Here is a 56174-nt window from a genome sequence, read left to right on the forward strand (position 1 = left end):
GCCCGGCGCACCCGGGGCCGGGCGGGTCCGCAACCGGACCGCCCGGCCCCGGCGTCCTCCTCGGTGCCGGCCGCCGGATGCTGTACACGCCGACGGCGCAGCCCGTACCGTGCCAGGCAGAAACCTCGGACCCGACCGAAGGACCGCGATGCCGCAGTCGCCCAGCATCAACCGCCCGACCGTGCTCGCCGTGGCAGCCCTCGCCCTGATCCTTCCGCTCAGCGCGGTCAGCTGCTCCGCCGCCCAGAAGGCGATCGACTGCGGGAACACCGCGATCACCATCAGCAGTGACGTCTCCAACGCCACCTCCGCGTTCAACAACGCCAACAACGACCCGGCCGCGGCCGGTCAGGCCATGCAGCAGCTGAAGAACGACATCGACAAGCTGAGCCGCAACTCCAGCGACACCGACGTCAGCAAGGCGCTCGGCGACCTGCAGACCCAGGTGCAGAACGTCCAGCAGGCCATCGACAACAAGCAGGCGCCCGACCTGCAGCCGCTCGGCGCCGCCGCCGGCAACCTCAGCAAGGCCTGCACCGGCTGAGCCACCTGACGGGCCGCCGGGCCGGGCGTCCGGAGGACGGCGTTCTGGCTAGGGTGGACGCATGACTACCCGACGCCTCGTCCTCGCCACCCGCAACCAGCACAAGGTCGCGGAGCTGCGCGACATCCTCGGCGCCGCCGGGCTGGACGTCGAACTGGTCGGCGCCGACGCCTACCCCGAGATCCCCGACGTGCCGGAGACCGGGGTGACCTTCGCCGAGAACGCGCTGCTGAAGGCGCACGCCCTGGCCCGGGCGACCGGCCTGCCCGCGGTCGCCGACGACTCCGGCCTGTGCGTGGAGGTGCTCGGCGGGGCACCCGGCATCTTCTCCGCCCGCTGGGCCGGCAAGCACGGCGACGACCGCGCCAACCTCGACCTGCTGCTCGCCCAGCTCGGTGACATCTCCGACCCGCACCGGGGCGCGTACTTCGCCTGCGCGGCGGCGTTCGCCCTGCCGGACGGCACCGAGCGGGTGGTGGAGGGGCAGCTGAGGGGCACCCTGCGGGCCGCCCCGGCGGGCGAGGGCGGCTTCGGCTACGACCCGATCCTCCAGCCGCTCGGCGAGAGCCGCACCTGCGCCGAGCTGACCGCCGCCGAGAAGAACGCCATCAGCCACCGCGGCCAGGCCTTCCGCGCCCTGGCCCCGGTCGTCCGCGACCTGCTGGGATGAGCACGAGGGCCCGCCCGGAGATCAACTCCGGGCGGGCCCTCGGGGCGGTGCGGCCGGAGGGACTCGAACCCTCACGGACTAGGTCCACTAGCTCCTAAGGCTAGCGCGGCTGCCAATTACGCCACGGCCGCATACACCCCAAGTCTAGGGCCTGCGCCCCGCACCGGAACACCGGCTTTCGGTCGCCCTCCGGGCCCTCGTCCGGTCACGATCCGTGGCGCCTCCTGTTCCTGCCGCAGTAGGTCTCCGTGACGGCATGGCAGTTGGGGCAGAGCAGCCGGAGGTTCTCGGCCCGGTTGTCCGACCAGTCGCCGCTGATGTGATCCACCTCCAGGGTGAGCGGTCGCCCGTGCCAGACCGGTCCGGTGCCGCAGCCCTCGCACTGCTCGGGCCGCCCGATCTCGGCCAGCGCGAGCCGGATCCTCGCGCCGGGAAGCCGCTTCGCGTCCGCGGGGCGGCGGACGAGGACCTGTTCCGGTCGCAGCCGGCGGGCCGAGCGCCGTCCCCTGTTGTGGGCCTGGCCGGTGAAGTGGGACGTGTCGATACCGAAGCTCTTGATCCGCCGGGCGACGTGGGCCTGCGTCCCGCCGGCCTGTCGGCGGCCCAGGTAGCGCACGACGCCCGCCACGCTGTGGCTGGCCGCTACGGCCTCTTCCAGCAGGTGCTTGGTGTAGAAGCTGCCGGGGCGCTCGAAGTGCGAGACGTCGGTGCCGTACGCGGCCAACCGGTCCCTGAGGTAACGGCGGTTGTGGGCGTCCGGCTCCTGCCCGAGCGTGCGCAGCACCTCGTCCAGCGAGGATGCCGACGGCGTGAGATCGGCCAGCAGCTCGCGGGTGTACTTGACGGACATGGTGGATCTTCCCCCTCCGGGTTGTCGGTGCGGCCGTCCCCCGTGCAGATACGAACGAGTGTTGGGGCGTCGGGGTGCGGGGTGTACGGAGTCGCTGGGGGTGACGGGGGGCGTGGGGGCGTACGGGGTGTCGGTTCACTACCGATTGGTACAGACCTATTGACCTATGTGGTTCAGACCACATAGCTTCGGCGCACTCCGAGGCGTGGTGGGGCGGGTGGTTGACGGTCCATCGGGCGGCGGGCGAAAACCTCCCCCACAGGCGCGTTCCCACAGCGCGTCCGACACTCTCTCCTGGAGGACCGAGTGTTGATCCGAAACACGACGGCGCAGCGTCCCACCGCTGCCGGCCGTCACCAGCGCTCCGGCGGACGGCTGGCCGCCGCCGCGGCCGCGGCCGGGCTGGCCGGTCTGCTGATGGCGACGCTCGGTGCGGCGCCCTCGCAGGCGGCCGTCGACAACCAGTCCTGTCGCCCCGACGGCATGTACAGCACGCCCGGTGTGGACGTGCCGTACTGCAGCGTCTACGACAGCGCGGGCCGCGAGAAGATGGGCGCGGACCACCAGCGCCGCATCATCGGCTACTTCACGGGCTGGCGCACCGGGCAGGACGGCACCCCCGCCTACCTGGTGAACGACATCCCGTGGGACAAGGTGACCCACCTCAACTACGCCTTCGGCCACGTCGACGGTGCCAACAAGCTGTCGGTCGGCACGGATTCGCCGACCAACGCCGCCACCGGGATGACCTTCCCGGGCGTGCCGGGCGCCGAGATGGACCCGTCGCTGCCGTACAAGGGTCACTTCAACCTGCTGACCAAGTTCAAGAAGCAGTACCCGAACGTGAAGACCCTGATCTCGGTGGGTGGTTGGGCCGAGACCGGCGGCTACTTCGGGGACGACGGCAACCGGGTGAACTCCGGTGGCTTCTACTCGATGACCACCAACGCGGACGGCAGCGTCAACCAGGCCGGGATCAACACCTTCGCCGACTCGGCGGTCGACTTCATCAAGAAGTACGGCTTCAACGGCGTGGACGTCGACTACGAGTACCCGACCTCGATGAAGGACGCGGGCAACCCGCTCGACACCTCGATCTCCAACGCCAAGCGCGGTGCGCTGGTCAAGGGGTACGCGGCGCTGATGAAGACGCTGCGCGAGAAGCTGGACCGGGCCGGCGCCGCGGACGGCAGGCACTACCTGCTGTCGGTGGCCGCGCCGTCCTCCGGCTACCTGCTGCGTGGCATGGAGACCTTCCAGGTCACCCAGTACCTGGACTACGTCAACATCATGTCGTACGACCTGCACGGTGCCTGGAACAAGTACGTCGGCCCGAACGCCTCGCTGTACGACGACGGCAAGGACGCCGAGCTGGCCGCCGCCAACGTGTACGGCACCTCGCAGTACGGCGGGATCGGCTACCTGAACACCGACTGGGCGTACCACTACTTCCGCGGTGCGATGCCGGCCGGCCGGATCAACGTCGGCCTGCCGTACTACACCCGCGGGTTCAAGAACGTCACCGGTGGTACCAACGGCCTCTGGGGCACCTCGTCGACCACCACCTGCCCGGCCGGGGCGGGGCTGACCACCTGTGGTGACGGCGCGGTCGGCATCGACAACCTCTGGCACGACCTGGACACCAACGGCAAGGAGTCCCCGGCGGGCTCCAACCCGATGTGGCACGCGAAGAACCTGGAGAAGGGCGTCGTCCCGGACTACCTGTCGAAGTACGGGCTGACCGACACCGCGCTGCAGGGCACCTACAGTCGCAACTACAGCTCCTCGCTGGTCGCGCCGTGGCTGTGGAACGACACCAAGAAGGTCTTCCTGTCGACGGAGGACGAGCAGTCGGTGGCGGCCAAGGCCGACTACGTCGTCGACCAGGGTGCCGGCGGCACGATGATCTGGGAGCTGGCGGGCGACTACAGGTGGGACGCCACCGCCAACGGTGGCAAGGGCGAGTACGTGCCGGGGTCGACCCTGACCTCGCTGATGTACGACAAGTTCAAGGCGGCCTCGCCGTACGGCGCGGTGCGCTCGACGGTCGCGCTGCCGGCCCAGACCCTGCCGATCGACGTGTCGTTCACCAACTTCGCGCTGGGTGACTCGAACTACCCGATCAACCCGAAGATCCACATCGTCAACAACTCGACCCAGACCCTGCCGGGCGGCACCGAGTTCCAGTTCGACTACGCCAACTCGGCGCCGGGCAACGCCAAGGACCAGTCCGGTTTCGGGCTGACCGTGATCCGGCAGGACCACACCGCGGCGAACAACGTGGGCGGCCTGAAGGGGACGTACAACCGGGTCTCGGTCAAGCTGCCGGGCTGGCAGTCGCTGGCCCCGGGTGCCTCGGTCGACCTGGACTTCGTCTACTACCTGCCGGTCTCGACCCCGGCGAACTGGACGGTCAACGTCGGCGGCACGCTGTACGGCCTGGCGGGCGACCTGACCCGCGGCTCGACCGGGGGCGGCACGGCCTCGCCGAGCCCCTCGCAGTCGAGCAGCCCGAGCGCTTCGGCGAGCCCGTCGCAGTCGGCCAGCCCGAGCGCTTCGGCCAGCCCGTCGCAGTCCGCGAGCCCGTCGGCCTCGGCCAGCCCCTCGCAGTCGGCGAGCCCGACCGGCGGCAGCTGCACCGCGCCCAGCTGGAACGCCGCGACGGTCTACGCCACCACCGGCACCAAGGTGTCGTGGAAGGGCCACCAGTACAGCAACAAGTGGTGGACCACCAATGAGGACCCCTCGACCACCGGTCAGTGGGGCGTGTGGAGCGACCTCGGGGTCTGCTGACCCGAGGTGTGAGACGGCGGTGGCGGTCGACCCGGTCGGGGGGTCGGCCGCCACCGCTCCAACGTGTCCGGGCCGGCCGGCGGCGGGTGGAAATCCGCTCGTCGCCGGCCGGCCGGGCTGGGAGGCTGGGCACCCCCGACCGCACCCTGCGACACCTTGGGAGCCCCGCGATGTCCGAGCCGCCGCTGCGCGAGATCCGCGCCGCGTACGACGACACCACCCTGGTGGTGTACCAGGCGTACCCGGCCGCGATCGCCGAACCGGCCCTGGTCGCCGGGACGTTCGTGGCGCCGTTCAAGCGGGAGCGGATGACCTGGATCAAGCCGTCGTTCCGCTGGATGATGTACCGCTCGGGGTGGGCGGCCAAGGCGGGCCAGGAGCGGGTGCTGGCCGTGCGGATCAGCCGCGAGGGCTTCGAGTGGGCGCTCGCGCACGCGTGCCTGAGCCACCAGGACCGGCATCGGCACGCCTCGGCCGCCGACTGGAAGGCCGAGCTGGCCGCCAGCCCGGTCCGGATCCAGTGGGACCCGGAGCGTTCGGTGCGGCTCGGCCCGCTGGCGCACCGCGCGATCCAGGTCGGGCTGACCGGCGCGGCGGTGCGCCGCTACGCGGACGGGTGGATCACCGGGATCGAGGACGTCACCGGGCTCGCCCACCGGGCGCACGCGCTGGTGCGGGCCGGTGACGTGGCCGGCGCCGGGGCGCTGCTGCCGGTGGAGCGCCCGTACCCGCTGGCGCCGGCCCTCGCCGCCCGGATCGCGGCCACCGGGGCGGCCGGTTGAGCGCCAGGCCGGTTGAGCGCCCGGGCGGCGCCGACCCGACCGGTCAGGCCGCGGCGATCTTGAGGTCGCGGAGCAGCTTGGCGACGTGGCCGGTGGCCTTGACGTTGTAGAGGGCGCGCTCGACCTTGCCCTCCTCGTCGACGACGACGGTGGAGCGGATCACCCCGACGTAGGTGCGGCCGTAGTTCTGCTTCTCCCCGTAGGCGCCGTAGGCCTCCAGGACGGCGTGGTCCGGGTCGGCGAGCAGGGTGACCTTCAGGTTCTCGGTGTCGCGGAACTTGCCGAGCTTCTCGGGCTTGTCCGGGGAGATGCCGAGCACGTCGTAGCCGGCGCCGGCGAAGACCGCCAGGTTGTCGGTGAAGTCGCAGGCCTGGGTGGTGCAGCCGGGGGTGAGGGCGGCCGGGTAGAAGTACACGATCACCTTGCGGCCGAGGTGGTCGGCGAGGGACACCTGGTTGCCGTCGGCGTCGGACAGGGTGAAGGCGGGGGCGGTGTCGCCGGCCTGAAGGCGCTCGCTCACGGTGGATCTCTCCTCGTGCGTGGACTGGGTGGTCGTACCACGGCCAACCTACCTCCGTTGGTGGGTGGCGCTGCGCGGCCGGGGCGGGGAGCTGACAGACTGGTTCTGTCGTACCGGACAACGGCAGGAAGAAGAGGGGTGGCCCGCGTGGGCGAGGCGAGCACGAAGGACAAGGCGGCCCGGTCGACGGCCCAGATCGAGGCGGACATCACCCGGACCCGTGACCGGCTCGCGTCGACCCTGGACGAGCTGGCGATGCGGGTGCACCCGGCGACCGTCGCCGCGCAGACCAAGGCGAAGGTGCTGGCCTCGGTGGAGCAGAAGGCCGGCCGGGCGTACGTGACCGCGAGCGGTGCGGTGGAGCGGGTGAAGGCGCAGTTCACCGACGAGAAGGGCCGGCCGCGCAAGGAGCGGATCATCCCGGTCGCGCTGGTCGGCACGGGCGTGCTGCTGCTGGTGGCCTCGGCCCGCAAGCGCCGCAAGGGCTGAGCCGCGGCCGGGCCGGCGAACGGTCGGGGGAGAGCCGGGCGGGGCCGGGCGGGGGTCGACCCGCCCGGCCCCGTTGTCGTCGCCGTCGCCGTTGCCGGGAGTGACGGCCGGGCGCGACGGCCGGACGCCGGGGTGACGGCGCCGCGCGCGCCCGGGGCGGGTACGGTCGGGACGTGAGCAAGAACGACGACCTGAGCCTGGTGCACGACGAGCCCCGCCACGACCGGCTGGGGGAGAAGCTGCCGATCCGGATGCTGCACGACCGGGTGCTGGTGAGGACCGAGGGCAGCGAGGGCGAGCGCCGCTCGACCGGCGGCATCCTGATCCCCGCGACCGCGGAGCTGAGCAAGCGGTGCGCCTGGGCGGAGGCGGTGGCGGTCGGCCAGAGCGTGCGCTCGGTCGAGCCCGGTGACCGGGTGCTGTACGACCCGGAGGACAAGCTGGAGGTCGAGGTGCGCGGCACCACGTACGTGCTGCTGCGCGAGCGTGACCTGCACGCGGTGGCGGCGGGCCGCTTCGCCGACACGGAGGGCTCGACCGGCCTGTACCTCTAGGCCTGTCCCTCCAGGCCGGTGCTTCAAGGCCGGTGCTTCAAAGCCTGCGCCGACCGTCAGGCGCCGGGCCCGCGCGGCGGGTTGGCGTAATCCGGCTGCGCGTGCGCAGCGGTGACGATACGGTCGTAGTCCACATCTGAACAGCGCCTCGGACCAGCTCCGCACGTCGCCCCGGCACCCCCGGGGGCCCGACGGTCGGGGCCGTTCCGGCTGCCCTGGCGACTTCGCGCATTTCTGCGCGCCCGGTGCTCCGGCGCTGCCGGCGGGTGTGGACCGCTCTGCTGCGATAAGTCGACAAGGAGATATTGTGACGTTAACAGCGCAGCTCAGGCCGGTGCCCGGGGGCACGGCGCAGCTCTACCTCGCGGTCGCCCGCGGCGCCTTCCGCCGCTACTCGACCTACCGCGCCGCGACCCTGGCCGGCGCCTTCACCAACACCGTGTTCGGCTGCATCCTGGCCTACACCTTCCTCGCGCTCTGGCAGGCCAGGCCCGGCCTCGGCGGGTACGACACCCGGCAGGCCGTCAGCTACATCTGGATCAGCCAGGCCCTGCTGGTCACCGTCGCGGTCTGGGGCGGCGGGTTCCAGGACGACGTGCAGGACCGGTTCCGGACCGGCGACATCGCCGTCGACCTCTACCGGCCGGTCGACTTCCAGGGCTGGTGGCTGGCGACCGACCTCGGCCGGGCCGGCTTCCACCTGATCAGCCGGGGCGCGCTGCCCACCGTGGTCGGGCTGCTGGTCTTCGACACCCGGCTGTCCACCCGCCCCGGCGTCTGGGCGGCGTTCCTGCTCTCGGTGCTGCTCGCCGTGGTGGTCAGCTTCGGGCTGCGCTTCCTGGTCTCGCTGACCGGCTTCTGGCTGCACGACTCCGAGGGCGTACGGGCGGTGATGCTGGTGGTCGCGATGTTCTTCTCCGGCATGCTGCTGCCGCTCGCGCTGTTCCCCGGCTGGCTCGGCCGGATCGCGGTGGACCTGCCCTGGGCGGCGCTGATCTCGGTGCCCACCGACATCCTGCTGGAGCGCCGCACCGGGCCGGCGCTGTTCACCGGGCTCGGCTTCCAGGCGCTCTGGGCGGTGCTGCTGCTCGCGGCCGGCCGCGGTGTCCAACTGCTCGCCACCCGCAAGGTGGTGGTCCAGGGTGGCTGACACGCTGCTGGACCGGGCCGGCTGGTCGGTGCGCTCGTGGTGGCTGGTGGCGGGGATGTGGACCCGCTCGGTGATGGCGTACCGGGCCTCGTTCGTCCTGATGCTGTGCGCCAACACCGCCACCAACTCGCTGGACTTCGTGGTGCTGGTGCTGATGTTCCGGCACACCGACACCCTCGGCGGCTGGACGCTGCCCGAACTCGCCTTCCTGTACGGCACCTCCGGCATCGCGCTGGGGATGGCCAACCTGATGGTCGGCAGCATCGACGCGCTCGGGCAGCGGATCCGCGCCGGCACGCTGGACATCGTGCTGATCCGGCCGGCGCCCGCGCTCGCCCAGCTGTGCGCCGAACGGTTCTCGCTGCGCCGGCTCGGCCGGCCGCTCCAGGCGGGCGCGCTGCTGCTCTGGTCGCTGAGCGAGCTGTCCGTGCACTGGACCCTGGACCGGGTGCTGCTGATGCCGATGATGCTGGTGAGCGGCACGGTCATCTTCGCCTGCGTCTTCATCGGCGGCGCCAGCATCCAGTTCTGGTGGGACGAGGCCAAGGAGCTGCAGAACTCCTTCACCTACGGCGGCGCCACCATGCTCCAGTACCCGCCCACCATCTTCGCCAAGGAGCTGGTCGCCGGCACCGTCTTCGGCGTGCCGCTGGCCTTCGTCAACTGGCTGCCCGCGCTGCGGATCCTCGACCGGCCGGACCCGCTCGGCCTGCCCGGGGCCTTCCGCTTCGCCTCCCCGCTGGCTGCGGCGCTCTGCGTGCTGGCCGCCGCCGCGGCCTGGCGCGCGGGCCTGCGCGCCTACCGCGGCACCGGCAACTGACCGCGACCGACGGACCACCACCAACTGACCATCTGGACACAGGAGTCGGACATGGCACTGATCGAACTCGAGGACGTCGGGCGCAGCTTCACGGTACGCGCCCGGGCCGGCCGGCTGCGCCGGGAGAAGCGCGAGGTCCGCGCGGTGGACGGGCTGAGCTTCACGGTCGGCGCGGGCGAGTGCGTCGGCTACATCGGCCCGAACGGGGCGGGCAAGTCCACCACCATCAAGATGCTCACCGGCATCCTGGTGCCCAGCTCGGGACGGCTGCGGGTGGCGGGCGTGGACCCGGCCCGCGAGCGGACCCGGCTGGCCCAGCGGATCGGCGTGGTCTTCGGCCAGCGCACCACGCTCTGGTGGGACCTGCCGCTGCGCGACTCCTACGAACTGGCCCGCCGGATCTACCGCATCCCGGAGGCCCGGTACCGGGCCAACCTCGCCCGCTGCGTCGACCTGCTCGACCTCGGCCCGCTGCTGGACACCCCCGTCCGGCAGCTCTCGCTCGGCCAGCGGATGCGCGGCGACCTGGCGGCGGCGCTGCTGCACGACCCGCAGGTGCTCTACCTGGACGAGCCGACCATCGGCCTGGACGTGATCAGCAAGGCCAAGGTCCGGGAGTTCCTGCGCGAGGTCAACACCGACCGGGGCACCACCGTGCTGCTCACCACCCACGACCTCACCGACATCGAGCAGCTCTGCGGCCGGGTGATGGTGATCGACCACGGTCGGCTGGTCTACGACGGCGGCCTGGACGGGCTGCACGCGGCCGGGGAGAGCGAGCGCACCCTGGTGGTCGACCTGGCCGAGCCGCGGCCGGCGATCGAGGTGGCCGGGGCCCGGGTGGTGCGGGTCGAGGGACCGCGGCAGTGGCTGGCCTTCCCCGCCCAGGAGAGTGCGGCCCCGCTGCTGGCGGCGGTGGCGGCCCGCTACCCGCTGGTCGACCTGTCCGTGCGCGAACCGGCGATCGAGGACGTGATCGCCCGGATGTACGCGGAGGTGGCGATCGGCTGACCGCAGGGCGTCCGGGGCGCGGTGGCCCTGGCCCGTTGGAGTGATCGTGGTGACCGGGACCGGGCCGGGCCCGTTGTCACCTGGTGACTGCGCCGCCGCGTGAGGATTCGATGACCGTAGCCGATGTCAGCGTCGTGATCGCCGTCCACGACGCCGCCCCGCACCTGGCGGACTGCCTGGCCTCGCTGGCCGGGCAGTCCATCGGCGCCGGACGGGCCGAGGTGGTGGCGGTCGACCTGCGCCCGAGCGGCGGCGAGCAGCTGCGGCGGTTCGCCGCGCGCTACCCCGGCCGGTGCGTGCTCCTCGGGCCGGCCGACGCGGCGGGCGGCCCCGGGCACCCGCTCGACCTGGCCACCGCGCACGCCCGCGGCCGGTACCTGCTGCGCCTCGGCGCGGACCAGCGGCTCGACACCGAGGCACTGGAGCGGCTGGTGGACGCCGCCGACCGGTGGTCCTCCGATGTGCTGCTGGCCCGTACGGCCGGCGAGCCGGCGAGGGGCCTGCGGGCCGCGACCGCCGCGCGGGTGGCCTTCGCCGACCCGGCGCCGGCCGGGGGGAGCGGCGGCGCGCTGCTGCTGCGCCGCGAGCTGGTCGTCCGGCACGGCCTGCGCCGGCGACCGGACCTGCCGGCCCTGGCGGAGCAGCCGTTCGCGGTGGCGGCGCTGCTGCTCGCCCGGCGGATCTCGGTGCTGGCCGACCACGAGCACGTCCATCCGGTGCCCGGCCCGGCGGGCCCCCCGGACCTGCGGGAGGAGCTGCGCGCGGTCCGGGCCGTCCAGGAGCTGGTCGAGCGGGCCGGCCCGGGGCCGGCGCGCGAGGCGATCCGCCGCCGGCACTTCGGCCGGGACCTGCCGCGCCTGCTGCGGCCGCCGTTCCTCGCGCTGACCGCGCCGGACCAGGAGGACCTGCTGCGGGAGGTCGGCCGCCTGGTCGACCGGCACTGCTCGCCGGGCCTGTTCGTCCGGTTGCCGGTCGCCGCCCGGCTGCGCCTGGCCCTCGCCCGGCGCGGCGAGCGGGCCGCGCTGTGCGGCCTGATCGCGTACGAGGCGGTGCACGGGACGCCGCCGGCGGTCCGGCGCGCCGGGCGCAGCTACGCCGGGTACCCGGTCTTCCGGGACGCCCGGCTCGGCCTGCCCGACGCGCTCTTCGAACTTCCCGGGGGCCCCGCCGTGCGGCCGCCGGGGTGGCGCCGACTGGTGCCGCGCCGGGTCCGGCGCAGCGCACGCGGGTGGCGCCGGGCCTGGCGGGACGCCCGGCCGGTGAAGGCGGCAGGGAGCTGAACATGATGGACATCTGCGTGGTGGGCCTGGGCAGGGCCGGGCTGCCGCTGGCGGTGCGGTGCGCGTCGAAGGGCCATCTGGTCACCGGGGCGGACACCGCGCCCGAGGTGGTGGCCGCGGTGGCGGCGGGCCGGCCGCCGTTCGCGGGTGAGGCGGACCTGGCCGAGCTGCTCGCCGAGGTGGTCGCGGACGGCCGGCTGCGGGCCACCACCGACACCGCGGCGGCGGCGGCCGGCGCGGCGGCGATCGTGATCACGGCGCCGCTGCCCACCGACGAGGACGGCGAGCCCGACTTCTCGGTGCTGGACGCGGTCACCGACGCGGTGGCGGGCGGCCTGCGGCGGGCGGCCCTGGTGAGTTACGAGACCGCGCTGCCGGTCGGCACCGTCCGGGGCCGCTTCGCGCGCCGGCTGGAGGCCGGCTCCGGGCTGGTGGCCGGCCGGGACTTCGCCCTGGTGTTCAGCCCGGAGCGGGTCCGCGCCGGGCGGGTGCTGGCCGACCTGCGGTGCAACCCCAAGCTGGTGGGCGGGATCGACGAGGGCTCCACCGAGCAGGGCGCGGAGTTCTACCGGGCGGTGCTGGACTTCGACCCGCGCCCCGACCTGGAGCGGCCGAACGGTGTGTGGCCGCTGGACTCGGCGGAGGCCGCCGAGTTCGCCAGGCTCGCCGGGAGCACCTACCGGGACGTCAACATCGCCCTGGCCAACCAGTTCGCCCGGTACGCGGACCGGGTCGGGGTCGACCTGGCCCGGGTGATCGAGGCCTGCAACTCGCAGCCGTCCAGCCATCTGCACCGGCCCGGCATCGCGGTCGGCGGCCACCGGGTGCCGGTCCACCCGCGGCTCTACCTGTGGAACGACCCGCACGCCACCGTGGTCCGGGCCGCCCGGGAGGCCAACGAGGCGGTGCCGGCGTACGCGGTCGGCCTGCTGGAGGGGGCGCTCGGCCCGCTGGCCGGGGTCGGGGTGGGGGTGCTCGGGGCCGCGTACCGGGGCGGGGTGCGGCGCACCGCCCGCTCCGGGGTCTTCCCGCTGGTCGAGGCGCTCCGGGCGGCCGGCGCCCGGCCGTACGTCAGCGATCCGCTGTACGGGCCGGAGGAGCTGGCGGCGCTCGGGCTGCCCGCGGACGAGGGGAAGCCGGTGAGCGCGCTGGTGGTGCAGGCGGACCACCCCGAGTACCGGGAGCTCGGCTCGGTCGACCACCCGGCGGTGCGGGTGCTGCTGGACGGCCGGGGCGTCACCGATCCGGCCCGCTGGGAGGGCGTGCGGCGGATCGTGCTGGGCGGTGGCGGGGTCTGAGGCCCGTCGCGGCGGCCGGCGGGGCAGACTGTCGGGGTGACCCTTGATCAGAGTGCGGGCCAGGCCGAGCCGCCCCGGCGCGCCCCCGGAGTGAGCTTCACGGCCGCGGACGAGGAGAAGCGCCGGGGCGTGCGGCGGATGAAGACCATCGCGACCGGCCTGCTGGCCCTCGCCACCCTGGTGTTCGCGCTGGCCACCTGGGCGGACGCGGCCGGCGCCGGTGCCTGGGCGGGCTACCTGGCGGCCGCCGCCGAGGCGGGCATGGTCGGTGCGCTGGCGGACTGGTTCGCGGTGACCGCGCTGTTCCGCCGCCCGTTCGGGCTGCCCATCCCGCACACCGCGATCATCCCCACCAAGAAGGACGCCTTCGGCCGTTCGCTGGGCGACTTCGTCGGGGACAACTTCCTCTCCGCGCCGGTGGTCCGGGCCCGGTTGGGTTCGATCGGGATCGCCCGCCGGCTCGGCGAGTGGCTGGCCGCGCCCGGCAGCGCCGAGCGGGTCACCCGGGAGGCGGCGGCAGCGCTGCGCGGCGTGCTGGCGGTGCTGCGCGACGAGGACGTGCAGGCGGTGGTCGCCGAGGCGGTCACCCGCCGGGCCGCCGCCACCTCGGTCGCCGAGCCCGCCGGCCGGCTGCTGGCCAAGGTGGTCGGCGACGGCGGGCACCACGGGGTGGTGGACCTGATCACCGTCCGGGCGCACGACTGGCTGACCGAGCACCACGAGGACGTGGTGCGGCGGGTCACCGCGAAGACCCCGGGGTGGACGCCGAAGTTCGTCGACCACCAGGTCGGCGAGCGGGTCTACAAGGAGCTGCTGCGCTTCGTCACCGACATCCGCGACGACCCGCAGCACGCCGCCCGGGGCGCCGTCGACAACTTCCTGGCGGACTTCGCGGTCGAGCTCCAGCACGACCCGGACACCATCGCCCGGGTCGAGCGGGCCAAGACCGAACTGCTCGCCCGGGACGAGGTGCAGGACCTGATCGCCTCCACCTGGACGGCCGTGCGGACGCTGGTGCTCACCGCCGCCGAGGACGAGGACAGCGAGCTGCGGCAGCGGATCCGGGACGGGCTGCGCCGCCTCGGCCGGCGGCTGGCCACCGACACCCGGCTCCAGGAGAAGGCCGACGGCTGGCTGCAGGACGCCGCGCAGTACGTGGTGGAGACCTACCGCGAGGAGATCACCTCGCTGATCTCGGACACGGTGGCCGGCTGGGACGCGGCCGACGCCTCCCGCAAGATCGAGGCCAATGTCGGGCGTGACCTGCAGTTCATCCGGATCAACGGCACGGTGGTGGGCGCGTTGGCCGGCCTGCTGATCCACACGGTGGCGGTGGCGGCGGGCGGCTGACCGGCCGGGGCGGCCGCGGTGCGGGGCGGGGCGGAGCGGGGCGGAGCGGTGCGGGGCGGAGCGGGGCCCGAAGATCCGTACGATGAACCGGACAGGTTCGGCAGAGCGATGAAGGAGCGTCCGGTGGCTGAGGAGAAGAGCGGGATCGAGGCGTTCATCGCCGGGATGCCCAAGGCCGAGCTGCACGTCCACCACGTCGGTTCCGCCTCGCCGCGGGTGGTGGCCGAGCTCGCCGCCCGGCACGAGGGCCGGACCAAGGTGCCGCTGGACCCGGCCGCGCTGGCCGACTACTTCACCTTCACCGACTTCGCGCACTTCATCGAGGTGTACCTGAGCGTGGTCGACCTGATCCGGGACGCCGAGGACGTCCGGGCGCTGACCTACGGCGTGGCCGAGGACATGGCCCGCCAGCAGATCCGGTACGCCGAGCTCACCGTCACGCCGTACTCCTCGGTCAGCCGCGGCATCCCGGACGTGGCCTTCATGGAGGCCATCGAGGACGCCCGCAAGGCCGCCGAGAAGGAGCTCGGGGTGGTGCTGCGGTGGTGCTTCGACATCCCCGGCGAGGCCGGTCTGGCCGCCGCCGAGGAGACCGCCCGGCTGGCCGTCGACCTGGCCCCGGAGGGCCTGGTCAGCTTCGGCCTCGGCGGTCCGGAGATCGGGGTGCCGCGCCCGCAGTTCAAGCCGTACTTCGACCGGGCCCGCGCGGCGGGCCTGCGCAGCGTCCCGCACGCCGGTGAGACCACCGGCCCCGAGACGGTCTGGGACGCCCTGCGGGTGCTGGGCGCCGAGCGGATCGGCCACGGCACCCAGGCGGTCCAGGACCGGGCCCTGCTCGACCACCTCGGCGAGCACCGGATCGCGCTGGAGGTCTGCCCGACCTCCAACATCGCCACCCGGGCGGTGGAGCGGATCGAGGAGCACCCGATCCGGCAGATGGTCGACGCCGGGCTGCTGGTCACCGTCAACAGCGACGACCCGCCGATGTTCGGCACCGACCTCAACACCGAGTACGCGGTCGCGGCCCGGCTGCTCGACCTGGACGAGTCCGGGGTCGCCGCGCTGGCCAGGAACGCCGTCGAGGCGTCCTTCCTGGACCAGGCCGGCAAGGCACGGCTGACCGCCGAGATCGACGCGCACCTGGCCGCCTGGCGCTGAGCCGGCGGCGCTCCCCGGCCGGCACCCAAGGGCTGCCGGCCGGGACAACAACCTAGGCCGCCTTGGCGAGCACCGCCGGGACCGGCGCCGGGGCGTCGCGGTGCAGCCAGGCGCGCTCGGCCACCGTCCAGGCGGTGGTGGTGAGCAGGTAGAGCCCGGCCGCCAGCGGCACGACGGCCGCGAACAGCACGGTCAGGAAGGACAGGTACGGCGCGAACGCCGTACCGGGCGCCGTGGAGCCCGCGGAGAGCCGGCGTGCGCGCCGGAAGGAGGCGTAGCCGACCGCGCCGAGCGCCGCGTACAGCGCTCCGAAGACCAGGAACTGCCCCGGGCCGTGCGCCGCGTTCAGGTGCAGGCCGAGCGGGGTGCCGAACAGGGTGTGCTCCAGCAGGTCGTTGTGGCCGGTGAACAGCCGGTACATCACCGAGAAGAACGGGACCTGCACCAGCATCGGCAGGCAGCCCGCCAGCGGTGAGGCCTTCTCGGTCCGGTAGAGCTCGGCCATCGCGGCCTGGAGCTTCTCCGGCTTGCCCTTGTGCTTGCGGTTGAGTTCGGCGACCTGCGGCGCCAGCCGCATCCGGCTCTTCTCGCCGCGGGCCGCGGCCCGCGCGAGCGGGTGCAGCGCCAGCCGGACGGCGACGGTGAACAGCACGATGGCGAGCGCGGTCGGCATCACCTGGGCGAGCGTGGAGACGAGGTCGTGGGCCAGCCGGACGGCCGGGTCGAGCACGGCGAAAAGGGACATGGGGAGCGAGCCCTCCGAGGGTCTCTGGGATCATCGATGACGGCGGAGGGCGGCCGCGCGGGGCCGGGGCGCACGGTGGGCACCGGGGTGGTGAGGGGTTACGCGGCCGCCGGGGCCGCGCCGGGCGCCCTGGGGCGGCGACGGCCGCGGGCGTCCGGATCACGCTGGGGGAGGAAGGCCGTCCGGTACGCGCGGCGGCGCAGCACCCCGCTGCGGACGGCGGCCGGGGCCCGGGCCCCGAGCAGCCGGGCGGCGGCCAGGGTGCCGGCGACGGCACCCGAGACCAACACCACGGCGGCGGCCGCGGCGGCGACCGTCAGCCCGGGGGAGCCGGTGAGCAGGTCACCGGTCAGCAGCCGGACCAGCCCGAGCAGCACGGTGAGCAAGGACATCGCCGTACCTCCTTCTCGGGTCGGGGCGCGGACGGCGCCCGGCGAGGTGTGCCGGGGCCGGTGCGCTGCGGATCGTCCTCTTCGAATGTGCGGTACCCGGGTGGCCGGACGCCACCTTCCGGCGTGTGACGCGGGTCACCCGGGCCGTGGGGGCCTCGCGGTGGGGCTCAGCCGAGCGGGACCACCGAGCGGGTGGTGTCGGAGGTGCGGGCGGCCTCCAGGACGGTGAGGGCGGCGACGGCGTCGCGCGGGTCGACCGGCGGCGGGGCGCCGGTGGCGAGCGAGGCGGCGATGCCCGCGTAGTAGGCGGGGTAGTCGCCGGGGTCGGTGGCGAGCGGCGAGGACTCCTCGTCGGTGCCCAGGCTGCCGTACCCGGCCGGGACGTCGGCGCCCCACGGGGTGCCGTCGCCGGGGCGGCGGCCGGCCCGCAGGTCGGCCTCCTGCGGGTCCATGCCGGACTTCACGTAGCCGGCCGCGTCGCCGAGCACCCGCAGCCGGGGGCCGCCGAGCGGGGCGATCGCGCTGGTCCACAGGTGGGAGCGGACGCCGCCGGCGTGGGTGAGCGCGAGGAAGGCGTCGTCGTCGACGACCGCGCCGTCCCGGCGGGTGTCGATCTCCGCGTAGACCGACTCGACCGGGCCGAACAGGGTGATCGCCTGGTCGACCAGGTGGCTGCCCAGGTCGTAGAGGGTGCCGCCGACCTCGGCCGGGTCGGCCAGCTCGCGCCAGCCCGCCTTGGGCTTCGGGCGGTAGCGCTCGAACCGGGACTCGAAGCGGTGCACCCGGCCGAGCGCGCCCTCCTCGACCAGCCGGCGGACGGTGAGGAAGTCACCGTCCCAGCGGCGGTTCTGGAACACCGAGAGCAGGGTGCCGGCCTGCTCGGCCTGCTCGCACAGCGCGCGGGCCTCGGCGGCGGTGGCGGCGAGCGGCTTGTCGACCACGGTCGCCAGGCCGGCGGCGAGGGCCGCGCGGGCGAGCGGCACGTGGGTGCGGTTGGGGGAGGCGATCACCACCAGGTCGAGGCTGTCGGCCTCGGCGAACAGCTGCTCGGGGGTGTCCAGGGCGCGGGCGCCGGGGTGCTCGCGGTGCAGCTGGGCGCGGCGGTCGGGGTTGGCGGTGACCACCGCGTCCAGCCGCAGTCCGGGGGTGGTGGCGATCAGCGGCGCGTGGAAAGCGGAGCCGGCCAGGCCGTAGCCGATCAGGCCGACGCGGAACGGGGGGCGGGGCGTGCTGGTCATGGCCCTACTCAATCACGCCCCGCCGCTGACCCCCGGTCAGCGGGCGTGCGAGCCCGGGCGGCGCCGGCGGCGGTTGAGCACCACCACGGCGGCGCCGGCCAGCAGGAACGCGCCGCCGATCGAGCCGAGCAGGCCGGTGGCGCGGCTGCTGCCGGTCTGGGCGAGTTCGGTGCCGCCCGCCGCCGAGCCGCCCGCCCCCGTGGAGGCGCCCGCCGGTGCGGCGGCGCCCTGGGTGGTGGCGGCCGGCAGCGGCGCGGGGGCGTCGGTCGCCACCACGGGGGCGGCCGGGGCGGGTGCCCCGCCGCCCGTGCCCGGGGTGCCGGGCGCGGGGGAGGTCGGGGCCGGCTCGTGGGAGTGGGTGGCGCCGCTGCCGGGGCTCGGGGTGGGGGCGGAGCCGGCGGGGGAGCCGGAGCCGTCGAAGACCACGTCCGAGCAGGAGTAGAACGCCTCCGGGCTGTCCGAGCGCTGCCAGATCGCGTAGACCAGCTGGCGGCCCGTGCGGCCGGCCGGGATCCGGCCGGGCAGCACGTACTGGCCGTCCGACACGGTGGGGTCGGTGACGGTCAGGAACGGCGTGCTCTCCAGGTCGGACCAGCGCAGCGGCCGGGCCGGGTCGTACTGCGCGTTGGTCAGGAAGAGCTGGAAGGTGCCGCGGTGCTGCGCCGTCACGTGGTAGCGGAAGGTGAAGTCGGCGCCGGAGGTGAGGTTGGTGGCCGGCCAGTCGGCGCGGGGCAGGTCCAGGCCGGCGAACTCGGCGCCGCCCGCGCTGCACAGCTTGCCGTCCGGGATGAGCTGGCGGTGCCGGCCGCCGGCGTCGCCGATCCGGACGGCGTTCCAGTCGTACATCGCCTGCGGGCCGCCGAGGGCGACGGCGGCCGCGCAGGCGGCGGACTTCGGGTGCTCGGGGCCTTCCAGGTAGCAGCCCTCGACCCGGCTGAGCGGGTTCTGCATCGAGCCGTGCGCCGAGGCGGTGCCCGCCCCCAGCGTGCCGGCGAGGGCGCAGCCGGCGAGGGCTGCGGCGGTGGCGGTGAGACGGCGGACGGGCATGGCGGAGCTCCTTCGGATGGCCCGTCCCGGGGAGGTGCGGGGAGCGGCCCGGGGGACGGTCGGGGTGGGGGCGGGAACCGGCGCGGTGCGCGGCCCCCAGACGAAGCTAGCCGGGCAGGACAGGGGGAATGACGCCTGCTCAGCGCTGTTAGGGACGCCTTAAGACACCCTTGAGGACCGGCTCGCGGGAGCGGTGGCGGGGCGCCGCGCGAGCGCCGGTACCGGTGCCGGGCCGAGGGGCCTCCCGCGGGCCCGCCCCGGGCGACTAGGCTGGTCCGCGTTGGGGCAGCCAGTGGCGCCCGGCCGGCCGACGGTGTCCGGTCCGGAGCGATGTGCAAGATCGTTCAGAGCCTTTGCAAGACCGAGGAGACACCGACGTGGCAGACCGCAAGCCCATCGAGTCGTGGCTGACCGACATGGACGGGGTGCTCATCCATGAGGGCACCCCGATCCCCGGCGCCCAGGAGTTCCTCCGCCGGCTGCGGGAGTCCGGCAAGCCGTTCCTGGTGCTGACCAACAACTCCATCTACACGCCCCGCGACCTCAGCGCCCGGCTGGCCGGGATGGGCCTGGAGGTGCCGGAGGAGTGCATCTGGACCTCCGCGCTGGCCACCGCCAAGTTCCTCAAGGGCCAGCGCCCGGGCGGCACCGCGTACGTGATCGGCGAGGCCGGTCTGACCACCGCGCTCTACCAGGCCGGGTACGTGCTGACCGACAACAACCCGGACTACGTGGTGCTGGGCGAGACCCGCACCTACAGCTTCGAGGCGCTGACCAAGGCGATCCGCCTGATCAACGGCGGGGCCAGGTTCATCTGCACCAACCCGGACGAGACCGGCCCCTCCACCGAGGGCGTGCTGCCGGCCACCGGCTCGGTCGCCGCGCTGATCACCAAGGCGACCGGGGTGGACCCGTACTTCGTCGGCAAGCCCAACCCGCTGATGATGCGTGAGGCGCTGAACACCGCGGGCGCGCACTCGGAGAGCGCCGTGATGATCGGCGACCGGATGGACACCGACATCGTGGCAGGCATGGAGGCCGGCATGGAGACGATCCTGGTGCTCACCGGCCTGACCGCGGAGACCGACGTGGAGCGCTTCCCGTACCGCCCCACCCGGGTGGTCAAGTCGATCGCGGATCTGATCGACCAGATCTGAGGCCACGCCGCCGAGGCCCCGCCACCCCGCCCCGGGGCGGTGGGGCCTCGGCCGTCCCGCCGTGCGGTGGCCGTCCGGGTGCTCGGCGCCGCGTAGTGTCGGTGCCGCTGTGTAGCGTTCGGTGTGTCGAGGAAGTCGTGCGTCGGGGCGGGCCGGTGGGCCGCCCGGCGGTGGGAGGTTGATGTCGTGACGGATGTTGCCGAGGTGGCCGTGGGTGCGGGTCTCGAGGTCCCGGAGTCCTGGCGCGAGGTGCTGGCGGAGGAGCTGGAGAAGCCCTACTTCGCCGAGCTGGCGGCCTTCGTCGCCGCGCAGCGCGCCGAGCACGAGGTCTTCCCGCCGAGCGGCCAGGAGTTCTCCGCCCTGGAGGCCACCCCGTACGACCAGGTCCGGGTGCTGGTCCTCGGGCAGGACCCGTACCACGACAACGGCCAGGCGCACGGGATGAGCTTCTCGGTGCTGCCCGGGGTGAGGACCCCGCCGTCGCTGCGCAACATGTTCAAGGAGCTGGACGCCGACCTGGGCGTCCCGGCCCCCGACAACGGCTACCTGATGCCCTGGGCCGAGCAGGGCGTGCTGCTGCTCAACGCGGTGCTCACGGTGCGCGCGCACGAGGCCAACTCGCACAAGGCCAAGGGCTGGGAGAAGTTCACCGACGCGGTGATCAAGGCGGTCAGTGCGCGGCAGGAGCCGGTGGTCTTCGTGCTCTGGGGCAACTACGCGAAGAAGAAGCTGCCGCTGATCGACACCGAGCGGCACGTGGTGGTGCAGGGGGCGCACCCGTCCCCGCTGTCGGCCAAGCTGTTCTTCGGCAGCCGGCCGTTCTCGCAGATCAACGCGGCGCTGGAGCAGTTCGGCACCGAGCCGATCGACTGGCGGGTGCCGGACCTGAACGCGAAGTAGCGCACCGGGGCCGCCCGCCGGGAGACCGGCGGGCGGCGCGGCCCGGTCAGCCCGCGGCGCCGAGGAAGCCGGCCCAGCCGCCGGCCGGCGCCTGTCCGACGCCCAGCGTGCGGAGCTTGCGCAGGGTGGACTGGTCCTGCACCTCGAGCCACTCCACCAGCTGCCGGAAGGAGACCAGCCGGACGTCCGGCTTGCCGGCGATGGTCTTGATGGTCTCCTCGACGGCGTCCATGTAGATGCCGCCGTTCCACTGCTCGAAGTGGTTGCCGATGAACAGCGGGGCGCGGTTGGTGGTGTAGGCGCGCTCGAAGCCGGCCAGGTAGCTGTCGCGCGCCTGGGTGCGCCAGTCGTTGTACTTGGCCGGGTCGCCCTTGGTGGAGCCGCCCGACTGGTTGGCGAGGATGTTGTAGTCCATCGAGAGCACCTGGAAGTTGTGCCCGGGGAACGGCATGCCCTGCAGCGGGAAGTCCCAGATCTTCCCGTCCTGGACCTTCTGCGGCCAGATCTGCAGGCCGCCCGGCGAGCTGGCGTCGTACTTCCAGCCGAGCTTGGCGGCGGTCGGCAGCAGGGCCTTCTGGCCCTCCAGGCACGGCGTGCGGCCGCCGATGAGCTCCTTGCGGTAGTCGAAGGGCAGCGGCTCGACGTCGGTGAAGCCGGTGTTGGTCCGCCACTGGGTGACGAACGAGACGGCCTGCGCGATCTCGCTCTCCCAGTCCTCCGGGGTCCACTTGTTGACGCCGTTGCCGTCCTGGCGGGTCGAGCAGAAGTGGCCGTTGAAGTGGGTGCCGATCTCGTGCCCCGCCCGCCAGGCCTCGCTGATCAGCTTGACGGTGTTCTTGACGGCGCCGGCCGACAGGTAGGGGATGTCGGAGGCGCCGGCCGGGTGCTTGGGCGGCTGGTAGAGCCCGGACTTCTCCTTGGGCAGGGTGTAGATGCCGGACAGGAAGAAGGTCATCGCGGCCTTGTTGTCCGCCGCCACCTTGAGGAAGCGGGCGAACTGGCCGTCGTCGGTGGCCCCGGCGCCGTCCCAGGAGAACACCACGAACTGCGGGGGCTGCTCGCCCGGCTTGAGCTTCTCCGGCTTGGGCTGGTTCGGCTGCGGGCCGGTGTCCGAGGTGGAGCCGTCGCCGATCGCGGTGCCCTTCGGGGACTCCTTGGCGGTGGCCGTGCCGGGGGCGGCGGAACCCTGGCTGTCCGACCCGGGCCCGGTCTTGCCGCCGGATCCGCCGCTGCTGGAACACGCGGCGACCGCTCCGAGTGCCGCGGTCGCCGCCGTGGCGCTCAGCACTGCCCTGCGCGAGATGGTGCTCATGTGGTCTCCCCTGCCGCGATGAGTCCGGCTGCCCAGCGAACCTCCGGAGAACCCACAGCCTCTCCGGAGGTCAAGTGCTAGCAAAATTGGACATTTGATCTGTATTTCAGCCCACAGGATGTCACGAGCGCCTGGGAGCGGTCAGCCTCGGGGCGCTCGCCACCAGCACACACGCCGTCCGTTCGGGCAGGGGTTCGGGTACGGCCGGCTCTGTTGCGATTCCGGGACAAAGCCCCGCAGGTAGCGGCTCCGGGACGGGACTCAGACCGCGACGGCGTGCCGCCGGCGGCGGGCCCAGCGGGCCACCGCGGTGCTGATCGCGGTCGCCGCCGCGCAGGAGACGGCCAGGCTCAGCCAGGCGGTGTCGAACCAGTGGCTGTTCAGCCAGCCGAGACTCACGATGTACGCCGCCCACAGCAGCGCCGCCAGCGCCGACCAGCGCAGGAAGCCGCCGCGCTCGGGCGAGTGCCCGACTGCGAGGTCCAGCACCGTCCGGCCGGCCGGCACGAACCTGGCGACGATCACTATCGCCGCCGCGGTCCGGCTGGAGCGCCCGGCGAAGCTCTGCTGCATCCGCTCCACGCTCGCCGCCAGCTTCGGACGGTGCGCCAGCCGGCGCTGGACCGCGGGCGCGCCGCGCCGGGCCAGATTGAGCAGCAGCAGGTCGCCGAGGAAGGACGCGATCGCCACCCCGAGCCCGAGCAGCAGCGGGGCGCCGTCCACCTGCGAGGTCCTGAGCACGGCCAGGATCACCAGGCTGCCGCTCGGCAGGAACGGCAGGAACGCGTCGCCCAGCACCGCACACAGCGCCAAGGCGCAGATCCACGACGTACCGATGAAGGTGGCGGCGTCCACGGTCGTACTCCCTCCAGACCGCCCGGGGGAGAGCAGCTAAGGGTGGTAACGCTATCGGGTCGACATTTCATGCCATGAAGCACCCCCGGTGTCGGACGTCACACCCCTCCGCGGGAACCGCGCCGGCCGGCCGGCGCGCCACCCGGCCCCGGACATGGCACGGCCCCCTGGGCCGGGGTGCCGTACCAGGGGGCCGCTGGGATCGAAGGCGCTGGTCCAGCCCATCGATCTTGCACATGGGCGCGGCACCGGTGAGTGGTCCGCGCTGATCCACAAGCCTGCCGGACGATCGGGCCGCCCGCGACCCCCGGAGGTTGGCGACTTCCCGCGCTGGCGTGAAGTCGCCAAGCGTGCCCGCCCGCTGTCGGAGGGTCAGCACCCGCCACGCCGCGCCGTCCCGCACCCGGGAACACCCGGCCGCCACCGCCGGTTGTCCCCCACCGCAAGCAGAACGGCTCCACGGTGACCAGGAGGACGCACGGCATGACCACAGCGGAAGGCGACCCGATCCGGGGCCGCACCCGGGGCACGGCCCCCGCCCCCCTGTCGATCCTCGACCTGGCCACCGTCGGCGTCGGCTCGACCCCCGGCGAGGCCCTGGCGGCCACCACCGAGCTGGCCCGCAGCGCCGAGACCTGGGGCTACCACCGGTTCTGGGTGGCCGAGCACCACGGCATGCCGGGCGTGGCCTCCTCCACCCCCGCCGTGCTGCTCGCCCACCTCGGCGCGCACACCCGCACCCTGCGCCTGGGCTCCGGCGGCGTGATGCTGCCCAACCACGCCCCGCTGGCGATCGCCGAGCAGTTCGGGCTGCTGGAGGCGCTCCACCCCGGCCGGGTCGACCTCGGGCTCGGCCGCGCCCCCGGCACCGACCCGGCGACCGCCCGGGCGCTGCGCCGCGGCGACGACGAGGGCGCCGAGGACTTCCCGCAGCGACTGGCCGAGCTGACCCACTTCCTGGACGGCGACTTCCCGGCCGGGCACCCGTACGCCGGGCTGGCCGCCGTGCCCCGCAACGCCGGGCGCCCGCCGGTCTGGCTGCTCGGCTCCTCCGGCTTCAGCGCGCAGCTGGCCGGCCGGCTCGGCCTCCCGTTCGCCTTCGCGCACCACTTCAGCGCGGCCAACACGGTGCCCGCCCTCGACCTGTACCGCTCCAGCTTCCGGCCGTCCGCGGTGCTGGCCGAGCCGTACGCGCTGATCGGCGTGAGCGCGGTGGCGGCCGAGGACGAGCAGCAGGCCCGCTTCCTGGCCCGCTCGGCCGGACTCGCCATGCTGCGCCTGCGGCAGGGCAGGCCCGGCCTGATCCCCACCCCGCAGGAGGCCGCCGACCACCCGTACAGCCCGGCCGAGGAGGACTTCCTGGACAGCTGGCTGGCCAACGTGGTGCTCGGCGCCCCCGGCCAGGTGGCGGACGGCCTGGAGGCGCTGCGCAAGCGCACCGGGGCCGACGAGCTGATGGTCACCTCGCACATCCACGGCCAGGACAACCGGCTGCGCTCCTACGGGCTGATCGCCGAGGCGTACGGCCTGACCGGCTGATCGGCTGCGTGCGCGTCCCGGGCGTCAGGCCGAGCGGTCCCGGCGCAGTATCGCCGCGACCAGCTCGGCCTCCCCGGGGCGGGCGAAGTACCAGCCCTGCGCCGTGTCGCACCCGGTCAGCCGCAGCCGTTCGGCCTGCGCCGCGCTCTCGATCCCCTCGGCGGTGACGGTCAGGCCGAGCGCGTGGGCGAGCTGCACCATGGCGCCGACGATCTGCTCGTCCGCCGCGTCCCGCCGGGCCCGCCGCTCCGGGTCGTCGTCCGTCCGGGCGCCCCCCGCGGAGCCGGGCGCCGGCGGGGCCGCGTCCCGGAAGCCCTCGATGAAGGTGCCGTCGAGCTTCAGCACGTGCACCGGCAGCCGGGACAGGTACGCCAGGTTCGAGTAGCCGGTGCCGAAGTCGTCGATGGCGATCCGCACGCCCATGTCCGCCAGCGCCTGCAGGGCCTGCAGCGGGCGCCCGCCCGGGCCGAGCACCGCGCTCTCGGTGATCTCCAGCTGGAGCAGCCGGGCCGGCAGCCCGGTGGACTCCAGCACCTCGGCCACGTCCGCCACCACGTCCGAGTCCCAGATCTGCCGGGCGGCCAGGTTGACGCTGACGAAGGTCTCGGTGTCGGGGAACTCGGCCAGCCAGCGCCGGGCCTGCCGGCAGGACTCCTCCAGCACCCACTTGCCGAGCGGCACGATCGCCCCGGACTCCTCGGCGAGCGGGATGAAACGGTCCGGGGAGAGGGTGCCGTACCGGGGGTGGCGCCAGCGCACCAGGGCCTCGGCGCCGCGCACCACCCCGTCCGACAGCCCGACCAGCGGCTGGTACTCCACGGTGAACTCGCCGCGCTCCAGGGCCGGCCGCAGCGCGGTGGCCAGCCGCTGCCGGGTGAGCTGGTGGGCGCCGCGGTCCGGGTCGTAGAGGGTCCAGCGGGCCCGGCCGTCCGCCTTGGACCAGTACAGCGTGGAGTCCGCGTCCCGCAGCAGGTCGATCGGGGTGGTGCCGTCCACCGGCCGCTCCACCACGCCGACCGAGGCGGTCACCGTCAGCTGGTGGCCGGCCACCTCGAACGGCTGCTCCAGCGCCTCGACCAGGCCGGCCGCCAGCTTGGTCAGCTGCCCGCTGCCGCTGCTGCCGGTGATCAGCAGCGCGAACTCGTCGCCCCCGAGCCGGGCCAGCAGCCGGCCCTCCTCCTGGGCGAACCCGCTCTCCAGCCGGTCGGCGACCGCCACCAGCAGCTGGTCGCCGATGTGGTGGCCGAGCATCTCGTTGATCGCCGCGAAGCCGTCCAGGTCGACGTAGCACAGGCCCATCCGGGGCTCCCGGGGGCCGGCCGCGGCCGGGTGGGCGACGGCCGTCTCGAAGGCCTCCTCCAGCCGCTCGAAGAACAGCGCCCGGTTCGGCAGCCTGGTCAGCGGGTCGTGCAGGCTCTGGTACGCCAGCCGGTCGCCCAGCAGCCGCTGCTCGGTGACGTCCTCCACCATGGCCAGGGTGTACAGCGGGCGTCCGGCGCCGTCCCTGATCAGCGAGATGGTGACCTTGCCCAGCACGGTGCGCCCGTCGCGGTGCTTGAGCTGCTTCTCCACCCGGAGCCGGTCGCGCTCGCCGCGCAGCAGCTCCAGGTAGAGCCGGCGGGGGGCGTCCTCGGGGTCGATGATCTGGTGGATGTGCAGCCGGACCAGCTCGTTCGGCTCGCGGCCGACCATCGCGGCGAAGGCCGGATTGGCCTCGATGATGTGGTCGTCGGCGTCGATCAGCGCCATCCCGATGCCGGCGTCGGCGAAGGCGGCCCGGAACCGGGACTCGCTCGCCCGCAGCGCGGACAGCAGCCGCCGGGTGCCGCCGCCGGCCGGGCCGCCGCAGCCGGGGCAGCTGGCGGTGGGATCCGCAACCGGGGCGTCGCCACCCGGCAGGGGGGACGGGGGGTGGTCCGGGGCCGGCCGTGGCTCGCGGGCCCGGCGGCTCTCCTGCTGCCGGACGCCCAGGCTCTGTGCGTCGGCCCCTTCGTTCCGGCCCGGCACGGCACGCTCCCGTCCGCTGCTCGCACTGATCCGGTCGGCCGCCCGTACCGGGGTGGCCGGCTGCCGGGCCCGGATGGGACGCCCGGCCCGGCCCGACGGGGATCGGGGGACCACTGGACGGAGCACACCCGCGGCGAACAGGCCACTGCGGCTGATCATAGGTGGCCGCGAGAACCGGGGGCGACCGCCGCCAGGGTGATTCGCGGGAGTGCGCCGGCGGGTACGCCCCCGCCCCCGGCGCGCGCCGTCAGGCGCACCCCGGGGGCGGGGGCGGGAAGCCGACGGGACGTCAGCCGAGCTTCGCCGTCAGGGTGATGGTGGTGCCGGTCAGCGCCTGGCTCACCGGGCAGTTCTTCTTGGCGTCCTGCGCGGCCGCCTCGAAGCCGGCCTGGTCGAGGCCGGGCACCTCGCCGGTGACGGTCAGGTGGATGCCGGTGATGCCCTCGCCGGGCTGGAAGGTCACGTCGGCCTTGGTGTTCAGCCGGGTGGGCGGGGTGCCGGCGCCGGCCAGGCCGTGCGAGAGGGCCATCGAGAAGCAGGCCGAGTGCGCGCCGGCGATGAGCTCCTCGGGGCTGGTCTTCCCGTTCGCGCTCTCGGCGCGGGAGGGCCAGGACACGGCGTACTCGCCGATGCCGGAGGAGTCGAAGGTCACCAGGCCGCTGCCCTTGAGCAGGTCGCCTTCCCAGTCGGTGTGCGCGGTGCGGGTGGTTGCCACGGTCGGATGCCTCCTGTGCGGGGGGAACTGTCGGGTCGTCACTTCCGGTGCTGCGGTGCCCAGCCTACGGCCCGGGCGCACCGGTCGAGGGGTGTGCGCGGCCGAACCGCCCCGCCGGGCAGGGCCGGTGCCCGGCCGTACCCGTGCCCGGCGTTCCGGATGGCGGGACGGCGGTCGAAATTCGCAGGTCCGCCGGGCCGCCCCTGTTAGATTGGCCGCGGCCCGAGCCCGGCCGCCCGTCCGGACCACGGACGGTCGCCGACCGGCCACCCAGCCCGCCAGCACCGCCGCCAGCCCCGGAGCCACTCGATGACGGACCAGCCCACGAACCCCTCCACCGCTTCCTCGGAGGGGGTCGACGCGGCTGTCTGGGCCGAGCTGACCAGCCTGCGGCAGAGCATCGACAACGTGGACGCCGCCGTGGTGCACATGCTCGCCGAGCGGTTCAAGGCGACCCAGCGGGTCGGACGGCTGAAGGCCGAGCACCGGCTGCCCGCGGCGGACCCGGCCCGGGAGCGGGAGCAGATCACCCGGCTGCGGGAGCTCGCGGCCGGCGCCCACCTCGACCCGGTGTTCGCCGAGAAATTCCTCAATTTCATCATCGCCGAGGTGATCCGCCACCACGAGGCGATCGCCAGCGAGCCGCTCGCCGACTGAGGCCGCGGGCCCCGGAGTTCGCGCGCCAGCGGGGGTTCGCGTCGGTTCCGGATAAGGGTGGGATTTCGCGGTCGGTCCCGATCGGAGTTAGCGTGCGGTGTTCCCACCTTCTCTCCGCAGGCGGCCTGATCAGTGACCCAGCCCCCTCCCACAGTCGAGACCCAGCCCTCGCCGACCGGCCGTCGCCGTTGGCCGTGGTGGGTGGAGATCCCCGTCATGATCACGGTGGGCCTGGTGGTGGCGCTGGTGATCAAGACCTGCCTGTTCCAGGTGTTCTCGATCCCCTCGGGGTCGATGGAGAACACCCTCCAGGTCGGCGACCGGGTCGCGGTGAACAAGCTGGCGCCGATCTTCGGCTGGGAGCCCAAGGAGGGCGAGCCGGTGGTGTTCCGCGATCCCGGCGGCTGGCTGCCGCCGTCGCCGCCCGCCGCCAACCCGGTCTCCGGCGCGGTCGGCAGCACCCTGAGCTTCCTCGGCCTGCTGCCGCCCAAGGACGACAACTACCTGGTCAAGCGGGTGATCGCGACCGCGGGTGAGACCGTGCGGTGCAGCGGCAGCACGCTGACCGTGGACGGCCGCACGGTCGACGAGCCCTATCTGCACGCCGGCGACGACTCCTGCTCGGGCCTGGACTTCGGCCCGGTCACCGTGCCGGCGGGGCACGTCTGGGTCGAGGGCGACCACCGCAGCGACTCGGCCGACTCGCGCTACCACCGGGACGGACCGGGCGGCGGCGCGGTGCCGGTGTCGGACGTGGTCGGACCGGCGACGGCCGTGGTGTGGCCGCTCGGTCACCTCGACTGGTTCGGCTGGACCGGCCGCTGAGCCACCCGGTCCACGGGGGCCACGGACTCGGTCGGGACCACGGAGTTCACCGGGACCACGGGGCCTGCGGCCACCGGGTCCGGCCCGGCCGTGGCGGCCGGCTTGCTGGTCTGCGCCGCGAAGGCGCCCGCCAGGACCAGCGCACCGCCCACCAGCTGCGGCACCCCGAGGTGCTCGCCCAGCAGGACCCAGGCCAGCACGGTGGCCACCACGGCCTCCAGGTTCGCGATCACCCCGGCCACCGGCGGTGACAGGTGCTGCACCGAGACCACGCCGGTCAGGTACGCCAGCACGGTAGCCACCAGCACCATCCAGGCGGCCGGCAGCAGCGCGGGCAGCTGGTGGCCGTTCATGCTCACCTGTCCGGCCAGCAGGCCCCAGTCGGCCTCCCAGGGCCGGGTGAACGCGGTCAGCACCACGGCGCCGATCAGCAGGCCGAAGGCGCTGACGGCGATCGGGTCGATCGGCCGCTCGCCCTGGCGGCCGGCGTCGGCCAGCACGAAGTACCCCACCTGGCAGGCGGCGGCGCCGAGCGCGAAGAGGACGCCGATCGCGTCGAAGCCCAGCCCGTTCCAGACCTCGACCACGCAGGCCAGACCGGCGACCGCCACCGAGGCCCCGACCATCGCGCCCCGGGAGATCGGCTTGCGCTGGACGAACCGGACGTACCCGAGCAGCAGCGGCGGGCCGAGGTACTCGATCAGCAGCGCCACCCCGACCGGGATCCGGGCGATCGCCGCGAAGTAGCAGGCCTGCACGCCGGCGACGGCGAGCAGCCCGAAGCCGATCAGCACCCCCGGCCGCTGCAGCACGGCGCCGCGGTGTCGCCAGGCCAGCGGGAGCAGCACCAGCGCGGCGCCGGCCACCCGGAGCCAGACCACGTGCTGGGAGGACAGACCCGCTTCGATCAGCGGTTTCGCGGCCGTCCCCGAGCCGCCGAAGGCGAAGGCGGAGACGAGCGCGAGGGGCAGGCCGAGCGAGCGGGCGGAGCGGCGGGGCGAGGGCGTGGAGCTGTGCACCCGGGCATTGTGCCAGTCGGCATACGGTCTACGTAAGGTGCAATCTCGCGTATTGGTCCTGCTCCTGCGGTGGTCCGCCCGGGCCGCGGTGGCCGGCCCGGGCGGACGGGGCGAGAAGGCTGCAGGCCTTCTCTTTCGGATCTTGCCGGGCGCGCGACGCTCCCCCAGCCTCCGGCCGGGAGGTACCCCCAGGCATCCAGCCTCGCCTGGACGCACCGGCGAAACGCCCAAGTGCACCCAGCACGAGGACGTTCCGCCGGCACGCCCAGCCGGGCGCCCAACGCCGCGCGCTGATCCGACAAGATCCGAAAGAGAAGGCCTAGCCGGCCGGGACGGGACGGCCGGGGCGGCTGGTGGCGGCCGGGGTGGACCCGCCCGTACCCGGGTCCGGGGCGGTCGAGCCGCCGGGGTCCGCCGAGGCGCCCGGGGTGGCCGGCGTGCGGGACGGGTTGCGGCCCTGCCCGGCACCGGACCGGCCGCGGTCACCGCCCCAGGCCTGGCTCTGCGACGGGCTCGGGCTCGCGGACGGCGTGGCGGACGGCGAGGCCGGTGCCGTGCTCGGGGTCGGCGCCGGGGTGCTCGCCGGGGGACGCCGCTCGGCCACCGGCTCCGGGAACGAGGCGACGGGTCGGCCGGACAGCGCCGCCCGCATGTAATCGGTCCAGATCTGCGCCGGGAACCGCCCGCCCGCCGCGCTGCCGGCGCCGCCGACCCCGTTCAGCGAGACCTGCGAACCGTCCGTCGGGTCCTGGCCGAACAGGCCGACCGCCGTGACCAGCTCCGGGGTGTAGCCGACGAAGTACACCGACCTGGCGTCGTCCGTGGTGCCGGTCTTGCCCGCGGCCGGGCGGCCCAGCTCCTGCGCCCGGTAGCCGGTGCCGCCCGCGTCGGAGACCACGCCCTGGAGGATCGAGGTGACCGACCGGGCAGTCTGCTTGCCGACCGCCTGGGTGACCTTGTGCTCGGGCAGCGCCATCTGCTCGCCGCCGTGCTCCAGCGAGGCCACCAGCCACGGGGTGATCTGCTGGCCGTCGTTGTCGAGGGTGGCGTACACCCCGGCCATCTCCAGCGGGCTGGGCGAGGCGACGCCGAGCGGGATCGCGCCCTGGGCCTTCAGCCCGGGGGTGTCGGCGGGCAGCCCGAGCGCGACCGCGGTGTCTCGGACGGTCTCCAGGCCGGCGTCCTGGGCCAGCTGGGCGTAGACCGAGTTCACCGACCAGTCGGTGGCCTGCTGGAGGGTGATCGGGCCGTAGCTGCGCTCACCCTCGTTCTTCGGGGCGAACGGGACGCCCTGGCCGCCCTGGACCGGGCGGCGGTTGGTCCCGTCGTAGACCGTGTCCGCGGTGATCCGCTGGCCGGAGCGGGTGCGGGCGCCGCTGTCCAGCGCGGCCGCCAGCGCGATCGGCTTGAAGGTCGAGCCGACCTGGTAGTCCTGCCGGGTGGCGTTGTTGATCCAGTGCTTGGTGGCGTCGCTGCCGCCGTAGAGCGCCACCACGGCGCCGGTCTTCGGGTCCACCGAGACCGCGCCGGCCTGGGCGGCGGCGTCCGGCTTGCGGCTGTCCGGCTTGAGGTTGTCGGTGAGCTGGTGGGTCACCGCGTCCTGCAGCTGCTGCTGGCGCTTGGCGTCGACGCTGAGCTTGACCGTGTAGCCGCCCTGGGCGAGCTGGGCGTCGGTCAGGATGCCGTGCGAGGTCAGGTAGTCGGTGGCGGCGTTCACCAGGTAGCCGGCCTGGCCGGAGAGGCCGGGCGCGCTGCGCGGCCGCAGCACGTCGGGGAAGGTGGTCGCGGCCCGCTCCTCGGCGGACAGCCACTTCTCCTGCACCATGCCGTCCAGCACCCAGTTCCAGCGGTTCACCGCGTTCTGCTTGCCCTGCGGGGTCGCGGTCGAGACGTCGTAGGCGCTCGGCGCGTTGAGCAGGGCCGCCAGGTAGGCGCCCTGGCCGGGGGTGAGCCGGGCGGCGTCGACGCCGAAGTACGCCTGGGCGGCGGCCTGGATGCCGTAGGCGCCGCGCCCGTAGTACGAGGTGTTGAGGTAGCCCGCCAGCACCTCGTCCTTGCTCTGCGTCGCGTCGACCTTGATCGCGATGAAGATCTCCTTCACCTTGCGGCTGACGGTCTGCTTCTGGTTGAGGTAGGTGTTCTTGACGTACTGCTGGGTGATGGTCGACCCGCCCTGGGTGCCGCCGCCGGAGACGGTGGCCAGCGCGGCCCTGGTCATGCCCTTGAGGTTGACCGCGCCCTCGTCGTAGAAGTTCCGGTCCTCGGCGGCCAGCGCGGCGTGCTGGGCGGCGGGGGAGATCCGGTCCAGGCCCACGTTCTGCCGGTTGGTCTGGCCGGTGCGGGTGATCAGCGAGCCGTCCTGGTAGAGCCAGGTGTTGCTCTGCGCGGTGGCGGCGGCGTGCGCGTCCGGCACCTTGACCAGGGTGATGCCCAGCACGAAGAGCCCGACGCCGAGCAGGGCCGAGGCGATCAGGCCGGCCAGCGTCATGCGCCAGGTCGGTATCAGCCGGCGCCAGCCGGTACGGCGGGGGCGGCGCTTGGTGCGCGGCTGACTGGGGTCGGCCTGCTGGGTCGTGCGGGGCACCGGAGGACCTCCCTGCGAGCCCCGTGACGGTCGCTCACCCGGTTGACGATATGGACCGATCCATCCTGCCTGATCAACTTCGCAGACGTTAGTGACCTATGTCCCATATATCCCCGGTTGGCGGAAGAATCCCTGGTGGCGGCCGTCCCCGGCGCGGGTAAGGTGCCGGAACTCACCCGTACCAGTGCATCGGGAGCACCACCCATGACCAGGCGACCGCGCGTCCTGTACGTCACCGACCTCGGCTACCCGGCGAACGGCCGCCGCTACGGCGACGAGGACGTGTACCTGTCGGGCCGGCTGCGCGAGCGGTTCACCGTCGCGCTGTGCCACCCGCGGGACGCGGTCGCCCTGATGGACGGCTACGACGTGGTGCTGGTCCGCAACAGCGGCCCGGTGATCCACTACCAGGACGACCACCGGGCCTTCGGCGTCGCCGCCCGCGAGCGCGGCACGCGCGTCCACAACCCGCTCACCGGGCGCGGCGACATGGCCGGCAAGCAGTACCTGCTCGACCTGACCGCCGCCGGACACCCGGTGATACCGACGGTCGACCGGCACGAGCACCTGGACCGGCTGCCGGCCGCCGCCGAGTACGCGGTCAAGCCGGTGCTGGGCGCGGACTCGGTGGGGCTGCGGTTCCTGCGGCCCGAGCAGCTGGCGGGAGCCGACCTCACGGGCGCGCTGGTGCAGCCGCGGATCCCGTTCCGGTACGAGGTCTCGTTCTACTTCGTCGACCGGGTCTTCCAGTACGCGCTGCACGCCCCGGACCCGGCGCGCCGCTGGGAGCTCGCGGTGTACCCGGCGAGCGAGGAGGACCTGGCCTTCGCGCAGCACTTCGCCGACTGGAACACGCTGGCCTACGGGATCCAGCGGGTGGACGCCTGCCGGACCCCGGAGGGCGGCCTGCTGCTGGTGGAGCTGGAGGACCTCAACCCGTACCTCTCGCTCGACCTGGTCGAGCCGGCGGTGCGGGAGCGCTTCGTCGCCGCGCTGACCGCCTCGATCGCCGCGACCTGCTGAAACGCCGAAGGCCCCCTCGCTCTCACGAGGGGGCCTTCGACCGTCTGTGCGCCGCCAGGGACTCGAACCCCGGACCCGCTGATTAAGAGTCAGCTGCTCTAACCAACTGAGCTAGCGGCGCCTGTCTGACCCGGAGAACAATACACGGTCCGCGGGGGTGGTCGGCGCGGGGTGCCGGGGGTGCTGGAAAAGGTTCAGGCCCCTCCACCGTGGTGAAGGGGCCTGAACCCTGTCTGTGCGCCGCCAGGGACTCGAACCCCGGACCCGCTGATTAAGAGTCAGCTGCTCTAACCAACTGAGCTAGCGGCGCCTGTCTGACCCGGAGAACACTACAGGTCACCCGGGGTCGCGCTCAAATCGACCCCCTGTCCGCCGGGCCACCGCGCTGGTACGGTGCGGCCGGGCAAGGGGAGGACGGATGGCGGGCGGACGGCTGGTCCTGGGCGTGCTGGTCGGGCCGGTGGTGATGGTGGTGGGCCTGGTCGGCGGGACGGGCTACGTCGAACGCCGGGCCGACTTCGGGCACGGGAACCGGGTCGAGGCCGTGGTGACCGAGATCGAGTACGCACGACCCGGCCCGCGGCAGGGGGTGCACCGGATGACCGTCGCACTGCCCGGCACCACGTCGGACGACTGGCTGGAGATCGAGGACCCGGGCAGCGCCTCGGACCGGCTGGTGCCCGGTGACCGGGCCGTCGTCCTGGTCTCCGACGCCCGGCCGGGGCGCGCGCTGTTCCCGCAGCAGCTGGGCCTCGGCGCACTCGCGCTGCCGGCGGTCCTGCTGCTGTCCGGCGTGCTCCTCACGGTGGCCGGCGTCCACGCGTGGCGCCGGGGCGACCCCGGCTGGCGGCCGCCGTCCGCCGAGCGCTGGGACCCGTGACCCGTCAGGCGCCCTCGGGGTAGTGGCAGGCCGCGGTGTGATCCAGCCCGGGGGCGGCCTCGGTGGGCTGCGGTTCCTCCTGTTCGCAGCGGGTCCGCCGGTCGGCGTCGAGCGCGGCGTGGACCGGGCAGCGGGCCCGGAAGCGGCAGCCCTCGCGGCGGACGGTCGGGGACGGCGGGTCGCCCGCCAGCAGGACCTTGGTGCGGGCCCGCTCGGCGGCCGGGTCGGGCAGCGGGACGGCCGACAGCAGCGCCCGGGTGTACGGGTGCCGGGGCCGGTCGAAGACCTCGGCGACCGCGCCGGTCTCCACCGTGCGGCCCAGGTACATCACGCTGACCCGGTCGGCCAGGTGCCGGATCACCGACAGGTCGTGCGAGACGAACAGGTAGGCGAGGCCCAGCTCGGCCTTGAGGCGCTGCAGCAGGTTGAGCACGCCGGCCTGGATGGAGACGTCCAGCGCGGACACCGGTTCGTCCAGCACCAGCAGCTCGGGCCGGACGGCCAGCGCCCGGGCGATCGAGATCCGCTGCCGCTGGCCGCCGGAGAACTGGTGCGGGTAGCGGTTGGCGTGCGCCGGGTCCAGGCCGACCTGGCGCAGCAGCTCGGGGATCCGGCGCACCGCCGCCTCCCGGGGGACGGACTGCGCGTACAGCGGCTCGGCGATGATGTCGCCGACCGGCATCCGGGGGTCGAGGCTGGCCATCGGGTCCTGGAAGACGATCTGCAGCCGGGCCCGGAGCCGGTGGGCGGCGGCCCGGTCGAGCGCGGCGGTGTCCTGGCCGAGCAGCTCGATCCGGCCGGACTGCGGCCGGGCCAGCCGGAGCAGCTCGTACAGGGTGGTGGACTTGCCGGAGCCGGACTCGCCGACCAGGCCGAGGGTCTCGCCGCGCCGGATGTCCAGGTCGACCCCGTCGACCGCGTACACCTCGCCCACCTTGCGCTTGAAGACGGCGCCCTTGAGCTGCGGGAACGTCTTGGTGAGGGCGGTGACGGCGAGCACCGGGGGCCGCTCGGCGCGCGGGACGGCCGGGCCGGGCGCGGGCAGCTCGGGCACCGGGTAGACCTCGCTCGGGGCCGGGCCGCGTTCGGCCAGCTCCTCGGCCCGGACGCAGGCGGCCAGGTGCCCGTCGGCACCGGCGAGCGGGGGCTCGGCGGCCCGGCAGCGGTCCTCCACCAGCGGGCAGCGGGCGGCGAACGGGCAGCCGGGACCGCCCTCGCCGGGCGCCGGCGGGCTGCCGGGGATCGGCACCAGCGGCCCGCCGCGCCCGTCCAGCCGGGGGACGGCGCCGATCAGGCCGAGGGTGTACGGGTGCCGGGGCCGGGCGAACAGCTCGTCCACCGGTGCGCTCTCCACCACCCGCCCGGCGTACATCACCGCGACCCGGTCGGCCATCCCGGCGATCACCCCGAGGTCGTGGCTGACCAGGACGAGCGCGGCGCCGGTCTCCCGCTGTGCGGTGCGCAGCACCTCCAGCACCTGGGCCTGGATGGTGACGTCCAGCGCGGTGGTGGGCTCGTCGGCGAGCAGGATGTCGGGGTCGTTGGCGATCGCCATCGCGATCATGGCGCGCTGGCGCATGCCGCCGGAGAACTCGTGCGGGAAGCTGTCCAGGGCCCGTTCGGGGGCCGGGATGCCGACCAGGTCGAGGAGTTCGGCGGCCCGGCGGCGGGCGGCGGCGCGGTCCAGCGGCTGGTGGATCCGGACCGCCTCGGCGATCTGCTCGCCGATCCGGTAGACCGGGGTGAAGGCGGACAGCGGGTCCTGGAAGACCATGGCGACCTTGCGCCCGCGGATCCGGGCCAGTTCGCGGCCGGGCAGTCCGACCAGCTCGCGGCCCTCCAGCCGGACGGACCCGCCGACCCGGGCGGTGCCGGGCAGCAGGCCGAGCACCGCGAGCGCGGTGACCGACTTCCCGGAGCCGGACTCGCCGACGATGCCGAGGGTCTCGCCGCGGCGCAGCTCCAGGTCGACGCCGCGGACGGCGGGGGAGGGGCCGAAGTCGACCGTCAGGTCCTGGACGGTGAGCAGGGCGGGGGTCACGGGTTTCTCCGGCGCAGGCGGCGGGTGGCGGTGCGGGCCGGGCGGCCCGCCTCGGCGGTGGGGTCGAGCGCGTCGCGCAGCCCGTCGCCGACCAGGTTGACGGCGAGCACGAAGAGCACCAGGAGCGCGGCGGCGAAGTAGAACAGCCAGGGGAAGACCGGCGCGTCGCCGGTGCCGGCGGCCAGCAGGGTGCCCAGCGAGACGTCCGGGGCACGGACGCCGAAGCCGAAGTAGGAGAGCGCGGCCTCGCTCATCACCGCGCCGCCGACCGTGATGGTGGCGTCGATGATCAGGAAGGAGGAGACGTTCGGCAGGATGTGCCGCAGGATGATCCGGAACGGTCTGACGCCCATGAACTCGGCGGCCCGGACGAACTCGCGCTCCTTGAGCGAGAGCGTCATCGAGCGGATCACCCGGGCGGTGATCATCCAGTTGAACAGGCCCAGCAGCAGGACGAAGGCCAGCCAGCCGGTGCCGCGCAGCTTCGGCGACACGATCGCGATGATCAGGAAGCTGGGGAAGATCAGCATCAGGTCGACCAGGAACATCAGCACCCGGTCCGCCCAGCCGCCGAAGTACCCGGCGCAGGCCCCCACCAATGAGGCCAGCACGGTCGAGAACAGCGCCACCAGCAGGCCGATGACCAGTGACTTCTGCAGCCCGCGGACGGTCTGCGCGAACACGTCCTGGCCGATCCCGTTGGTGCCGAACCAGTGCTCGGCGGAGGGTGCCTGACGGATCGCCGTGTAGTTCGGCGTGGCGTAGTCCCAGGGCGTCAGGTACGGGCCGACGAAGGCGAGCAGGAAGAGCAGCAGCACGATCACGGCGCCGATCACCACCCCGCGGGCGGCGGCCAGCCTGGTCAGCACCAGCCGCAGCCGCCCGGCGGGGGCGGCCTCCGCGGCCGGGGCGGGCAGGGTGTCGGGGAGCGCGGTGGTGGTCATCAGTACCTGACCCGGGGGTCGAGCGCGGCGTGCAGGGCGTCGGCGAGGAAGCCGGCGGCCAGGATCACCACGGCGGCGAACAGGTTGACGGCGACCACGGCGTTGACGTCCTGCTCGTTGATGGCCTGGATGAACCACTCGCCCATGCCGTGCCAGCCGAAGATGGTCTCGGTGAACGCGGCGCCGGTGAAGATGCCCAGGAAGCTGTACGCGAACATGGTCGACATCGGGATCACGGCGGTGCGCAGGCCGTGCTTGAGCAGCGCCCGGGTGCGGGTCAGGCCCTTGGCCTCGGCGGTGCGCAGGTAGTCGGAGCCGAGCACGTCGAGCATGGTGGAGCGCTGGTAGCGGCTGTAGGTGGCGAGGCCGCCGAGCGCCAGCGACAGGGTGGGCAGCAGCAGGTGCAGGGCCCAGTCGCCGAGGTGGGCGCCGAGGCCGCCGGCCAGGTTGGGCGTCTCGTAGCCGGTGAACGGGATCACCTCGTGGCCGGCCGCGTCCTTGGCCGCGATGGCGCCGTTCTTCAGGAACAGCGCGACCAGGAAGACCGGCGTGGACAGCAGCACGAAGGAGAAGACGGTCAGCGTCCGGTCGGAGATCCGGTACTGCTTGACCGCGCTCCACGCCCCGCCGGCCACCCCGAGCACCATGCCGAGCAGGCTGCCGATCAGCAGCAGCCGCAGCGACACCCAGATCCGGCGTCCGAACTCCTCGTTGACCGAGGTGTTGTGGATGGTCCGGCCGAGGTCGCCGTGGAGCACCAGGCCGTCCGCCCAGGTGGCGAACCGCTCCACCACCGGGGTGCGGTCGTTGATGTTGAGCGCGGTGAGCTGGCGGTCGACCGCCGCGGCCGAGGGGCGGGGCTGCTTGGCCTCGAAGTAGGCGCGCGGGCCGAGCGCGGTGCAGGACAGGGCGTAGGCGAGGAAGACCGCGACGACCAGCAGGACGGCGTAGTAGCTCAACCGTTTCGCCAGATAGCGGATCACGGCATGCCGCCGAGGAAGTTCGCACACCTGGTGAACATGATCGTTGGCCTTCGCTCAAGGGGTGGATTCAGCAGCTTCGCGCAGCAGTTGTACGGCACGGTGGGTCGGCCGTCCAGGGGTCGCGCTGCGAGGCGGTTCGACCGGTTCGGAGAACGCGCAGGTCACAGTGGATCAGACGGGTGCTGACGGGATGTTGCGGCGGTGTTGCGGCCCGTTTCGTTCTGATCAGATCTGAACACCGCCCCCTGGTAGTCGACTTGATCCGCTGTTACGTTCTGCCTGTCGGCACCGACTTGGCTGCCCACGTTCAAGTGTCGCCACACCTGGCGGCCGTCGACTCTTCGAGACCCCGGGGAACTCCTGATGGACGCATCGCTCGCCACCCGCAGATTCGGCCGCGCCGCGGCCACCGCCGTCGCCGTGGTGCTGGCCGCCACCGCCTGCAGCAGCTCGGCCGGCGGTTCGGCGAACGACGTGGCCAAGACGGTGGCGCCGACCCAGGACGCGGAGGACAACAACCCGCAGCCGCTGGACCGGATCAAGGACGGCGGCGAGCTGCGCGAGCCGCTCCAGCAGTGGATCACCCAGTGGAACCCGTACCAGGTCGACGGCACCTACGGCGACGCCGTCGAGATCATGGGCTACGTCGAGGCCAAGCTCTTCCGCTCCGACGCCAAGGGCGTCTACCAGGCCGTCCCGGAGTACCTGCAGTCGGCCGAGGTCACCTCCACCTCGCCGCAGGTGATCACCTACAAGCTCAACCCCAAGGCCAAGTGGTCGGACGGCAAGCCGCTGGGCTACCAGGACTTCAAGGCGGTCTGGCAGGCCTCCAACGGCAAGGACCCGGCTTACAACCTCTCCGACTCCTCGGGCTACGAGCAGATCTCCGCGGTCGAGCAGGGCGCCGACCCGAGCGAGGTCAAGGTCACCTTCACCGAGCCGTACGCGGACTGGCAGAGCCTGTTCAGCCCGCTGCTCCCGGCGGCCGGCATCGCCACCCCGCAGGCCTTCAACGAGGGCTGGATCGAGCAGGTGCCGATCTACGGCGGCCCGTTCAAGATCGGCAACGCGGACAAGACCGCGCAGACCATCACCCTCGTCCCCAACCCCGACTGGTGGGGCCCCAAGCCCAAGCTCGACAAGATCACCTACCGGGTGCTGGACTCCGCCGCCATCACCCAGGCCTTCCTCAACAACGAGGTGGACTTCGCCTCCGCCGGCACCGCGACCGCGTACGGCCAGCTCAAGGACTCCAAGGACGCCGCGATCCGCACCGGCACCCCCTGGGACGAGGTGCACATCTCCTTCGGCGGCAACGGCGCGCTGGCCGACCAGCACGTGCGCCAGGCGCTCGGCAAGGCGCTGGACCGGGCCTCGCTGATCAAGATCGTCAACCAGGGCGTCCCGGTGGAGTTCAAGCCGCTGGACAACCACCTCTTCATGACCAACCAGAAGGGCTACCAGGCCAACGCCGGCGACTGGGTGAAGTACGACCCGGCCGCCGCGAAGCAGTTGCTGGACGCGGCCGGCTGGAAGGACTCCGGCGGGGTGCGCAGCAAGGACGGCCAGCCGCTGGAGCTGCACTACGTGATGAGCGACGGCTCCACGCAGGCGCAGTCCGACCTGGCCGCGGCCGCGCAGAGCATGCTCCAGCAGGTCGGCGTGAAGCTCGTCGTCGACAAGGTGCCCAGCAAGGAGTACTTCTCGAAGTACATCAACGAGGGCAAGTTCGACCTGGCGAGCTGGCGCAACACCGGCTCCTTCCCGCTCTCCAAGACCGTGCCGATCTACCGCGCCCCGCAGGGCGACAACGTGTTCGGCAACTACTCGAAGCTGAGCACCCCGGAGATCGACTCGCTGCTGCGCAAGGCGGCCGGCACCCTGGACCCGGCCGAGGCCGCCAAGCTCTACAACCAGGCGGACGTCAAGATCTGGGAACTCGCCCACACCGTCGAGCTGTACCAGCGGCCCAGCATCGTCGCGGTCCGCAAGGGCCTGGCCAACTTCGGGGCCGGCAGCCTCGCCGACACGGTCATCACCTCGGTCGGCTGGGAGAAGTAGGGCGGGCTCGGGGGCGAGCGACCGGCGGCGCTGGCGAGCAGCGCGGTGATCACGAGGTGTTCAGGCGTGGGCGCGGGGGCCGGCGGTGCCGCCCCCGTGTCCATGCCGTCCGCCTTGACCTTCCGCGTTGCCCGCAGACCGCCCGTGTCGTCGTTCCACTTGGCGTGGAATCTATCGGCCCGTCCGGGGTGGACGGGACACCGCGCGCAGGGCGCGCCCGACAGCCGTCGAGCTGTCACCCGGATCGCGCACTGCACCGTCAACTCTGCCTGACGACCGGGCTCAACGGGTGCAAGGTGCCGTCCGGCGTGCCGCGCGGACGGGTGCCCGGATGCGTGCGCACCGGCGGTGCGGCTGCCAGGATCGCGAGGTCAGTGCCCCTCTGCGAAGGCGATCCGATGACCAGCGAAGCCGCCCTGCCCGACCCGGACCGCGGCGCCCCCGACCGCGGCGCGGCGCACCGCGCCGACCAGGACCGCGCGCACCCGGGCGCCCCGGACGACGCCCGGCCGGTGCGGCGGATGGTCCCCCGGCGCCGGGACGAACCGCACCGCGCCGCCACCCCGTTGGAACTCTTCTTCGACCTCTGCTTCGTGGTCGCGGTGGCCCAGGCCGGCGGCCAGCTCGCCCACTCCGTCACCGAGGACCACCTCGCCAACGGCCTGGTCGGCTTCGCGTTCGCGTTCTTCGCGATCTGGTGGGCCTGGATGAACTTCACCTGGTTCGCCTCCGCCTACGACGTGGACGACGTGCCCTACCGGATCACCACCCTGGTGCAGATCACCGGTGTGCTCATCCTCGCGGCGGGCGTGCCACGGATGTTCGGCGACCAGGACCTGACGCTCTCGGTGGTCGGCTACGTGGTGATGCGCCTCGCCATGGTCACCCAGTGGCTGCGCGCGGCCCGCAGCGAGCACGGCGGCGCCCGCGTGATGGCGCTGCGGTACGCCGCCGGGATCACCGTCTGCCAGGTGGGCTGGGCGCTGGTGCTGCTGGTGCCCGAGGACGCCCGCCCGTACGTCATCCCGGTCGGCATCCTGCTGGAGCTGTCCGTCCCGGTGTTCGCGGAGTGGCACACCCAGAGCACCTGGCACCCGCACCACATCGCCGAGCGCTACGGGCTGTTCACCCTGATCGTGCTCGGCGAGACGGTCTCCGCCGCCACCGTCGCCATCCAGTCCGCACTGGACGAGCACGAGGCGCTCGGCGAGCTGCTGCCGATCGCCGGCGGCGGCATCCTGCTCTGCTTCGCCGCCTGGTGGATCTACTTCGCCCGGCCGATCCACGACCACCTGCGCACCAACCGGCAGGCCTTCCTGTGGGGCTACGGCCACTACCTGGTGCTCGGCTCGGCCGCCGCGATCGGCGCCGGCCTGGAGGTGGCGGTCGAGTACGCCGTCGGCCAGGCCCACATCTCGGCCGACGCCGCGACCGCCGCGGTCACCGTGCCCGCCGCGGTGTACCTGCTGACCGTCTGGCTGCTGCACGCCCGGCACACCAAGCAGGGCGCCGCCCAGGCGGTGCTGCCGGTCGCCGCAGCGGCGGTGCTCGCCTGCACCTTCGCCGGGGAGGCCGGGGTGCTGCTGGCGGGGCTGGTGGCGGCCGCGACGGTGGCCGTCGGGCTGGTGCTGCACGCCCGGGAGGGCCGGGTGCCCGCTCGGGGGTGAGGCGCGGCCGAAGCTCGTGCGGCGGGCCGCGAGGGGGCGCGTGACGGGCCGGGTGCGACGATGGCCGGGCCCCGTCACCGACCCGGAACGAGCCTCCATGCCCGGCGTCCCCGCCGCCCCCGACGAGCTGGACCAGCTGCCGTACGCCCACCTGCTGGAGCCGCACACCGGCCCGCTGCGGCCCGACCAGCGCTACGACACCGTGCTGTTCGACGGCCTGGCCCTGACCGGCCCGGCCGCCGGCGCGAACTTCCTGGAGTGCGCCTTCACCGGCGTGGAGTGCGACGGCGCCAAGCTCCGCCGCACCTCCTTCAACGAGGCCTGGGTGCACAGCAGCCGGCTGGTCGCCACCGACCTCGCCGACAGCGACTGGCAGGACAGCGCCCTGCTCGGCACCGTGCTCGCCGGTGTCGCCTGGTACGGGGCCGCGCTGCGCCGGGTGGTGTTCCGCCAGTGCAAGCTGGAGGCCGTCAACCTGCGCTCGGCCGTGCTGCGGGACGTGGTGTTCGAGGACTGCCTGCTGCGCGACGTCGACTTCGGCGAGGCCCGGCTGACCGATGTGGCCTTCCCCGGCTCCACCCTGGAGGAGGTCCGGCTCGGCGGCGCCGCACTGACCCGGGCCGATCTGCGCGGGGCCGTCCGGCTCGGCCTGGCCGACGTTCACCTGGGGTTGCGCGGGGCGCTCATCTCCACGCACCAACTGTTCGACCTGGCGCCGCAGTTCGCGCAGGCGCTCGGCGTCGTTGTGAAGGACGGCTGACCCGTCCGTTCACCCGCGGGTCGCCCGACGACGGGCGGGCGAACAGTCCAACAAGCCTTCATGGAAAAGCATGGCCTTCCGCGCCGGGCTGGGCCAGGATGCACCGCGTTCGGTGAGTGCAAACCTGTGTGCACAACTCCTGAGAGGGCGGCGGTTCGGATGGCTGAGCTGAGTCGTAGGAAGTTCATGGCGCTGTCGGCGAGCGCGGCGGCGGGCGCGGCGGTCGCGGGCGGTGCCGTGACCGGCGCCACCGCCACGGCCGAGGCCGCCGGACTGAGCACCACCGGCACCCTCGCGGACGCCAAGCACATCGTGATCCTCATGCAGGAGAACCGCAGCTTCGACCACTACTTCGGCATGCTCAAGGGCGTCCGGGGCTTCGCCGACCGCAGCGCCGTCCAGATCGCCGGCGGCTACAGCGTCTTCAACCAGCCGAACGGGCTCGGCCGCCAGTACCCGTGGCAGTTCAGTGCCACCAAGCCGGCCGGCGGCGCCGACCCCGAGCGCCTGGCCCAGTGCAACGGCGACCTCGCGCACGGCTGGTCCGACCAGCACAAGGCCTGGAACGGCGGCAAGCTGGACTCCTGGGTGGCCGCCAAGGGCAACGTCCGCACCCTCGGCCACCTGACCCGCGCCGACATCCCGTTCCACTACGCGCTGGCCGACAACTGGACCATCTGCGACGCCTACTTCTGCTCGGTGCTCAGCGCCACCGGCCCCAACCGCACCTACCACTGGAGCGGCCAGATCGACCCGGCCGGCGCCGCCGGCGGCCCCGCCTACGACGGCGGCGACGAGTCCAACCTGCGCTGGGAGACCTACGCCGAGGCTCTGGAGCGGGCCGGCGTCAGCTGGAAGGTCTACCAGAACGCCGCCGACAACTACGGCGACAACGCGCTGGCCTACTTCAACACCTTCTCCGGCGCTCCGGCCGGCAGCCCGCTGGCGGTCAAGGGCATGGGGTCGGTGCCCAAGGTCACCGGCAAGACCCCCAACGACATCGCCGCCGCGATCCGCGCCGACGTGCTCAACGGCACCCTCCCGCAGGTCTCCTGGGTGGTCGCCGACGAGGCCTCCTCCGAGCACCCGTACGCCACCCCGACCGACGGCGCGCACTTCGTGCACATGGTGATCGACGCGCTCAACGCCGACCCGAACGTCTTCAACTCCTCCGTCATGTTCCTCAACTACGACGAGAACGACGGCTTCTTCGACCACGTCCCGCCGCCGGTCGCCCCCGCCGGCACGGCCGGCGAGTTCTACAAGGACACCAACATCGGCCTCGGCTTCCGGGTCCCGCTGATCGCCATCTCGCCGTGGACCCGCGGCGGCTGGGTCAGCTCCGAGGTCTTCGACCACACCTCGGTGCTGCGCTTCCTGGAGAAGTGGACCGCCGCCATCGGCAAGCCCGCCACCACCCCCAACATCAGCGCCTGGCGCCGCAAGGTCTGCGGCGACCTGACCAGCGTCTTCGACTTCGCCAACCCGGTGTACGGGCTGCCCGCCCTGCCCAACACCGACGCCACCATCGGCCTGTCCGCGTGCGGCCCGCTGCCCAACCCGGCGCCGGTCACCAACGCGCTCCCGCTCCAGGAGGCCGGCACCCGTCCGGCCCGCGCGGTGCCGTACCAGCCGAACGCCAACCTGGACCACCTGGAGTTCGCCTCCGGCAACGTCATGAAGGTCTGGCTGAAGATGGAGAACCGCGGCGCGGCGGCCACCAACGCGGCGCACTTCGCCGCCTACGCCAACGCCTACCGCAGCGGCGGCCCCTGGCAGTACACGGTGGACCCGGGCACCGACCAGAGCGACTTCTTCAACTGCGGCTCCGGCTTCGGCAACGGCCCCTACGACCTGAGCGTGGTCGGCCCCAACCGCTTCCTGCGGCGCTTCAAGGGCGACGCCACCAAGGCCGGCAAGACGGTCTCCGTCACGGCCTCCTACGCGGACTCCGCGAGCACCGGCAAGCTCGCCCTCTGGTTCAAGCTCGCCAACGCCGGCACCACCCCGGTGACCTTCACGATCACCTCGAACTTCTACCGCACCGACGGCCCGTGGACCTACACGGTGCCGGCCGGCGGCAACGTGAGCGACTACTTCAACGCGGTCGCGTACAACAACGGCTGGTACGACTTCACGATCACCGTCAGCTCCGACACCACCTGGTCGCAGCGGTTCTCCGGCCACCTGGAGACCGGCGCCGCCAGCATCAGCGGCTGATCCCCGCACCGACCGGGCCCCGCGGCGCGCTCCGCGGGGCCCGGTCCGTGGGTCAGACCTGGCCGAACGCGCCGCTCGCGGCGGCGGCGGTGAAGGCGGCCCACGCCCCGGGGGAGAGCAGCAGGGCGGGCCCCTGCGGGTCCTTGCTGTCGCGGACGGGGACGACATCCGCGGCGGCGGCGACGTCGGGGGCCCACTCGACACAGGCCCCGCCGTTGTCGCCCGAGTACGTCGATTTCCGCCACGCTACGTTCGTCGGATCAACGTCGGGAAGCATGTTGACCAGTCCTTCCATGACGGAACGGATCATCCGTGCCGAATCGCGCACGGGGAGGGCGTGGGCCCTGACCTGATCATAGCGATCGAGTACCGTCCGCAACTCGGCCGGATCACTGATGAGATGACCTCGCGTAGAACTTTCGGAATAGGCCAGTCGGTGACCGTTGGGCAGTTCGACAATGAGCGTGGTGACGGCACTTCCTGACAATTCCCCCAGCGAGAACGGTAGGACCTGAACCGTCACGTTGGGCCTGCGGGCCATTCCCAGGACGTGCCCGAGCTGGCGGTGGAGCACCTGCGGACCACCGACCTGGCGGTACAGGGTGTCCTTGTCCAGCAGCACGACAAGCCGCGCCGGATCGGGCCCGAAGAACTTCGCCTGCCGCCCCAGCCGGGCAGCCACCCATTCGTTGATCTTTTCCGGCGTCGCCGCGGGATCGTAGTGGCGGAACTGGGCCCGCATGTACTCCTCGGTCTGCAGGAGGCCGGAGATCCGGCCCGAAGCCCGCTCGTGCACCACCTTGGCATGGGCCTCCTCGCGGGCGAATTCCCGGAACCAGTCCGGAACGGTGCTGCCCTCCAGGAACGGTGCGACCAGCTCGTACGCGGCCACCAGGCTGCCCTGTGCCTGCAGTGCGTGGTCGAGTTGTTCGGCCCACCACTGGGTGGGGGCCGCCTTGCCCGTCTCCAGTTGGCTGATGGTGGTCTGGTGGCTGTTCACCAGCCTGGCCACCTGGGTCTGGCTCAGACCCGCGCCCTTGCGGTGCGACTCCAGGACGCCGCCCCAGGTCCGAGGCCTCCGCTGCGCCATCGTCGACTCCCTCCGGCTCAAGACCGTTGACTCTGTCTTACCCGAACGCTTGGTGACGGAGCTGTCGCCGTCCGACACTTAGTGTGCAGGCGGAACCGCAGGATTTCCGCTGTTTCTATGACAAAGCGCTCGGAGGGACGGTAGCGATGGCACCGATCATCGAACAGCAGGCGGCGGAGCCGACCGGGGCGGCCTGGCTGCCCGCGCTCGGCGAACCGGTGGTGGACCTGGCCTCCGGACGGACGGGGGAGTTCCGCGGGGAGGCGGGTGGCCGGTGGTGGCTGCGGCCGCGCGGGGGCGGGGTGGAGTGGGACGCGGATCCGCGGCTGGTGCGCTCGGCCGTGGCCCCGTACGGCGAGCCGCTGCACGGGTTCCGCTGCCTGGAGCCCGGCCCGGACGGCGTCCCGTGCGGCGCCGAGTCGGGCCTCGCGGAGGGCGAGGAGCGGGCCGGCCGGTGGTTGCGGACGCACCAGGCCGCGTACCCCGGCCACCAGGCCTTCGTGCACATCTGCCACCGCTCCGGGGCGCCGCGGGCCGAGGGGCTCGGCGCGCTCACCGGATCCCCGGCCGCGGGCTGAGGGCGGGCGGATGAGTTCCCTGCGCGCGACCCTGCAGGCGCACGTCGACCGCGGGGCGGTGGCCGGCGCCGTGGCGTTGGTGGCCCGGGGCGGCCGGGTCGAGGAGGCGGTCGTCGGCTCGGCGGACCTGGCGAGCGGGCGGCCGATGGCCCGGGACTCGATCTTCCGGCTCGCCTCGGTCACCAAACCGGTGGTGGCGGCGGCCGTGCTGATGCTGGTGGAGGACGGGCGGATCGCTCTGGACGACCCGGTCGGGCGGTGGCTGCCCGAACTGGCGGCGCCGCGGGTGGTCCGCACGCCGCGGAGCCCGGTGACGGACACCGTCCCGGCCGCCCGGCCGATCACCGTGGCGGACCTGCTCGCCTCCTGCGCCGGGTACGGGTTCCCGTCGGACCCCTCGCTGCCGGCCGCCGAGCTGCTGCTCGGGACGGTGCAGAAGTACGGCCGCGATCCGCAGCTGGTGCTCGCGCCGGACGCGTGGACGGCGGCGCTGGCCGAGGTCCCGCTGCTGTACCAGCCGGGTGAGGCGTGGCTCTACAACACCTGCTCGGACCTCCAGGGCGTGCTGATCGCCCGGGTCACCGGCGGCGGGTTGCCGGAGTTCCTGGCGGAGCGGGTGTTCGAGCCGCTCGGGATGGTCGACACCGGGTTCGCGGTGCCGCCCGGCGACCTGGACCGCTTCACCTCCTACTACCGGTCCGGCTCGGCGGGCGTCCTGGAGCTGGTCGACGCCCCCGACGGCCGGTGGAGCAGCCGGCCCGCCTTCCCGTCCGGCGCCGGCGGCCTGGTGTCGACCGCCGACGACTGGCACGCCTTCGCCCGGATGCTGCTCGCCGAGGGCGCCGCGCCCGGTGGCCGTCGGCTGCTGGCGCCGCGGACCGTGCGGCTGATGACCGGCGACCGGCTGACCGCGCCGCAGCGCTCGGCCGGCGGGCTGTTCCTGGACGGCCAGAGCTGGGGCTACGGCGGTTCGGTCGACATCCGGCGGGCCGACCCGTGGAACGTCCCCGGCCGCTACGGCTGGGTCGGCGGTACCGGCACGTCCGCCCACCTGGTCCCGTCCACCGGCGCCGTCACGATCCTGCTCACCCAGCTCGCCGCGGAGAGCCCGACCGCCGGCGCCGTGTTCGAGGACTTCTGGCGGTACGCGGCGGGCGCCTGAGCCGGCCCCGGTGGCATGGGGGGCGGGGCGGTGTGAGAGTGAAGGGGATCCGCCGTCCCGACTAGCCCGAGGAGCAGGGAGCGATGGGCATCTTCGACAGGTTCCGGTCCAAGGCGCACGAGATGGTCGGCCCGGGCGAGCGCGGGGCGCTCGCGCACGACGAGGCCGCGGACGCCTTCGGGGACCGCGCCGAGCGCGCGCGGCAGCAGGCGCAGCAGGCCGAGGAGGACCGCCGGGCCGCCGCCGACATGACCGCGGAGGGCGACCCGCTCGGCTGACCGGCCCCCGCCGACGCCCACCACCCCCGGGACCACCCCGGGGGTGGTCTCAGCGCGGTGGCAGCGGCGGGCGCCGCAGGTCGGGGCGGGGGGTGTCGGAGGGCGGCGGCTCGGCGGCCGGGTGGTCGGCGAGCAGGCTCAGCGCGAGGTCGACGGCGCGGGTCAGGTCCGGGTACGCGCGGCGGGCCCAGTCCTGCGGGCCGCGGACCACCTCGACGTCCGGCTCCACGCCGTGGTTCTCCACCGAGAAGCCGACCCCGCCGGTGAACCAGGACGCGTTCTTGGGCACCGAGATCTGGGTGCCGTCGCCCAGCGTGTGCCGGCCGGTCATGCCGACCACCCCGCCCCAGGTACGGGTGCCCACCACCGGGCCGAGGCCGAGCAGCCGGATCGCGGTGATGATGACGTCGCCGTCGGAGCTGGTGGCGTGGTCGGCGAGCGCCACCACCGGGCCGCGCACCGCGTCCCTGGGCCAGCGCACCGGGTGCCTGCCGCGGGTGAAGTCCCAGGCCAGCACCCGGCGGTTGAGCTTCTCCAGGACCAGTTCGGAGACGTTCCCGCCGGCGTTGCCGCGCACGTCCAGCACCACGGCGGGCTTGGCGAGTTCGCTGCGCAGGTCCCGGTTGAACTGGGCCCAGCCCGAGCCGCCGAGGTCGGGGATGTGCAGGTAGCCGCACCGCCCGTCGCTGAACTCCCGTACCAGCCTGCGGCGTTTGGTGACCCAGTCCTGGTAGCGGATCGGCCGCTCGTCGGTCAGCGGGGTGACCGCGATCCGGCGGATCCGCTCGCCCCGGCGGAAGGTGAGCTCGACCGTGGTGCCGCCGCTGGCCGCCAGCAGCGGGGCCGGGCCGCGCACCGGATCCGGCGGGCGGCCGTCCACCGCGAGCAGTTCGTCGCCGTCCTCGACGCCGTGGCCGGCCAGCGGTGCGCGGGCCCGCGGGTCGGAGGACTCGCCGAGCAGGATCCGGTCGACCAGCCAGCGGCCGTCCGGGGCGCGGTGCACGTTGGCGGCGAGCAGGCCCAGCAGGTGCAGGACCGGGGAGGGGCCCTCGCCGCGCCGGGCCGGGGTGACGTAGGCGTGCGAGGTGCCGAGCTCCCCGAGCAGTTCGCGCAGCAGGTCGGCGAAGTCGTCGGGGGAGGCGATCCGCTCCAGCAACGGCTCGTACTGGGCGGTGAGTTCGTCCCAGTCCAGGCCGCACATGCCCGGGTCCCAGAACTGGTCCCGGGCGATCCGGGCCGCCTCGTGGTAGGACTGCCGCCACTCGGCGGCCGGGTGCACGGTGTGCGTGATCCGCCGCAGGTCGACGGTGAGCGGTGAGCCCGGGGAGGACACCTGGTGCAGCTTGAGACCGCCGGAGGAGAACACCGAGACGGCGCTGCCGTCGCCGGAGACCGCGAAGCCGTCCAGCTGGTCGACCACCGTGCTGCGGGTGCCGCGGGCCAGGTCGAAGTACTCCAGCGCGGGCCGCCCGGAGGTGTCCGCCGGGTTGGCGAAGGTCTGGCCGAGGGCGCCGGAGATCGGCCAGCGCAGCCAGAGGACCCCGCCGCGGACCGCGGCCGTCGCCGAGTACTTGGAGGCGATCACCGGGAACGGCACCAGCCGCTTGGACAGCCCCTGCTCGTCCACCCGGACGGTGCCGTCGCCGCCCGCCTCCTGCGGGTCCAGCCCGACCGGTGGCCGGCCCTGGGCGGGGGCGGCGAACGGCGACGGGGTGTCGGCGGCCAGCGGCACCAGGTACGGGCGGCAGCCGAGCGGGAAGGAGAGGTCGCCGGTGTGCACGTCGTGCACCGGGTCGAAGCCGCGCCAGGACAGGAAGACCAGGTAGCGGCCGTCCCGGGTGAACACCGGGTGCTCGTCCTCGAACCGGCCGCCGGTCACGTCGACGGTCCGCTCCGGCGCGTCCACCCGGGCCAGCTGGATCGAGCGCAGCGAGCGGCCGGCCACCGGCTGCGACCAGGTCAGCCACTGCGAGTCGGGCGAGAAGCTCGGGCTGCTGACCGGGCCGTAGGCGCAGGCGACCACTTCGCGCACGGCGCCGTCCCCGGCGTCGACCAGCAGCAGCCGCCCGTCGGAGGCGGCCACCGCCAGGGTCCGCCCGTCCGGGCTGGCCACCAGCTCCAGCACCCGGCCCACCCGGCCGGCGGCGATCCGGCGCGGCGCGGTCTGCTCGGCGCCGTCCGGGGCGGGCAGCGGGGCGAGTTCGAGCGCGTCCGCGCCCTCGGCGTCGCCGACCCAGGCGACCTGCCCTGAGTGGCCGAGCAGGACCGGCAGCCGGGCCCGCACCCCGGGGGTGTCGGCCAGCACCCGGGCCGGCCCGTCCCGGTGCGTCAGCCAGTACAGGCTGCCGCGCACGTTGATCACCCCGGCCCGGCCGGTGGCGTCGCAGGCGAGGTCCTTGACGTGCGAGGAGGCCACCACGTGGTACGGCCGGCGCCCGGCCCTGGCCCCGCCGAGCGGCACCTCGAGGCGGCGCGGGGCGGGCGCGTCCAGGTCCTCCAGCAGCCAGAGGTCGCCCGCGTGCTGGTAGACGATCCGGGTGCCGTCGCCGGCGGCCTCCCGGGCGTAGTAGGTGGCGTGGTCGGTGTGCCGGCGCAGGTCGGTGCCGTCGGGCCGGCAGGAGTAGAGGTTGCCGACGCCCTCGTGGTCGGAGAGGAAGGCGATCCGCCCGCCCACCGGCATCGGCGAGGCCAGGTGGCCGCGGTGGCCGGGCAGCAGGGGCGCGCCGTCCAGCCAGAGCCGGCCGGTGGCGCCGCCCCGGTAGCGCTTCCAGGCGGCGGGTTCGTGCGGCGCCGAGGCGGTCAGCAGCACGGCGTGCTCGTCGTCCTGCTGCGCGTCGGCGACCGGCCCCCACGGCAGCCGGCGGCCGGGCGAGCCGTCCGGCGGCAGCGCGTACGCCCAGGTGTAGTGGGCGAACGGCTCGCCGTAGGAGGTGACGGCCAGCACCTCGCCGTCCGGCAGCCAGCCGCGCACCCGGGTGTCGCTGCTGCCCCAGTAGGTCAGCCGGACCGAGCCGCCGCCGGCCGCGGGGGCGGTCCACACCTCCGGGGCGATGGTCTGCCAGCTGGTCCAGGCGATGGTGGCGCCGTCGGGGGACAGCCGCGGATGGCTGACCCTGGTCCGGTCGCAGCTGATCCGCCAGGCCCGGCCGACCGTGCCGTCCGCCGCCAGCGGGGCCGCCCACACGTCGTCCTCGGCGGTGAAGGTCAGCAGGGTGCCGCGCAGGTGGGGGTGGCGCAGGTATCCGGGCACCCCTCCATGGTTCGGCCGGGGTGGATCACCCGCAACCGGGCCGCCGCTCATGCACCGTCAGCACGCCGTCCCCGGGCGCCACCGCCCGTCCACCCGGGCCCGCCCCGCAGTCGAGAGGGAGTCGAGCACCTGCGCTGATCCTGACCCCCGACGGGGCGGGCTGCCGGTGCGCAGCGCAGGCCTGAGGAGCCGCGCCGGACACCACGGCCAGGGAGGGAAGCGATGTCGGAGAACGAGACCTTCACCGACGTACTGCTGAGGCACGCCGCGCAGCAGCCGGGGAAGGACGCCTTGGTGTTCCTGCGGGAGGAGCCGGTCGGGGCGGCGGCGGTCGGCCGGGTGCGGCTCCCGGCGCTGGCCGTGCCGGCCGGGATCGAGCATCCGGCCCCCGCCCGGCGCGAGTACCGGCTGACCGACCGGCGGATGGACTACGCGGAGCTGGACACCGCCGCCCGCCGGCTGGCCGCCTGGCTGCAGGACAGACGGCTCGAGGGCGAGCGGGTGCTGATCCTCCAGGGGGACGCCGAGCGGTTCGCGGTGTCCTACCTGGCCTGCCTGTACGCCGGTGTGGTCGCGGTGCCGGGCCCCGCGCCCAACGGCCGCCGCGGCAACGACGAGCGCACCCTGGGAATGATCAAGGATGCGGCTCCGCAGCTGATCCTGACGGACCGTCGCTCGGCCCCCGACATCTCGCTGATGGCAGCCGTCGCCGGGCACGGCGAGGTGTCCTGCCTGGCCCTGGACGGCGCCGATCTGCCGGATGCCGCGGACTGGCGACGGCCCGCCCGGACGGCCGACAGCCTGGCCATGCTGCAGTACACCTCCGGCTCCACCCGGGACCCGCGCGGCGTGATGGTCACCCACCGCAACCTGCTCGCCAACCAGCGGGCGATCTCCGCCGTGCTGCGCACCGGCCGCGACGCCACGGTCGGCGGCTGGCTGCCGTACCACCACGACATGGGGCTGGTCGGCCAGCTGCTGCACCCGCTCTGGCTGGGCGGCACCGGCGTGCTGCTGCCGACCGACCTGCTGATCCGTCGCCCGGCACGCTGGCTGGAGGCCATCACCCGGTACGGGATCACCGTCAGCGGCGGCCCGGACCTCGGCTACGAGCTGTGCGTGCGCCGGATCGCCGACCGCCACCTGGCCGGGCTCGACCTGTCCGGCTGGACGACCGCGGTGAGCGGCGCCGAGCAGGTCAGGGCGGACACCCTGCGGGCCTTCGCCAAGCGGTTCGCCGAGGTCGGCTTCCGCGCCTCCGCCTTCGTCCCGGCGTACGGGCTGGCCGAGGCCACCCTGCTGGCCACCGCCCGGCCCAGCGGCCACGCCACCGCGCCCACCCAGCGGGTGGTGGACGCGGCCTCGCTGGAGAAGCACCAGTTCGTCCACCCGGTCCAGGGCCGTCCGGCGCGGACCCTGGTGAGCTGCGGGCGGCCCGCACCGGACGCGCTCACCCTGCGGATCGTCGAGCCGGCCACCCGGCGGGTGCTGCCGGAGGGCAAGGTCGGCGAGATCTGGCTGCGCGGCGAGGGCATCGCGCAGGGCTACTGGAAGCGCCCGTTGGAGACCGCGGAGACCTTCCACGCGGTGACCGCCGAGGGCGACGAGGGCTACCTGCGCACCGGCGACCTCGGGGTGCTGCGGGACGGCGAGCTGTTCGTCACCGGACGCATCAAGGAGCTGCTGGTGGTGGCCGGGCGCAACCTGTACCCGCAGGACATCGAGCGCGCGGTCCAGCAGCTCAGCAGCTCCTTCGGGCCCGGGGTGGTGTTCGAGGTGGAGCCCGGCCGCCCGCACGTGGTGGTGGTGCAGGAGGTCAGGACCGCGGGCCGGTTCGACGTCGACCTGGCCCGGCTGAACATGAGCGTGCGCCAGTGCGTGTCCCGGGAGTTCGAGGTGCGGGCGGGCAACGTGCTGCTGGTCCGCCCCGGCACCGTCCGCCGCACCACCAGCGGGAAGCTGGAACGCGGCACCATGCGCCGGCTGTTCCTGTCCGGCCGGCTGCAGGCCCTGCACCAGGTGGTCGACCCGGCGGTGGCCCAGCTGGTGGCCGGCGGCCTGGTCCAGTCGGAGGTGGCCCGATGACCACCGCCGTCGGAACCCGCGCGGCCGAGAGCGCCGTCGCCCGCCGGATCGCCGAACTGGAGAGCGCCCTCGGCGACCCGTGGGACCCGGCCAACCCGTACGGCCACGGCGCGGTGCTGGAGGCCGACGACCGCGGCGAGCTGCCCGCGGAGGCGGAACGGCTGCTGCACGCGCTCGGCCTGTGCGCGGAGTTCGTGCCGCAGCGGCTCGGCGGCCGGTTCGACCGCGCCGACGTGCTGGCCCGGATGCTGCGCCCGGTCTTCCGGCGGGACCCCTCGCTCGGCGTCGGCTTCGGCGCCGGCTCCTTCCTGGCCGCCGTCTCGGTGTGGGCGGCCGGCACCGAGGAGCAGCAGCGCCGCACCGCGGACCTGCTGCTGGCGGGCGGCCGGGTGGCCGTCGCCTACCGCGACCTCGCGCACGGCAACGCCTTCCTGCGCGACGAGTTCAGCCTGACCGAGGAGGACGGCACGCTGCGCCTGGACGGCGCCAAGCGCGTGATCGTCAACGCCGAGCAGGCCGGCGCGCTGGTGGTCTTCTGCCGCACCGACGACCGGCCCGGCAGCCGCAGCCACTCCGCGGTCCTGCTGGAGCGCGCCGCCCTGCCCGCCGACCGGGTCCGCGACCTGGACCGCTTCCCCACCGTCGGCCTGCGCGGCTGCACCATGAGCGGGCTGGCCTTCACCGACTGCCCGGTGCCCCGCGAGGCGCTGCTCGGCGGCTGGGGCGAGGGCGTCAACCTCGCCCTCAGCTCCTTCCAGCTGACCCGCAGCGTGCTGCCCTCGATGGTGCTCGCCGGGGTCGACACGGCGCTGCGCACCGCGCTGCGGTTCGCCATGGAGCGCGGGGTGCACGGCCGGCCGGTGCTGCGGGTGCCGCAGGCCAGGGCCAGCCTGGCCGGTTCCTTCGCCGACCTGCTGGTGTGCGACAGCCTGGCGCTCACCAGCACCCGGGCGGTGCACCTGCACCCGGAGGCCACCGGCGTGTACGCGGCGGCCACCAAGTATCTGCTGCCGATCCTGCTCAGCGACACCGTCTACGACCTCTCGGTGCTGCTCGGCTCCAGCCTGTACGAGCGCTCCGGGGCGTACGGGATCTTCCAGAAGCAGGTCCGCGACCTGCCGATCACCAGCCTCGGCCACTCCGGGACGGCGGCCTGCCAGTCGACCGTCATCCCCCGGCTGCCGGTGCTCGCCGAGCACGCCTGGCTGGTCGAGGAGGCGCCCGGCCCCGGCCTGTTCCGGCTGCGTGACGACCTGCCCGCGCTGGACACCGGCCGGCTCGGCGTCGCCGGCACCGCGGACCCGCTGCTGGCCGAACTGGCCGACTTCGCGGCCGGGTCGACGGCGGTGGCCGCGGCCGGGGAGCACCGCGAGGTGCTGGAGACCCTGGTCCGCACGCTCGCCGCCGAGCTGCACGAACTGCGGGCGGCCGCCCGCAGCCTGGCCGGCCGGCGCCGCGACGACCTGGCCGACCCGCGCAGCTACGCGCTGATGGACCGCTACGCGCTGCTGCTCGCGGCGGCCTCGGCGCTCGGTGTCTGGCGCCACCAGCGCGGCGGCCCGGACGAGTTCCTGGCCCGGCCGGACTGGGTGGTGCTGGCGCTGCTGCGGATCTGCCGCCGGCTGGGCCTCGGGCTGCCGGGCCGCCCGGCGCCGGGCGCCGAGGGACAGGTGCTGGAGGAGCTGCTGCGGCGCTACGCCGCGGGCGGCAGCTTCGACCTCTACGACGACCCGACCGCCGCGGTGCCGGCGGGCTGAACCAGTGTCAGGAGCCGTGACCATGACCGACCTTCGACGAGGGAGTGCGCGATGAGTGCTGTGCTGGAGCGCCCGGCCGAGCTGCTGGGCGAGATCGTCCAGGAGGCCGCCGCCGTGCTGGGCGGCGTCCACCGGGCGGTGCCGGTGGACGCCCGCTTCTACGACGACCTCGGCTTCGACTCGGTGATGCTGATGCAGCTCAAGTACCGGATCGAGCTGCGCTTCCCGGAGCTGGGCGAGCTGTCGCTGGCCGAGATGGTGGACAGCCTGGTGAGCTGCTCGACGCTGGCCGAGTACCTGGCCGAGCTGGCCGCCGAGGACCGGCCGTGATGCCGGTGCTGGGCCCGAGCTCCGCGATCGGGCGCCCGATCCCGGTGTACCGCGGCCGGTACGGCGGCTGGGACGAGGTCCGGGAGTCGCTCGCCGGGCGCGGCAGCGCGGTCCTGGTGGCCACCCTGGGCGACTGGATGCCCGGGGCGCAGGGAGCCGAGCCGCCGGACGACGAGCCCGACTACCCGGGCGACCGGGCGGTGCTCGGCCGGGACTGGGCCAGGTACCAGGCGATGTCCCACGACCAGGTCAGGGGCCGCTTCCTGGCCTCCAGGCTGCTGCTGAAGACGGCGGCGGGCGCCGCGCTCCAGGCCCCGCCGCAGACGGTGGACCTGGCGTACAAGCTCGGCGGCCGGCCGTACCTGCGCGGCTGCGACCAGGTCGACATCAGCCTCAGCCACACCGAGGACCTGCTGGTGGTCGGGCTGACCCGGCGGGGCTGGATCGGCGTCGACGCGGAGCTGGCCGGCCGGACCCTGCTGGGCACGGGGGCGGAGAAGCAGATCTGCACCCCGCACGAGGCGGCGCAGCTGGAACTGATCGACCCCGAACTGCGCAACCCGGCGCTGGTGCGGCTGTGGACCCTCAAGGAGGCCTACAGCAAGGCGATCGGACAGGGGCTGCGGTTCCGGTTCACCGAGTTCGGCTTCGCGCCGGGCGCGGATCGGGTGCAGGTGCTGCGGCCGGACGGTTCGCCCGGCACCGGCGGCGAGTGGAGCTTCGGGACCTGGGCCGTCACCGGCTACACGGTCAGTGTGGCGCTGTTCGACGCGGGTTTCGACGAGACGCCGGACATCGCCGCCG

Annotated in this window: 48 protein-coding genes and 3 tRNA genes (1 of these 51 only partly in view); 31 read left to right on the forward strand and 20 right to left on the reverse strand. The window is 73.7% G+C overall.

Annotation, left to right across the window (positions count from 1 at the left end; all coding sequences use genetic code 11):
• Positions 1-148 precede the first annotated feature (148 nt).
• Positions 149-544: a DUF8711 family protein gene (locus tag ABT014_RS17940; protein WP_350639804.1), complete on the forward strand. Its 396-nt coding sequence runs from the start codon at positions 149-151 to the stop codon at positions 542-544.
• Between the two features lie 61 nt (positions 545-605).
• Complete coding sequence (rdgB, locus tag ABT014_RS17945) at positions 606-1214, forward strand: RdgB/HAM1 family non-canonical purine NTP pyrophosphatase (protein WP_350639806.1); 609 nt, start codon at positions 606-608, stop codon at positions 1212-1214.
• 48 nt (positions 1215-1262) lie between these two features.
• On the opposite strand, the gene ABT014_RS17950 is transcribed toward rdgB, so the two are convergent.
• Together ABT014_RS17950 and ABT014_RS17955 are read right to left on the reverse strand one after the other, a co-directional pair.
• Positions 1263-1345: transfer RNA gene (locus tag ABT014_RS17950), tRNA-Leu, on the reverse strand.
• A gap of 74 nt (positions 1346-1419) precedes the next feature.
• The gene (locus ABT014_RS17955; protein WP_350639808.1) at positions 1420-2064 is read right to left on the reverse strand and encodes an HNH endonuclease signature motif containing protein; all 645 of its coding nucleotides are present in this window, start codon (positions 2062-2064) and stop codon (positions 1420-1422) included.
• Between the two features lie 375 nt (positions 2065-2439).
• Between ABT014_RS17955 and ABT014_RS17960 the strand changes: the two genes are divergently transcribed.
• On the forward strand, positions 2440-4857 hold the full coding sequence (locus ABT014_RS17960) for a chitinase C-terminal domain-containing protein (protein WP_350639920.1): 2418 nt from the start codon (positions 2440-2442) through the stop codon (positions 4855-4857).
• A gap of 170 nt (positions 4858-5027) precedes the next feature.
• A complete protein-coding gene (locus ABT014_RS17965) occupies positions 5028-5639 on the forward strand; it encodes a DUF4291 domain-containing protein (RefSeq protein ID WP_350639810.1) in 612 nt (203 codons plus the stop codon).
• Positions 5640-5682: 43 nt separating this feature from the next.
• Here ABT014_RS17965 and bcp read toward each other — a convergent pair whose 3' ends face one another.
• Positions 5683-6159: a thioredoxin-dependent thiol peroxidase gene (bcp, locus tag ABT014_RS17970; RefSeq protein WP_350639812.1), complete on the reverse strand. Its 477-nt coding sequence runs from the start codon at positions 6157-6159 to the stop codon at positions 5683-5685.
• A gap of 147 nt (positions 6160-6306) precedes the next feature.
• Here bcp and ABT014_RS17975 point away from each other — a divergent pair, with 147 nt between their 5' ends.
• The 9 genes from ABT014_RS17975 to ABT014_RS18015 all read left to right on the forward strand — a co-directional run bounded on the left by ABT014_RS17975 (position 6307) and on the right by ABT014_RS18015 (position 15269).
• A complete protein-coding gene (locus tag ABT014_RS17975; protein ID WP_350639814.1) occupies positions 6307-6648 on the forward strand; it encodes a DUF3618 domain-containing protein in 342 nt (113 codons plus the stop codon).
• A 251-nt stretch (positions 6649-6899) separates the two neighbouring features.
• On the forward strand, positions 6900-7202 hold the full coding sequence (locus ABT014_RS17980) for a GroES family chaperonin (protein ID WP_350639922.1): 303 nt from the start codon (positions 6900-6902) through the stop codon (positions 7200-7202).
• A 307-nt stretch (positions 7203-7509) separates the two neighbouring features.
• Positions 7510-8352 carry an ABC transporter permease gene (locus tag ABT014_RS17985; RefSeq protein ID WP_350639816.1) on the forward strand — a complete coding sequence of 281 codons (843 nt, stop codon included), beginning with the start codon at positions 7510-7512 and terminating at the stop codon, positions 8350-8352.
• Positions 8345-9172, forward strand: coding sequence for an ABC transporter permease (locus ABT014_RS17990; protein ID WP_502895006.1), 828 nt, complete (start codon positions 8345-8347; stop codon positions 9170-9172). The genes ABT014_RS17985 and ABT014_RS17990 overlap by 8 nt, the downstream gene beginning before the upstream one ends.
• 51 nt (positions 9173-9223) lie before the next feature.
• Positions 9224-10183 carry an ABC transporter ATP-binding protein gene (locus ABT014_RS17995; RefSeq protein ID WP_350639818.1) on the forward strand — a complete coding sequence of 320 codons (960 nt, stop codon included), beginning with the start codon at positions 9224-9226 and terminating at the stop codon, positions 10181-10183.
• Positions 10184-10293: 110 nt separating this feature from the next.
• Positions 10294-11463, forward strand: coding sequence for a glycosyltransferase family 2 protein (locus tag ABT014_RS18000; protein ID WP_350639820.1), 1170 nt, complete (start codon positions 10294-10296; stop codon positions 11461-11463).
• A gap of 5 nt (positions 11464-11468) precedes the next feature.
• Positions 11469-12761 (forward strand): nucleotide sugar dehydrogenase, encoded by a 1293-nt coding sequence (locus ABT014_RS18005; protein WP_350639927.1) that lies wholly within the window; start codon positions 11469-11471, stop codon positions 12759-12761.
• Positions 12762-12797: 36 nt separating this feature from the next.
• Positions 12798-14111, forward strand: a complete 1314-nt coding sequence (locus ABT014_RS18010) for a DUF445 domain-containing protein (RefSeq protein ID WP_350639822.1) — start codon at positions 12798-12800, stop codon at positions 14109-14111.
• A gap of 108 nt (positions 14112-14219) precedes the next feature.
• On the forward strand, positions 14220-15269 hold the full coding sequence (locus ABT014_RS18015) for an adenosine deaminase (protein ID WP_502895007.1): 1050 nt from the start codon (positions 14220-14222) through the stop codon (positions 15267-15269).
• A 52-nt stretch (positions 15270-15321) separates the two neighbouring features.
• Here the strand turns inward: ABT014_RS18015 and ABT014_RS18020 are convergent, their stop codons facing one another.
• The 4 genes from ABT014_RS18020 to ABT014_RS18035 form a co-directional block, all read right to left on the reverse strand.
• The gene (locus ABT014_RS18020; protein WP_350639826.1) at positions 15322-16014 is read right to left on the reverse strand and encodes a YidC/Oxa1 family membrane protein insertase; all 693 of its coding nucleotides are present in this window, start codon (positions 16012-16014) and stop codon (positions 15322-15324) included.
• Between the two features lie 98 nt (positions 16015-16112).
• Complete coding sequence (locus ABT014_RS18025; protein WP_350639828.1) at positions 16113-16406, reverse strand: DUF6412 domain-containing protein; 294 nt, start codon at positions 16404-16406, stop codon at positions 16113-16115.
• A 167-nt stretch (positions 16407-16573) separates the two neighbouring features.
• Positions 16574-17644, reverse strand: a complete 1071-nt coding sequence (locus ABT014_RS18030; RefSeq protein ID WP_350639830.1) for a Gfo/Idh/MocA family oxidoreductase — start codon at positions 17642-17644, stop codon at positions 16574-16576.
• A gap of 36 nt (positions 17645-17680) precedes the next feature.
• Positions 17681-18691, reverse strand: a complete 1011-nt coding sequence (locus tag ABT014_RS18035; protein ID WP_350639832.1) for a lytic polysaccharide monooxygenase auxiliary activity family 9 protein — start codon at positions 18689-18691, stop codon at positions 17681-17683.
• Between the two features lie 377 nt (positions 18692-19068).
• Between ABT014_RS18035 and ABT014_RS18040 the strand changes: the two genes are divergently transcribed.
• Complete coding sequence (locus ABT014_RS18040) at positions 19069-19848, forward strand: HAD-IIA family hydrolase (RefSeq protein ID WP_350639834.1); 780 nt, start codon at positions 19069-19071, stop codon at positions 19846-19848.
• A gap of 186 nt (positions 19849-20034) precedes the next feature.
• Positions 20035-20748 (forward strand): uracil-DNA glycosylase, encoded by a 714-nt coding sequence (locus ABT014_RS18045; RefSeq protein ID WP_350639836.1) that lies wholly within the window; start codon positions 20035-20037, stop codon positions 20746-20748.
• A gap of 46 nt (positions 20749-20794) precedes the next feature.
• On the opposite strand, the gene ABT014_RS18050 is transcribed toward ABT014_RS18045, so the two are convergent.
• Positions 20795-22060, reverse strand: coding sequence for a polysaccharide deacetylase family protein (locus ABT014_RS18050; RefSeq protein ID WP_350639838.1), 1266 nt, complete (start codon positions 22058-22060; stop codon positions 20795-20797).
• A gap of 261 nt (positions 22061-22321) precedes the next feature.
• Positions 22322-22915, reverse strand: a complete 594-nt coding sequence (locus tag ABT014_RS18055) for a hypothetical protein (protein WP_350639840.1) — start codon at positions 22913-22915, stop codon at positions 22322-22324.
• A gap of 483 nt (positions 22916-23398) precedes the next feature.
• Between ABT014_RS18055 and ABT014_RS18060 the strand changes: the two genes are divergently transcribed.
• Positions 23399-24454 carry an LLM class flavin-dependent oxidoreductase gene (locus tag ABT014_RS18060; protein WP_350639842.1) on the forward strand — a complete coding sequence of 352 codons (1056 nt, stop codon included), beginning with the start codon at positions 23399-23401 and terminating at the stop codon, positions 24452-24454.
• Between the two features lie 24 nt (positions 24455-24478).
• On the opposite strand, the gene ABT014_RS18065 is transcribed toward ABT014_RS18060, so the two are convergent.
• Positions 24479-26461, reverse strand: a complete 1983-nt coding sequence (locus ABT014_RS18065; protein WP_350639844.1) for a putative bifunctional diguanylate cyclase/phosphodiesterase — start codon at positions 26459-26461, stop codon at positions 24479-24481.
• 289 nt (positions 26462-26750) lie between these two features.
• Entirely contained in the window at positions 26751-27176 is a 426-nt protein-coding gene (locus tag ABT014_RS18070) for an OsmC family protein (RefSeq protein ID WP_350639846.1), read from the reverse strand.
• 309 nt (positions 27177-27485) lie between these two features.
• On the opposite strand from ABT014_RS18070, the gene ABT014_RS18075 reads away from it, so the two are divergent.
• Entirely contained in the window at positions 27486-27833 is a 348-nt protein-coding gene (locus tag ABT014_RS18075; RefSeq protein ID WP_350639848.1) for a chorismate mutase, read from the forward strand.
• Positions 27834-28049: 216 nt separating this feature from the next.
• On the forward strand, positions 28050-28658 hold the full coding sequence (lepB, locus tag ABT014_RS18080; RefSeq protein ID WP_502895008.1) for a signal peptidase I: 609 nt from the start codon (positions 28050-28052) through the stop codon (positions 28656-28658).
• Here the strand turns inward: lepB and ABT014_RS18085 are convergent.
• Together ABT014_RS18085 and ABT014_RS18090 are read right to left on the reverse strand one after the other, a co-directional pair.
• Complete coding sequence (locus tag ABT014_RS18085; RefSeq protein WP_350639852.1) at positions 28625-29677, reverse strand: EamA family transporter; 1053 nt, start codon at positions 29675-29677, stop codon at positions 28625-28627. The genes lepB and ABT014_RS18085 overlap by 34 nt on opposite strands.
• 319 nt (positions 29678-29996) lie before the next feature.
• Positions 29997-32261, reverse strand: a complete 2265-nt coding sequence (locus ABT014_RS18090) for a transglycosylase domain-containing protein (RefSeq protein ID WP_350639854.1) — start codon at positions 32259-32261, stop codon at positions 29997-29999.
• Positions 32262-32465: 204 nt separating this feature from the next.
• Between ABT014_RS18090 and ABT014_RS18095 the strand changes: the two genes are divergently transcribed.
• Positions 32466-33284, forward strand: coding sequence for an ATP-grasp domain-containing protein (locus ABT014_RS18095; RefSeq protein ID WP_350639856.1), 819 nt, complete (start codon positions 32466-32468; stop codon positions 33282-33284).
• Between the two features lie 47 nt (positions 33285-33331).
• Here the strand turns inward: ABT014_RS18095 and ABT014_RS18100 are convergent.
• Both ABT014_RS18100 and ABT014_RS18105 read right to left on the reverse strand, forming a co-directional pair.
• Positions 33332-33405: transfer RNA gene (locus ABT014_RS18100), tRNA-Lys, on the reverse strand.
• 115 nt (positions 33406-33520) lie between these two features.
• A tRNA-Lys gene (locus ABT014_RS18105) sits at positions 33521-33594 on the reverse strand.
• Between the two features lie 108 nt (positions 33595-33702).
• Here ABT014_RS18105 and ABT014_RS18110 point away from each other — a divergent pair.
• Positions 33703-34164 (forward strand): DUF3592 domain-containing protein, encoded by a 462-nt coding sequence (locus tag ABT014_RS18110; RefSeq protein ID WP_350639858.1) that lies wholly within the window; start codon positions 33703-33705, stop codon positions 34162-34164.
• Between the two features lie 4 nt (positions 34165-34168).
• Here ABT014_RS18110 and ABT014_RS18115 read toward each other — a convergent pair whose 3' ends face one another.
• The 3 genes from ABT014_RS18115 to ABT014_RS18125 are packed head-to-tail and all read right to left on the reverse strand — an operon-like array spanning position 34169 to position 38132.
• Positions 34169-36205, reverse strand: a complete 2037-nt coding sequence (locus tag ABT014_RS18115; RefSeq protein ID WP_350639860.1) for an ABC transporter ATP-binding protein — start codon at positions 36203-36205, stop codon at positions 34169-34171.
• Positions 36202-37149: an ABC transporter permease gene (locus ABT014_RS18120; protein ID WP_350639862.1), complete on the reverse strand. Its 948-nt coding sequence runs from the start codon at positions 37147-37149 to the stop codon at positions 36202-36204. Before ABT014_RS18120 ends, ABT014_RS18115 begins: the two co-directional genes overlap by 4 nt.
• The gene (locus tag ABT014_RS18125; protein WP_350639864.1) at positions 37149-38132 is read right to left on the reverse strand and encodes an ABC transporter permease; all 984 of its coding nucleotides are present in this window, start codon (positions 38130-38132) and stop codon (positions 37149-37151) included. The genes ABT014_RS18120 and ABT014_RS18125 overlap by 1 nt, the downstream gene beginning before the upstream one ends.
• Positions 38133-38495: 363 nt before the next feature.
• Between ABT014_RS18125 and ABT014_RS18130 the strand changes: the two genes are divergently transcribed.
• From ABT014_RS18130 to ABT014_RS18145, 4 genes are all read left to right on the forward strand, one after another.
• Positions 38496-40193 (forward strand): ABC transporter family substrate-binding protein, encoded by a 1698-nt coding sequence (locus ABT014_RS18130; protein WP_350639866.1) that lies wholly within the window; start codon positions 38496-38498, stop codon positions 40191-40193.
• A gap of 398 nt (positions 40194-40591) precedes the next feature.
• The gene (locus ABT014_RS18135; protein WP_502895010.1) at positions 40592-41860 is read left to right on the forward strand and encodes a low temperature requirement protein A; all 1269 of its coding nucleotides are present in this window, start codon (positions 40592-40594) and stop codon (positions 41858-41860) included.
• Positions 41861-41957: 97 nt separating this feature from the next.
• The gene (locus ABT014_RS18140; RefSeq protein ID WP_350639868.1) at positions 41958-42620 is read left to right on the forward strand and encodes a pentapeptide repeat-containing protein; all 663 of its coding nucleotides are present in this window, start codon (positions 41958-41960) and stop codon (positions 42618-42620) included.
• A 159-nt stretch (positions 42621-42779) separates the two neighbouring features.
• Entirely contained in the window at positions 42780-44840 is a 2061-nt protein-coding gene (locus tag ABT014_RS18145) for a phosphocholine-specific phospholipase C (RefSeq protein WP_350639870.1), read from the forward strand.
• A gap of 52 nt (positions 44841-44892) precedes the next feature.
• Here ABT014_RS18145 and ABT014_RS18150 read toward each other — a convergent pair whose 3' ends face one another.
• A complete protein-coding gene (locus ABT014_RS18150) occupies positions 44893-45930 on the reverse strand; it encodes a Scr1 family TA system antitoxin-like transcriptional regulator (protein WP_350639872.1) in 1038 nt (345 codons plus the stop codon).
• 146 nt (positions 45931-46076) lie between these two features.
• Between ABT014_RS18150 and ABT014_RS18155 the strand changes: the two genes are divergently transcribed.
• The 3 genes from ABT014_RS18155 to ABT014_RS18165 all read left to right on the forward strand — a co-directional run bounded on the left by ABT014_RS18155 (position 46077) and on the right by ABT014_RS18165 (position 47948).
• Positions 46077-46508, forward strand: a complete 432-nt coding sequence (locus ABT014_RS18155) for a DUF7848 domain-containing protein (RefSeq protein ID WP_350639874.1) — start codon at positions 46077-46079, stop codon at positions 46506-46508.
• 10 nt (positions 46509-46518) lie between these two features.
• Complete coding sequence (locus ABT014_RS18160) at positions 46519-47670, forward strand: serine hydrolase domain-containing protein (RefSeq protein WP_350639876.1); 1152 nt, start codon at positions 46519-46521, stop codon at positions 47668-47670.
• Positions 47671-47753: 83 nt separating this feature from the next.
• The gene (locus tag ABT014_RS18165; protein ID WP_350639878.1) at positions 47754-47948 is read left to right on the forward strand and encodes a hypothetical protein; all 195 of its coding nucleotides are present in this window, start codon (positions 47754-47756) and stop codon (positions 47946-47948) included.
• 49 nt (positions 47949-47997) lie between these two features.
• Here the strand turns inward: ABT014_RS18165 and ABT014_RS18170 are convergent, their stop codons facing one another.
• A complete protein-coding gene (locus ABT014_RS18170; RefSeq protein WP_502895012.1) occupies positions 47998-51249 on the reverse strand; it encodes a S41 family peptidase in 3252 nt (1083 codons plus the stop codon).
• A gap of 171 nt (positions 51250-51420) precedes the next feature.
• On the opposite strand from ABT014_RS18170, the gene ABT014_RS18175 reads away from it, so the two are divergent.
• The 4 genes in view from ABT014_RS18175 to ABT014_RS18190 are tightly spaced (at most 51 nt apart) and all read left to right on the forward strand, a layout consistent with a single transcriptional unit that may run on beyond the window.
• Positions 51421-53283, forward strand: a complete 1863-nt coding sequence (locus tag ABT014_RS18175; protein ID WP_350639882.1) for a fatty acyl-AMP ligase — start codon at positions 51421-51423, stop codon at positions 53281-53283.
• Positions 53280-55040 (forward strand): acyl-CoA dehydrogenase family protein, encoded by a 1761-nt coding sequence (locus ABT014_RS18180; RefSeq protein WP_350639884.1) that lies wholly within the window; start codon positions 53280-53282, stop codon positions 55038-55040. The genes ABT014_RS18175 and ABT014_RS18180 overlap by 4 nt, the downstream gene beginning before the upstream one ends.
• A gap of 51 nt (positions 55041-55091) precedes the next feature.
• Positions 55092-55370: an acyl carrier protein gene (locus ABT014_RS18185; protein ID WP_350639886.1), complete on the forward strand. Its 279-nt coding sequence runs from the start codon at positions 55092-55094 to the stop codon at positions 55368-55370.
• Positions 55370-56174, forward strand: partial view of a 4'-phosphopantetheinyl transferase family protein gene (locus tag ABT014_RS18190; RefSeq protein WP_350639888.1) — the 5' portion only. Its footprint extends 59 nt past the window's final position; the window shows 805 of its 864 coding nt (coding positions 1-805); it begins with the start codon at positions 55370-55372; its stop codon lies off the right edge, out of view. Before ABT014_RS18185 ends, ABT014_RS18190 begins: the two co-directional genes overlap by 1 nt.

Origin of the sequence: Kitasatospora sp. NPDC094015, from assembly GCF_040304075.1 — a bacterium.
Taxonomy (GTDB): domain Bacteria; phylum Actinomycetota; class Actinomycetes; order Streptomycetales; family Streptomycetaceae; genus Kitasatospora.

What these genes read in the sequence shown, in the direction of transcription:
- ABT014_RS17940 (WP_350639804.1), top strand. Translation starts at nt 149, where the DNA reads ATGCCGCAGTCGCCCAGCATCAACCGCCCGACCGTGCTCGCCGTGGCA.
- rdgB (WP_350639806.1), top strand. Translation starts at nt 606, where the DNA reads ATGACTACCCGACGCCTCGTCCTCGCCACCCGCAACCAGCACAAGGTC.
- ABT014_RS17955 (WP_350639808.1), bottom strand. Translation starts at nt 2,064, where the DNA reads ATGTCCGTCAAGTACACCCGCGAGCTGCTGGCCGATCTCACGCCGTCG.
- ABT014_RS17965 (WP_350639810.1), top strand. Translation starts at nt 5,028, where the DNA reads ATGTCCGAGCCGCCGCTGCGCGAGATCCGCGCCGCGTACGACGACACC.
- ABT014_RS17980 (WP_350639922.1), top strand. Translation starts at nt 6,900, where the DNA reads ATGCTGCACGACCGGGTGCTGGTGAGGACCGAGGGCAGCGAGGGCGAG.
- ABT014_RS17995 (WP_350639818.1), top strand. Translation starts at nt 9,224, where the DNA reads ATGGCACTGATCGAACTCGAGGACGTCGGGCGCAGCTTCACGGTACGC.
- ABT014_RS18000 (WP_350639820.1), top strand. Translation starts at nt 10,294, where the DNA reads ATGACCGTAGCCGATGTCAGCGTCGTGATCGCCGTCCACGACGCCGCC.
- ABT014_RS18005 (WP_350639927.1), top strand. Translation starts at nt 11,469, where the DNA reads ATGGACATCTGCGTGGTGGGCCTGGGCAGGGCCGGGCTGCCGCTGGCG.
- ABT014_RS18015 (WP_502895007.1), top strand. Translation starts at nt 14,220, where the DNA reads ATGAAGGAGCGTCCGGTGGCTGAGGAGAAGAGCGGGATCGAGGCGTTC.
- ABT014_RS18020 (WP_350639826.1), bottom strand. Translation starts at nt 16,014, where the DNA reads ATGTCCCTTTTCGCCGTGCTCGACCCGGCCGTCCGGCTGGCCCACGAC.
- ABT014_RS18025 (WP_350639828.1), bottom strand. Translation starts at nt 16,406, where the DNA reads ATGTCCTTGCTCACCGTGCTGCTCGGGCTGGTCCGGCTGCTGACCGGT.
- ABT014_RS18030 (WP_350639830.1), bottom strand. Translation starts at nt 17,644, where the DNA reads ATGACCAGCACGCCCCGCCCCCCGTTCCGCGTCGGCCTGATCGGCTAC.
- ABT014_RS18035 (WP_350639832.1), bottom strand. Translation starts at nt 18,691, where the DNA reads ATGCCCGTCCGCCGTCTCACCGCCACCGCCGCAGCCCTCGCCGGCTGC.
- ABT014_RS18050 (WP_350639838.1), bottom strand. Translation starts at nt 22,060, where the DNA reads ATGAGCACCATCTCGCGCAGGGCAGTGCTGAGCGCCACGGCGGCGACC.
- ABT014_RS18060 (WP_350639842.1), top strand. Translation starts at nt 23,399, where the DNA reads ATGACCACAGCGGAAGGCGACCCGATCCGGGGCCGCACCCGGGGCACG.
- ABT014_RS18075 (WP_350639848.1), top strand. Translation starts at nt 27,486, where the DNA reads ATGACGGACCAGCCCACGAACCCCTCCACCGCTTCCTCGGAGGGGGTC.
- lepB (WP_502895008.1), top strand. Translation starts at nt 28,050, where the DNA reads ATGATCACGGTGGGCCTGGTGGTGGCGCTGGTGATCAAGACCTGCCTG.
- ABT014_RS18095 (WP_350639856.1), top strand. Translation starts at nt 32,466, where the DNA reads ATGACCAGGCGACCGCGCGTCCTGTACGTCACCGACCTCGGCTACCCG.
- ABT014_RS18110 (WP_350639858.1), top strand. Translation starts at nt 33,703, where the DNA reads ATGGCGGGCGGACGGCTGGTCCTGGGCGTGCTGGTCGGGCCGGTGGTG.
- ABT014_RS18120 (WP_350639862.1), bottom strand. Translation starts at nt 37,149, where the DNA reads ATGACCACCACCGCGCTCCCCGACACCCTGCCCGCCCCGGCCGCGGAG.
- ABT014_RS18130 (WP_350639866.1), top strand. Translation starts at nt 38,496, where the DNA reads ATGGACGCATCGCTCGCCACCCGCAGATTCGGCCGCGCCGCGGCCACC.
- ABT014_RS18135 (WP_502895010.1), top strand. Translation starts at nt 40,592, where the DNA reads ATGACCAGCGAAGCCGCCCTGCCCGACCCGGACCGCGGCGCCCCCGAC.
- ABT014_RS18140 (WP_350639868.1), top strand. Translation starts at nt 41,958, where the DNA reads ATGCCCGGCGTCCCCGCCGCCCCCGACGAGCTGGACCAGCTGCCGTAC.
- ABT014_RS18145 (WP_350639870.1), top strand. Translation starts at nt 42,780, where the DNA reads ATGGCTGAGCTGAGTCGTAGGAAGTTCATGGCGCTGTCGGCGAGCGCG.
- ABT014_RS18150 (WP_350639872.1), bottom strand. Translation starts at nt 45,930, where the DNA reads ATGGCGCAGCGGAGGCCTCGGACCTGGGGCGGCGTCCTGGAGTCGCAC.
- ABT014_RS18155 (WP_350639874.1), top strand. Translation starts at nt 46,077, where the DNA reads ATGGCACCGATCATCGAACAGCAGGCGGCGGAGCCGACCGGGGCGGCC.
- ABT014_RS18160 (WP_350639876.1), top strand. Translation starts at nt 46,519, where the DNA reads ATGAGTTCCCTGCGCGCGACCCTGCAGGCGCACGTCGACCGCGGGGCG.
- ABT014_RS18165 (WP_350639878.1), top strand. Translation starts at nt 47,754, where the DNA reads ATGGGCATCTTCGACAGGTTCCGGTCCAAGGCGCACGAGATGGTCGGC.
- ABT014_RS18170 (WP_502895012.1), bottom strand. Translation starts at nt 51,249, where the DNA reads ATGAGCGGCGGCCCGGTTGCGGGTGATCCACCCCGGCCGAACCATGGA.
- ABT014_RS18175 (WP_350639882.1), top strand. Translation starts at nt 51,421, where the DNA reads ATGTCGGAGAACGAGACCTTCACCGACGTACTGCTGAGGCACGCCGCG.
- ABT014_RS18180 (WP_350639884.1), top strand. Translation starts at nt 53,280, where the DNA reads ATGACCACCGCCGTCGGAACCCGCGCGGCCGAGAGCGCCGTCGCCCGC.
- ABT014_RS18185 (WP_350639886.1), top strand. Translation starts at nt 55,092, where the DNA reads ATGAGTGCTGTGCTGGAGCGCCCGGCCGAGCTGCTGGGCGAGATCGTC.